We start from the raw sequence: 57,671 nt of genomic DNA, 5'->3' as shown, positions 1-57,671 counted from the left end.
CCCGAGGTCTGACTAGAGCGTCCGTGCCCCCGGCGGTCATGCGCAATTACACGAAACCCATGCTGTAAGAAGAACATCATCTGGGCATCCCAATCGTCGCTCGATAAGGGCCATCCGTGATGAAAAACAATAGGCTGCCCTGTGCCCCAATCCTTGTAGAATAGATCTGTACCGTCTTTTAACTTTAAAATGCTCATGTTGCTATTGGTTAAAATTGACAATACAAACCTACTCCACCTGCATGGGTTGGTAGCGGTAAGAATCGATGGTTGTGCGGTAACTTAACAGGTTTCTTCGCAGGATGTGGTAGAGCAGTTCAGCCTTATCCATTCCACACAAGCCGGAGGTATATGGCTGGACTTAGGCTTTCAGGCGCTCGATCAGCTCCCGGCGATAGGTTAGTCCGACTGGCAGGCTTACGTCTCCGATGAAAATCTCGTTGCCGCTCATCCGGCTTATCCTGGCCAGCGGAATCAGATAGGATTTATGAATCCGGATAAACTGATCGGAGGGCAACCGACGCTCCACTTCGGTCATGGTGATTGAGGCTACGTAAACCTGCTGGGCAGTAAAGAGCTTGACATAATTCCCCCAACTCTGAATGTATTCCAGATGGCTGTGGGCAATCCGAACCCAGTCAGTATCTACTTTTACCATCAGCGACTGTTCGGATACAACAGGAAGAGGCTCCTGAGGTTTTTCAGCCTCTGCTGTCATGACTTTGTCAATCGCTTTCAGAAACCGGGGGAATTCGATGGGCTTTAGCAGGTAATCGACCACACCATACTCATAACTTTCCAGGGCAAACTCCGAATAGGCCGTAGTGAGAATGACGCGGGGCGGGTTGGCTAACGTCTCCAGCAGTTGCAATCCGCTGATTTGCGGCATATTTATATCCAGAAACAGCAAATCGACTGGCTGCCGATGTAGAAAGTTGATGGCTTCCAGCGCATCGTAGCAATTGCCCACCAGCGTCAACTGATCGACCTGCTCGATGTAGTGCTGCAATACATAATGAGCAGCCAGTTCGTCATCAATAAGTAAACACCGCAGCGGGTTGGGCATCGGATCGGGTGGCTAGCTGGATTTCTAACTGGGTAACGTAGCGGTCAGTTTCCTGAGTTAACACGAACTGATATTGTCCGGGATACAGCATGTCGAGCCGTTGCCGGGTATTCTGCAAGCCCAGGCCGGTAGAAGTCCCATTGAATTTGTGATAGGAGAGCGAGTTTTCAATGGACAGCAATAGGCAATTGTTCCGCAGTTGCAGATTGATATGCACAAAGCACCCTTTAATATCGCCCGTACCGTGTTTAAACGCATTTTCAACCAGAGGCATTAACAGCAATGGAGCCAACTGGTAGGTTTGCAGTTGATGTTCGCTGGTAGGGTATTCATAGCTGATCTGGCACCGCTTCCCTAACCGCTCCCGCTCCAGTGTGACATAGCTGGTAATGAACTCGATTTCCTGTTGAAGCGACACCCGCGAACGGCGGCTGCTTTCGACCTGATACCGCATCAGTTTCGATAGCTGCATCAGTAAATCAGGCATCCGGCCAGGTTCATGCAGACTGATGCCGTATAGGTTGTTGAGGGTATTGAAAAAGAAATGCGGATTTAGCTGGGCGTGTAGAAATCGGATTTGTTCGTCCTGATGCAGCAACTGGTCTGTATGGCGTTGCTGCTGTTGCTGATAAAATCGCTGAATGAGAAAAACACCGATGAGCATCATCAGGCTCACGAGGTAGGTGGCCAGCAGAAAAAGGCCCGTCTCGCGCCATTCTTCTATAGGGCAGGTTTCTGGGTAAAGCCAATGATTCACACCATATACCAGAAAACTACCCACCACCAGGGCCGGAACCGTCCAGGCAATGTATCGCTTAAGCTGATGACTGAAAAAAAGAGGGAATAAGGCAAAGCGATGAAACTGAGCCTGCCCGTACAGAGTCAGAAAAAAGAGCAGTGCCCGCCCCAGATCGTTCCAGGAGGTTAGCCGATTCCAGGAATTGAGCGACATCAGAATAAACAGAAACACAAAGGTCAGCACTTCCCGCAACCAGACTTTCTGCTTTCCGCTTTTGGTAAACCCGCCCATTCTTCTTCCCATTTTTTAAACAAAACAACCGAATGTTGGCCGACATTCCAATTGAAAATGACCAATCGAATACGTCATCCGAAAACGTGCGTTTGTCATTTTTAGTCGCCTTTTCCCGAAAGTGGCCTTGTACTTTGTGGCCAGATGACCAGCTACCGTCTAGCTGTATAGTACCGATGAACACACTCCAATTCGTTTTTACCGTTTCCTTTCTGCTGATCATAACCTTGGCGAAGGGCCAACAAGTACCCGTTAATCCGGCAAATCAGATCGCAAAAGGCCAGCTAACAGGTATACTAACCGACTCCGCCACCCGCCAGCCTGTACCGTTTGCTACTGTGGCGCTTCTGTCGGAAACCGGGACGATCTTAACCGGGCAAACCACCACCGAAACAGGCCATTTTACGTTTACGGGCCTAACCATCGGCACCTATGGTTTACAGATTACGTTCGTTGGTTATCAACCCCGAATCCTAAAAGGTATTGCCATTACAGCCGCTCACCCCATTTGGGAAGTAGGCAAGCTTCTGCTCCAGTTAGAAAGTCGTCAGCTCAGCGAAGTTCGGGTGACCACTCAAAAAGCGCTTGTTGAAGAAAAGGCGGATCGACTGGTTTACAATGCAAGCAGCGATATTACAAATAAAGGTGGGACGGCGGTCGATGTCCTGCGAAAAGCACCTATGCTTACCGTCGACGTATCAGGCAATGTTCAGATTCGGGGCAGTTCCAGTATAAAAGTGTTGCTCAATGGCCGACCCTCGGGCTTGCTGGCCCGCAATCTGAGTGAAGCTCTGAAGATGATCCCGGCCAATACGATTCAGTCGGTCGAAGTGATCACCAGCCCGGCCGCCCGCTACGATGCCGAAGGGGCTGGTGGCGTCATTAATATCATCACCAAAAAGCAGTTGAAAGGCTCCAATGGGAGCCTGGACGTAACGGCGGGCAATTACGTTCAGTCGGTGGGCGGCAGCTATGGGTTTAAACGGGAAAAATTTGGCCTGACGTTTTCGGGCAACACCAATGCCGAGCGTGAAAAGAGTATCATAGAAACGACTCGTACATCGCTGGTGAATGGCCAACCAGCCGGGGAGCTGTTCCAACGAATCAGTGCCAACAACATCCATCCGGGTTGGTTCGGGGATCTGAGTATGGAGTATGCCTTCGACACGTTGAACCGGGTCAATCTGTCGGTCAGTAGCTGGGGTGGCGCCTGGCCTACATCCAACACGGGCTATTATCGGTTTCGGAACGCGGAAAATGTGGTCACGCAGGCGTACAATCAGGTGGTCGACCAACAGAATCCGTTTGGCAATATCGAATGGAACCTGGGCTACACCCGCACCTTTCGTAAACCGAAGCAGGAACTTAGCCTGCTGGGTCAGTATAGCTATACCTTCGATAACTCCCGCTATGCCAGCGATCAGTTTAGTCTGACCGATCAGCCTCTTTATCGGGAAACGAGCACTAACCGAAGCCATAACCCGCAGTGGACCTGGCAGATCGATTATGTCCATCCGTTTTCGCGCAATGGGCAGCAAGTGTTTGAGGTAGGAGCCAAAATGGTCCGGCGAGATGTGAGCAGTATGTACGAGGTATATACCAGCCAGCCAGAAAATGTCGCCCTCCTGAATCTCAGCGCCGACCGCTCCAATACATTCTCCTACGATCAGCAGGTGACTGCGGGTTATGCCTCTCTAAAGCTGGTAAACCGAACATTCTGGACACTTCAACTGGGCACCCGGCTCGAAAACACCACCATGCATGGTCAGTTTGTTCACACGATTTACCCTTTTCAGGTCCAGTTCAATAACTTCATCCCCAGCGTTATTCTATCAAAACAGCTCACTGAACAGCAATCGATTAAACTGACCTACACCCAACGAATTTCCCGGCCAATGATCTGGGATCTGAATCCGTACGTCAACGCCAGTGATCCTAAAAACCGAATGGCTGGCAATCCCCAACTCCGCCCGGAACTAGCCCATCTGGCCGAACTCGCATACAGCCTGACAACCAAAAAAGGCACGTATCTTAACCTGGCTCTCTACCGCCGACAAACCGATAATTCCATAGAAGACCTACGAACCGTCGACACGTCGGGGGTATCGCTGACTACCCGGCAAAATGTAGCCCGCAATGAGCGGACAGGATTGAACGTAAACGCAGCCGGGCAACTGGGTCGCAACTGGAAGCTAAACGGTGGCGGAGAATTTTATTATGCCCATTTCAGCAGTCCGGCCCTGCAGGTACAGAACTCCGGCTGGCTCTGGCAGCTTACGCTCAATCTGGCGTATCAGCTTCCCCGCCAATATACGGTGCAGGCCAATGGAATTTATAGTACGGGATGGGTGCTGTTGCAGGGGAAAAACTCGGCCTGGTACGATTACAGTCTGGCCGTTCGTAAGGAGTTCTGGGATAAAAAAGCAAGCCTGACGCTGGGCATCAACAACCCGTTTACATACCCCTTCCGTCAGCAGAACGATTCGCAGTCGAGTACGTTCCGGGCGCATACTGCCAATCAATACTTTACTCGTTCGGCCAAATTAACCTTTAGCTGGCAGTTTGGTCAAGTCCGGGCCAGCCACGACGAGCCCGTCCGAAAAATAACCAACGACGACGCCCGAGCGAAATAATCGGACCAGCTTTTGCTTACAACGAAACGAACAGTAGTCTAATCAATTCATATAATCTCTATGCAATTCGTACAACCCACTCCTGCTACATCCTGGAACGTAAACAGTGCTACGCTATGGTTACGCCTGGGTCTGGGCATCGCCATGATTCCCCACGGATACGACAAATTGACTCACTTTGCAGACTATCAGAACGCCTTCATGAGCTTTCTGGGATTGAGCAGCCCCGTTTCGCTGGCGCTGACTATTGGGGCGGAGTTTTTCTGCTCTATCCTATTGATGCTGGGGCTGTTGACAAGGCTGGCCCTGATTCCACTGATTATTACCGCACTGGTTATTGTTTTCGTCGCTCATGAAGGCGACATCGTGGGCGATGGGTCGGCAGGCTTTTTATTATTGATCGGTTATCTGACCTGTCTGCTGACTGGCCCCGGAGCGTATAGCCTGGATGCAGCCCTGTTTAAACATCGGGCTTTATCCTGAATCAGCAACGCTACTGGTAACCTTTTTGTCGCCAGTACTCCCGGCTCCAGACCCGACGGAAGGGCCATTTACGGGTAGTCAATGCGATGGGTAGGTAAGCATGAGCCTGCTTGGTTGTCTGCTGATAATAGGCGTCGTCGTCGGTTAGCACCAACGATTCATAGGCGTCATCTACCTTAAAGGTTAAATCGGCAAATGGGAGTTCAGGCCGCCAGTTTGGGCAGTCGGCGGCCAATCTGGTTTTTAGTAGCGAGTCCGATGGCAAGGCTTGCTGAGGGTGCGGTGTCGGCCGAAATTGTTCCTGAGCTACATTTAGGGCATAGCTTAGATAGGCTTTAAGCAGCTTGGGGCCTTCGTTGGCAGCATCGGCCACGTTCAATTGGTCGGGCCATAGGCTCGTAATCACATAGATTCGCTCTCGGGCCCGCGTAACGGCTACATTCAGTCGGTTTTCTCCTCCGCGTGCATTGAGGCTGCCAAAATTTGCCGATACCCGGCCACGTTCATCAGGCGCATAGCCAATGGAGAAAATAATAATATCGCGTTCGTCGCCCTGTACGTTCTCAATATTCTTGACAAACAGATGCGATGCAGAGTTAGCTGATAACGCGGAGGTACATACCTCCGCGTTACTTTCCAGCATATCCTGAATGAGCTGCTGCTGTGGATAGTTGAAGGTTACGATACCGATGGAACGCCCCGGCATTTCGGTTTGTAATTGCTCCAGAAGTTGTACGACCGCTTTGGCCTCAACAGGATTGGTAGTATGCTGCCAGATACCTTTCACATTTCGATAGCGGATGGCCGGTTCATGCTGATTAGCCTCGTCAAAATGCGGAAGGAGCGAGAGCTTATCGCCATAAAAATGGTGGTTAGAGAAGCTAATCAGATCGAGTGAACGACTGCGGTAATGCTCCAGCAACGAAACCTGTGGTAGTTGCTGAGCAGCCAGTTCGAGCAGAGATTCAACTTCCAGCGCTATGGGCGTTTCGTCGTCCTGTTCATTTTCGTCCAGCCGAGTCCGGTACAGATCGCTGGGACGAAGCTGTTGATTATCGCCCGTTACTACCACCTGTTTGCCACGTACAATAGCCGGAATACCGTTTTCGGCAAAACACTGCGAAGCTTCATCAAAAATAACCAGATCAAATAGACCCTCCTGAAGCGGAAACATCGCTGATATCGATTCGGGTGAGGCCAGCCAGCAGGGAACCAATTTAAAAACTTCATCGGCAAAGGATTCCATCAACTTACGAACGGGCCATACGTTTCGCTTTTTGGTCGTTTGGTGGAGCAGGTCACGGTAGGTGACTACATTATTCAGTCGGTTGAACGTCAGGTTACGGTAGGTTTGCTCCCGAAGCTTCACCAGCAAAATATCACGACTCAGGGCCTGTTTCCGCTGAATACTTTCCTGCAACGCCTGCTCCCACTGGGCCATTTTGAGCGACGAAACACTCCGCAATTCCGGATACAGCCCTTCCAGATGGTCAAGCCAGGCCCTACGCAGGCTTTTGTCAAACTGTTTCACCCATGCGGCCGTTTCGAGTGGTTTCAAGCGCTCCATAACGAGCTGTTCCGCATCCGAAAAACCTTCCTGTAACCGATCCGCTTCGGTAAGCAAATCGAAATCATTTCGAAGCGATTGACGGAGTCTTGGGCCGAATGCTTCATCCTGCCAGATATGTGCCAGTTGATTGGCGGTCAGGTAGACCGATGAGGCTATACGTTGTTGTTCTATCGTCGTTGAAAGCGCCAGAAGTTGCCTTACAACGTCCACAAATCGCTCCTGCGTTTGCCAGACCGATTCGGGCAGCTGTTGCAGGGGCCCGATGGCCGCTAACCGTTCGACGATGTGGTGCGCCCGGCGCAGAAGGCGTAAACTATCCGGCGCTTCGGGCAAAGGCAAGCCCGCTAGCAAACTACCCGCTTCATGACGGATGGCTTCTACCCGTATTCGCTTATCGACTTTTACCGCTAATGTTTGTAAACCCGGTTCCGACCCATCCAGCGCATTGGCCGAAACCACCGTCTGAAGTTGCGCTTTACCAGCATTGGTCATTTGCCACCATTGCCAGCTCACCCACGACGACCGGGCTGTAATGGCATCGGCCAGAAGGGTTCGAAAGCTGCGCAGGTCGGGCGTATGAATGGACAACTCCGGCCCTGGGGTTTCGAGCGCTTCGTCCCACGCCTTCGCCAGTTGTTCCAGTTTCGCTTCTTCGGTAGAAAAGAGCAGATGGTTTGGCGTTCGTCGTAATTGCTTTATAACCTCCCAGAGTTGTTCGGCATCGGCCGTGTCGAGCAACGCCAGCAGGGCCGTCAATTCCCAATCATGCGCTAACCAGTCGGTCAATTGAGCCAGGGCAAGTGGCTGCCCGATCAATGGCGCCGTTTGCTGATTGGCAGTTTCCCGCCATTGTGCCCAGCGGGTAATCGTTTGATCGGCTTTTCCCAGATCAGCATTGGTGAACGAGGCAAAACTCACCCGCTCTTTCCACAAATGGGTTAAACCCAGCCGCTGTTCATAAGCGGCATAATCGGTAAGCCTTCGGACAAAGTTATCCACATTTGCCAGGTGGAATTGTGGATAAATATCAGCCAGGGCCAGATTAGAGGTTTCTGAGTCGGTAGTCAGGTATAGCTCCTTGGCCGAAACGCCACACTCGTCGGTGTTGAAAAGGGCTTTTTTAAAGGCTTCCAGTTCCGCAACGGTTTCATCAATACGTCGGCTCTCCAACTCAAAATCGCGTTCCAGCAACACGGCATTCAGACTGTTGTTCTGCTGCCGATACGCATCGATCTGATTAATCTGTTCCGCAATTTGTGCGTATAAAGCGCGTCGGTCGTCCTGAAAATCGTGGATCAGTGCTAAAAATGGCTCCATGCCTACCTGGCGCAATCGTTCCTGCACCACATCAAGCGCAGCCCGCTTCTGGCAGACCAGCAATACCCGTTTTCCCGACGCGGCTGCATCGGCCATCAGATTGGCAATAAGCTGCGATTTACCCGTACCTGGTGGCCCCTGCACGACCAACCCATGTCCCGCCTTCACGGCCCGCAAAGCAGCTTCCTGCGAGGCATCCATTGGCAGGGGGGTGTGAATGGATTTTTCTAGCATAGGGCGTGGGGGGACGGACAGAGGAGTAAGGGCGGAGGGCGCCGTATCAGTAATTTCCAGCTCCCATTCATCCAGCTGCATAGGCAATTCACGCCCCTCTGCCCTCTCCCCTACGCCCTTTGCCAAAAGCGCATCATAATCCGGTACCAGAAACGACCCGGCCTGAGGGAAAATACCCAATACAGCTTCCGGAAAGAGCTTTAACTCTCCCGTCCGTTCGATTTGTGTTAAATCTTTTCCGGTTTGTTTGTTGAAAAAATGAAGCGAGTCAGTGAATAACTCCTGATTGAAATTGATTTCGAGTGGGGTCGTTTTGAGCCACTCGTAAAGTTGGGTTCGGAAAACAAGCGGGTCGCGATCAAACTCATCAAACGTTTTTTCGACAACCTCATCGGGTACCTTCACCTGGTTAAACTGCCCATAGGCCAGTGCCAGCGTTGGGTTCAGAAAGGCCAGCTCATCGCCCCGGCGGGTCAGTTTCCAGAATTTCCCCTGTTGTTCAATCTGTACCGGAAAGAAGAGTAATGGCCCATGAATAACGGTATCGTCCAGAAATTTGCCCTTGACAAACGGCCAGCCAATGTACAAATCTTCGGTTCCGCGCTCCTCCTCAATAAAGCGGGCCGTTCGATCGATTCGGCGGAGTTTCCGACTCACTTCGTTGCTTCGTTCCTGGCGTGGGTCCAGTACTTCACAAAGCGCAACAGCAGGCTTACGGCCAATCAGGTCCGCAATTACGGAAAAGGCGGGTTTATTGAGCAGGAAATCCGTTTCCTGTACATCCAGAAACTGCCCAGCGGGCAAACTGGTCAGCAACAACGAACGGTTACGGCTACTAAGGTTGGTTAAACGTCGGCGAAACGTGCGGAGAACGGTTTGGGACGGGATATTCACTGGCGCTTGTTGACAGAATTTTCAAGATTGTCAGGATAATAACGTTCTGCAAGGTAAAAAATCCTATCAATCCCGGAAAGCCCATCAATTTATCCGGCTCATAGGCCGATACGCCGTTTTCGCAGGCACTACCGTGGCAATGGAAGACCTGGTACTTTTTGCCTTTTTCTTTCGGCGTCCCCACCAGATCACGAAACCCGATACAGGCAGACTCGCACAAACCAGACTGGCACAAAACGCCAGAACTTTTCCGGGCAAACTCAGGATGGCTCCGGTATGAATATCGTAGTTCATCCGACGCAGTTTATCACCAAATCCAGCTTTCGCATACGCTCCTGAGTAGGGGCCTCCCATGTCCAGCGGTTTGAGGGTTTGTTGGTCGAAGGTGTAGTAGTCCAGTTTGTAGTACGTACCGGGCACGTAATTGACATAGGCAAAAATTGACTCAGACGCTTTTTCAGGACACGAAATATAGATTCCGGCAGTAGTGGGTTTGCCCACGGATAAGCGCTGCCAGACCCCGTCGAGTGGAGATGTTGAAGGGCAGGCAACCGTAGTATCGGACAAAGGGATTTGAAAGTCGGGCAGGGCTTTCCCTGCGGTTGTTGCCCAATAAACAGACTTCGAAAACCATTGAAGGCCAAAAACCATACCCGTCAACGCCAGTATTAATGAGAATACCAAGGCATAAAACCCCGGTACATTGTGCAGGTCATAATTGACGCGTCGCCATTGGGCTTTCCACTTAATGGTAAAACTCTTTTGCCGGTTTGTCTTATTTAGATTCTTTGGCCACCACAATACTAGTCCGGTAATTAATAGGATCGTAAAAGTCAGCGTTCCGTAAGCAACCACTGGCTGCCCTATCGATTCGGGTAACCACAGGTAATAATGCCCGTGTAGGATAAAGTGAAAAAAGTCGGTCTCCTCGTCTTTTATGTGGAGCAGCTTTCCCGTATACGGATTCAGATAAACCTGATAAAAATAGTCGGGAGCCGCACCGTAGAACGAGACGATCGCACTTCGGCCAGCGCCCCCATACGTAACCGCCTTGGCCAGCTTCCCTTTTATTTCTTTCTCGGCAATGGCTTTCAACCGCGAAGGGGGTAATGCCTGTCGATCACCGATCGTCTCTACAAATTGATAAGGCCGTAAAACTGTCTTGATTTCCTGCTCAAAAGCCAGAATGCAGCCTGTAATGGCCACCACAAACACCAATAGCCCCGACGCAAGCCCGAGCCAAAGGTGCAATTTACCAACCACTTTTTTTATCGTCATCGCCATCTATTCGTCGGATTTAATTTTTACCACGCTTAAACCATCAGTTGGCTAGCCCCCCCCCTCCTGAAGCCAGGAGAGGGGTTAGGGTAAGGTCTTTCCAGCCCTTAAAACTTATACCCCACACTCAACCGGAAATTGCGCGGAGCTTGTGCCTGCCAGTAATAGGCATTGCTCCAGGTATAGTAAGCGCCCGAATAGATATAGGCATCGAACAGGTTATTGACATTCAATGCGACATTGAAGGGGCCCCGTTGCCAGGAAACAGCGGCATCAGCCTGAAACGAGTTAGGCAGCGTAGGATTCTTATCCACAGCATCCGAAAACCAGCCATACCGATCAAGTTGCCATTGATAGCCCAGCGAAACACCCAGTCCCTGCACAGCCCCCTTTTGTACCCGATACGATAACCAGGCATTGGTAACGTGTTTGCTAAAGCCCGGAACCGGCAGATCCACATTTTTCGATTCGGTATCCTTCGTGATTTTCGAATCGGTATAGGCGTAGTTCGCAATCAGATTCAGGCCCGTAACAATTTCGCCCCGGATATCGAACTCTACCCCGCTGGTTTGGGTCTGACCCAACTGAATCGAGAAGTTCGGATTGGTCGGATCAGTTGTCAGGACATTGTTTTTTGTGATTTTGTATGCCGAAATGGTCGAATTCCAGCGGCCTCCAGCCCAATCTTTCTTCAAGCCGATTTCGGTATTGTTTCCTGTGATGGGTTTGAAGGCGTTGCCCTGCCGGTCGGCTCCTGCCTGGGGTACAAATGCCTGATCGTAGAGTGCGTATACGGACGTCTGCTTATTCAGCGAAACACTCAGCCCAACTCGTGGAGTCGCTTTTGTGACATCCGTACCCGCCCCGTATTGGCTATCTTTCGTTGAGGTAATGCGTCCGGCCAGTGTCAGCCGAATTTTGTCCTGCAAAAACCGGAGTTCATCCTGCACGTACAGGCCGCTGTACGACTGACTTAGTACATTAGCTCCCGCCCGGTTAATCAGGCTTTGTGAACGGTCGAACGCAGGCAGCAGGTTGGTGGGCAGGTAATAGTTGGGGGTATTGGCGTTGAAGACGAAATCTTTATCGTAAAGCGGGAAGCTCTGCCCCCAGTCGGCATAATATTTTTTGCTGCCCAAATCCAGACCCGCCAGAATCCGGTGTGTAATGGGCCCAGTGATAACGTCGCCATTGACGAAAATCTGCGCGAATTTGCCCTGATTAGCCGCATCCCAAATGCTGACACGGCGATAGATATTTCCGTTGGCCTTGGCCGAATCGGCCCACATGGAGCTACCAATCTGTGTCGAATTAAAGTAAGCCAACTGGCCCGTCAGTTTCCAGTTGGCACTAAGCTGATGCTCCAGAATCAGAAACGAGCTGTGGTCATTAATTTTCGTCGGGTCAAGATTCGCAGAGGCCAGTGAAATATTCCGGGGGTAAACCCCTAAACCCGCCCCTGAAAATACATAGGCCGAACCAATCACTGACATCTGTGCATATTGATAGGTATACTCAGCCGTAATGGAGGTTTTATCGCTTAGTTTATACTTCAGAACGGGCGCAATGGTGTATCGGTTGTTGTATTCGAAATCCCGGAACGAGCCTTTCGACTGGCCCATAACGTTCAACCGATAGAGCAGGCTAGCATCCTGGTTTAGTTTCCCGTCCAGATCAAGCGTAGCGCGGTACGTATCGAAGCTGCCTGTTGTCATGGCAAATTCGCCCTTCGTAACACCAGTCGGTTTTTTGGTCACGACATTATAAAAGCCACTCGGTTCACCGTTGGCCATCATGAAACCGGCCGGGCCTTTTACAAATTCGATCCGCTCTACCATCGACATATCTTCGGCCAGCGGCCCCCAGGTCGATTCCACATTCATGCCATTCCGAAAGGGAGCCACGCGCGAGCCACGCATATTGAGCCGGGCGTAGTTGTCCCAGTGCTCCATCCGCGTAACCCCACTCACATTGCGGGATACGCCTTCCAGCATATCAAAAATCTGCTGATCGGCAATCAGTTGCCGGTTTACGACCTGTACATTCTGCGGCAGTTCGATCAAGGGCGTCTTGATCCGAAGGCTATTTGATGGAATATCGGCCTTGTAGGAGTTTTTACCCTCGACTGTCACTTCCTGAAGCGATTCGGCTGTTTCCAGCAATGTCAGATCTGTCAACCGCGTCGTTTCGCCCGCTATTATAGTGACCGTTTGGCGAAGCCGTCCGTGGCCTATGCGGCTAATTACCAGGGTTTGCTCGCCAGTTGGAATACGTTCCAGCACAAATTCGCCCTGATCGTTCGTGACCGTCCCAATCCGGCTATTGGCCAGGCGTACCGTTGCCTGAGCCAGAGGTTGAGCCTGAGCCGTTAAAACTCGCCCAGTAAGGGTCCCGACAGACTGAGCATAACTGAATGTATAGGAGAGTGATCCCGCTATAAGCAGAAACATCGATAAGAAATAACGTAGGGTAAAATTCTGGCTATCCATTTTATTTAGACTAATTCTAAAACAAATGTATTGACCAACTTTTTACGCGCCTTATTTCCCTTGGAAAATTCATGAAAATTCTTTCTTCTGTTATTTCAGACACAAAAACAGCCTGTGAGCATATCCCACAGGCTGTTTTACAGGCTGGTTGTTCGATGTGTATGTATTATTCTTTCTTCTCAGGAATGAGCCAGGAAGCCAGAACGCTGATACTCAAAATACCGATAATAACATACAACGAATAAACCGGCTTAAAACCTTGTTCTTTTAGCCAGTGCTCGGCCAGCATCTTAGCGCCTATGAACGTCAGCAGGAAAGCCAGCCCTATTTTGAGGAACCGGAACTGGCTCATAATGCTCGACAGGAAGAAGAACATAGACCGCAGCCCCATGATGGCGAACACATTGGAGAAGAAAACGATATAGGGGTCTTTCGTAATCGAGAAAATAGCCGGAATGGAATCAACGGCAAACACCAGATCGGTAAAGGCAATTACGATTACAATAATGAACAGCGGAGTGACAAATAACTTCCGGTCCGACTTTCTACGAATGAAAAAATTGTCGGTTACATTCCGGTTATACACGTTCAGGTATTTACTGACAAAGCGCACAACCGGGTGTTTGGCGGGTTCAATTTTTTCATCCTCTTCTTTCTGAAAGAACAACTGAACGCCCGTATACACCAGAAAGGCCCCAAACAGATACATGATCCACTCGAATCGCTGAATAAGTGCCGAGCCGACGAAGATAAAAATGAACCGCAGGATAATGGCTCCCAAGATGCCCCAGACCAGTATTTTCTTATAATACCGCTCCCGAACCCCAAACGAGGTAAATATCAGGATAAAGACAAAAATATTATCGGCCGACAGAGAGTACTCGACCAGATAGCCAGTAATATACTCCAGCGCCATATTGTCCTGAAAACGGGCTAAACTGGCCGCAAAATTGCCAGGTACAAACTCAACGTGGTCGGCATAACTATCCCTAACCTCTTTCAGGCGGGCAAAGGTGTCGATACCATGTACCAGATAACCGTAGTTTTTGAGAAAAATGTAAAAGGCAATGGATAACGCTACCCAGATTGCGCTCCAGATAGCGGCTTCTTTAAACTGAACGACGTGGCTTTGACGCTTCGAAAATACGCCCAGATCCAACGCCATGATGAAGAGAACGAAAGCTGCAAAGGCAAGAAAAAATACGGTTTCGCTAGAAAACATAAGTTGAAAGTATACAGGCCATTAAGCCTCTAAAGCAGGAAGGCTGCCAGATAAACAACAAATCTACACGCAATATGGCTAAGGACACGGCTTCAATTGTCAAAATTATTGGTATCGTAATATTCTGCTTTTAATTTTGCCCCCATGTTCAATAACAAAAAAGTAGTTGTGGTGATGCCAGCCTACCGGGCAGCACTAACGCTGGAACGTACCTACCGCGAAATTCCACTTGATCTGGTCGACGATGTTATCCTGGTCGATGATGCCAGTCCTGATAATACCGTCGAAGTAGCGCGTAATCTGGGGATTAAACATGTGATCCGCCACGATAAAAACAAAGGCTATGGCGGTAACCAGAAAACCTGCTATGCGAAAGCCATTGAGTTAGGCGCGGATATTGTCATCATGGTACACCCTGATTATCAATACACCCCGCTGCTGATACCTGCCATGACGAGTATCATCGGGAATGACCTATATCCGGTTGTCTTTGCGTCGCGTATCCTAGGCAAAGGTGCTCTGAAAGGAGGTATGCCTATGTATAAGTATATTGCCAACCGTTTCCTGACGTTCACCCAGAATCTGCTGATGAACCAGAAACTGTCGGAATACCACACAGGCTACCGGGCTTTCTCAGGAGAGGTATTACGCAGTCTGGATTTTACCCATAACTCCGACGATTTCATCTTCGACAATGAGATGATCGCCCAGATTTTCTACAAGGGGTATGAAATTGGCGAGGTAACCTGCCCGACCAAATATTTTGACGAAGCCTCTTCGATCAACTTCAAGCGTAGCTCGATCTACGGACTTGGGGTTTTGCGAACGTCGCTCCTGTATTGCTTCACCAAGCTGGGCATTGGCCACTGGAAAATATTGAAGTAAGCTAGTTATAGGGAAGGGCCAGCCTGACGAGATTTCATTAGGCTGGCCCCTTCGTATACTTCGCTGTTATTCCAGCAGACAGGATGTCCGCATTACAGGTGAATCGCTTCGCCGTAAGCCGCTTCGGTAGCGTCTTTAATCGCTTCCGACATGGTTGGGTGCGGGTGAACAGCTTTTAGGATTTCTTCGCCGGTAGTTTCCAGTTTACGGGCTGCTACCACTTCTGCAATCATTTCGGTTACGTTGTTGCCAATGAAGTGAGCGCCCAGGAATTCGCCATACTTGGCATCAAAAATCACTTTCACAAAGCCCTCAGGTGTGCCTGCGGCTTTGGCTTTACCCGACGCCGAGAACGGGAACTTACCCACTTTCAGTTCATAGCCTGCTTCGCGGGCCGCTTTTTCGGTATAACCCACTGAGGCAATTTCGGGTGTGCAATAGGTACAGCCCGGAATGTTGTTGTAATTGAGCGGCTCAACGTGCGGCAAACCAGCAATCTTTTCTACACAAATGATCGCTTCGGCCGAGGCTACGTGTGCCAGTGCCTGCCCTTTGGTACAGTCGCCAATTGCATAAAAGCCATCTACGTTGGTCCGGTAATAATCGTCCGTTACGATTTTGCCACGATCGACCGAAATCCCGGTTTCTTCCAGGCCGATGTTCTCGATGTTGGCCACTACACCTGCCGCCGACAGGACCATATCAACGTCGAAGGTTTTTTCGCCGTCGGGAGTTTTCACGAATACTTTGCAACCATTGCCACTGGTATCGACTTTGGTTACTTCCGACTTCGTATAGATATCGATGCCCAGTTTCTTATACTGCTTGGCCAGCTCTTTCGAAATGTCTTCGTCTTCAACGGGCACCACATTTGGCAGAAACTCAATGATGGTCACCTTTGTACCCATGCTGGCATACACATAGGCAAACTCAACGCCAATGGCACCTGAACCAATCACCAGTAACGAATCGGGCCGTTTTTCCAGCGACATGGCTTTGCGGTATTCAATCACTTTGGTACCATCGATGGGGACACTTGGCAATTGGCGGGCACGCCCACCTGTGGCAATGATGATGTGTTTGGCTTCGTACTCAGTTACTTTCCCATCGGCAGCCGTTACGTCGATTTTTTTGCCGGGTTTTACTTTTCCGTTGCCGTAAATCACATCGATTTTATTCTTCTTCATCAGGAACTGTACGCCTTTGCTCATGCTTTCGGCTACGCCCCGGCTCCGCTTGATAACGGCCCCAAAATCGGGTTTCGACTCACCCGAGATCGTGATGCCATAATCGGCAGAGTGCTTGATATATTCAAAAACCTGCGCCGATTTCAGCAGGGCCTTGGTAGGGATACACCCCCAGTTCAAACAAATACCACCTAAGCTTTCGCGCTCGATGACGGCGGTTTTTAATCCCAACTGCGACGCGCGAATGGCAGCTACATAGCCGCCCGGCCCGCTACCCACAACGATTACATCGTACTGTGAAGCCATTATCTATGAATGAATAATGTAGAATGATTAATGAAATGCTCTTATCAAGCAAACGCAAAGGTAGGGCGAAAAGTTGATACGGGAGTCACACGATTCCTGTTGGTCTACGGACTTCTCATAAGTTGTAACTGACTACCAGGGGAATATTGTAATTTACCGAGCAGGGTTAGCGATAAAGCTTGTTTGCTCCCACTACTGATTGAAACGGTGTGCAAAGCCTGAATCGAAACCAAATCCGTGGCTCCTGGCACACAGGTACAGGACCAGGTACCGGGCGTTGTCCAATTGCCCGAAGCGATGGAAAAAACGGATCGCGGCACAATAACTACCGTATAATCTTCGACCTGTCCACTACCATACGTGGCATCTCCTGATAAGGAGCAGGCGGTGGGCGCTACCCCCTGTGGGCTATCGGCAACGATGCGTAGGCGAAGAGCAGTGTTTAACACAACAGAGCTATTGACCGGAACTGTCACGGTGGCAGTAACACTTCCACCTACTGTTGTCAATAACGTTTCTCCAGCATCGTTAAAATCGCCATCGGCATTATAATCCAGATATGCCTTCAGGTAATGATAATTATCGAACGCCCCCTGAATAAGTAACGAATAAGATTGGCCTGCAGTAAGTGTAGTTCGCTGGTTACAGGTTCGGTCAACATAAAAACTACCATCCGCTTGGGATGAATTGGAGTATACATCCAGCGTATTGAGTGTAAAACGACTTACACCAAAGTAGGGCGAAAGACCATTGGCTGCCGAAACGGAGCATACACTAGCCGGGCTTGCTTCAGGAGCCAATAAAGCACTGGACGTAATGAGTCCGGGCCGAAAGGCGAAGAGAGCCGCCCGAATACGATCTTTCTGCCCTTGTGTAAACATCCACTGGCAGTTGGTATAGCTCATGTAGTTGTTTTTGACGGTATAATTCAGGCTAGCGTCGGCAGTTTGAAAAACGGCTCCTGTACAGGTATTTAAAGTGGTGCTACAGGGCACATTTAGCATAGGCTCTGTGTCACAAACGTTATCGCCGGTAGTAGCACAGGAGGTTGAAGAAGGGCAGGTCGTTTCGTCCCCACCGTCGTGAAAGGTATGGAATAGGTTAAAAACATGCCCCATTTCATGCACCAGCGTTTTATTGGTTCCAGTAACTGTACTGGCCACTACAACAATTCCGTCGGTAAGTGCCGAGTTATATTGTGGAAACCAGGCAAACCCTGCAATATTGCTATTGCCATCAATTTTATTGACAACCCAGATGTTGATATAATCGGTATTAGGCCAGCGACTAAGATTTTTAATAGCGGATTCGTCGGCACTTCCGGTGTAAGTATCTATCGCAATGCCTCCGGTTGTATAATTGGCAACACCGCTGCCATTCACCCGATTGATACCCGTTGTTGCACTGCATTGTGGTGAGCGAACAGCTAGCTGAAACTGAATACCTATATCCGCTCCCCCATATTGCAGGCCATTTTTTCGCCAGCTCGTGTTCAGTTGCGCAATCATGGCCTGTATCGACGCATCCGATGGGTTGTTGGTCGTGCCAACTGCTTCTCCATTATGAATCACATGAACCACAATAGGCAAGGTGTATACTGTTTCCTGCCCCATACGTGCCCCCTTCGACCGGTTGATCTGCTGCTGCAATATCTTTTCGGCCTGACGGAATCGCTGGTCAAATTGTGGGTCTTGCCGACGACGCAGTTGCAGGAGCTGACCGAAGCCACAGGTTGCTCCAGAATCTGCTCTTTCCTGACCTACAGCATCAAGAACACTAACTATCAGGAACGTTAAAATCAGTAATCGTTTGTTCATAGTTCACAGATCAAGTACGGGGCAGGTAATCAATTAGCGAGCAGGAATAAACCAGATAATCGCTGGCAATTCTTCTGAACCCGACCCGAAACCCTGATCATCCTGCTTTTGTTCTATCTTTGCAGGTACAAGTTTTATACCACTCCTATACTGAGAATCAAGAGATTCTCTCTATACGTTGTGTTATACTTATTTTTAAACGTTTACGACAAGTTCATGACAACTGACCAGTTGACCGACTTGAGAGCCAGAGTAGAGGCTCTGAGGGGGTATCTTTGACTACGATTCCAAGAAAGAACAATTAGCTGAACTCGAACAGCAAACCTTCCAGCCCGAATTCTGGAATGATGCCGCCCGCGCTGAGGGCGTAATGAAACAGGTCCGCGCCCTGAAAGGCTGGATTACGGGCTACGAAAACCTGAACGGCCAATTCGGTGATCTCGAAACCCTTTTCGAATTTTATGAAGCGGGTGAAGTAACCGAAGAGGAGGTTGACGAGGAGGGCAAAAAGGTAAAAGCGACCCTGGAAGATCTCGAACTCAAAAAAATGCTCGGCAACGAGGAAGACCAGCTCAGTGCCGTACTCGAAATCAATGCCGGAGCGGGTGGCACCGAAAGCCAGGACTGGGCCGATATGCTCTATCGCATGTACATGCGCTGGGCCGAAAAACACGGCTACAGCCTGAAACAGGTCGATTATCAGGAGGGTGATACCGCCGGTATCAAGTCGGCTACAATTGAGGTGGATGGACCGCTGGCGTATGGGTTTCTAAAATCCGAAAATGGGGTTCACCGGCTCGTACGGGTGTCGCCTTTCGATTCCAACGCACGTCGGCACACTTCGTTCGCTTCCGTTTTCGCGTACCCACTGGTCGACGATACCATCCAGATTGACGTTAACCCGGCCGATATTGACTGGGATACCTTCCGGTCTGGTGGTGCTGGTGGCCAGAACGTCAATAAGGTAGAAACGGCGGTTCGATTACGGCACCGACCTTCGGGACTGATTATCGAATGTCAGCAGGAACGCAGTCAGTTGCAGAACAAAGAAGTAGCGATGCGTCTGTTGAAATCGAAGCTGTACGAAATCGAAGTTCAGAAACGTAATGCCGCTCGTGCGGAAGTGGAAGCTGGTAAGCAGAAAATTGAGTGGGGTTCGCAAATCCGTTCGTATGTTCTTGACGACCGCCGGGTGAAAGATCACCGCACGGGCTACCAAACGTCCAATACCGACGCGGTACTCGACGGCGATTTAGACCCGTTTATTAAGGCGTTTTTGCTGGAGCAGGAAGTCTGAACCGAAACTGGGATTCTTAAGATTTAACTGATTTTCTTTATTTTATTGCTTGTAAGGGCATCGGGTTGTGAAACTCGATGCCCTAATGGTTTAAAACCCTATTTTGCATCATTCTGTTGAGTAGGCAAATTCATTACTACTATGAAAACAATATTGATTACGGGCGCATCGGGCGGCTTAGGACAGGATGTGGTGGCTTATTTGCATGAACAGGGGTACAACATTCTGGCAACAGTAGGCTCAGACCGCCATCTGGATGCGTTCAGAGACTTAGCGAACGTGAGCACCAGCGTGGTAAACGCAATCGATGAAAAAAGCGTTGCTGACTACTTATCCGCGCACCAATCCACTGACATCCAGGCGGCTGTTTTACTGGTGGGTGGTTTTGCCATGGGTAGCTTTCAGGAAACCGATAGCAGGCTTATACAAAAGATGTTTGACATCAATTTTCTGTCGGCGTTCAATTTGGTTAAACCGCTGATGAGTCGATTCGAGGCCCAGGGCGGAGGACAGTTCATCTTGATCGGGGCCCGTCCGGCGCTTCGCCCTACCGACGGAAAAAATGTGGTCGCCTACGCGCTCAGCAAATCGTTGGTTTTTCAACTGGCTGATCTAATTAATGCCGAAGGGAAATCCAAAAGCATCACCGCATCCGTACTTGTACCAAGCACCATCGATACGCCCACCAATCGGGAAGCGATGCCTGATGCTGATACCAGTACGTGGATACCGGCCCGAAACATTGCCGAAACGATTGGCTTCCTGCTTAGCGATACGGGCCAGATGACACGCGAAACGATAATCAAACTGTATAACAAGTCCTGATTGGCTGGAACAAGGGGCGAAAATACCTGTATCACGATGCACAAACTATTGGTTTTCTTTGCCCCTCTCCTACTGATCTGGCCCCACGATGTAGCGGACGTTTCTCAGATGACAGACCACGTAGCCAACTACTCCTTTTTGTCGCTTGGCGATTCGTATACCATTGGCGAAAGCGTTGGCGAAGCCGACCGCTGGAGCGTTCAACTCGCTGGGCTGCTTCGCAAAGAGGGTATCAGCATAGACAACCCAGCTATTATTGCCCGAACCGGTTGGACCACTGCCGAACTCCAGGACGCTATTAAGGCCAGTGGTAATCAGAAAACGTACAGCCTGGTTTCACTGTTGATCGGTGTCAATAACCAGTATCGGGGGCAATCGGCAGATCGGTATCGAACAGAATTTCGAACGCTGCTTCAAACTGCTATCCATTTTGCGGGTGGAAAAGCCTCGCATGTATTTGTGCTCTCCATTCCCGACTGGGGCGCTTCCCCGTTTGCAACAGGACGCGATAAAGCTAAAATTGCCCAGGAGATTGATCTGTTCAATACAATCGGTAAAGAAGAATGCCAGAAAGCTCATGTCGCTTTCGTCGATATTACGCCCCTGACCCGTTCGGCGGCTGGCGACGTAACGCAATTTGCTTCGGATGGCCTGCATTATTCAGGCAAGCAAATGAAACAATGGGCTGAGCAGGCATTACCCGTTGCCAAAAAGCTGATGACTCAGTAAACCATTAAACTTGCCGCAACGAGACTCTCGGTTTGCCAAGGTCACTCCAGTGCTTTTTCCAGGCCCGATCGCTGTTCAACGGCCACTCGTTCACAACAACACAGGGCTGAACACCAGGTCGGTTGTTCGGCATTTTAGTCGTGTGAACTCCCTGAAACGCAGGCCCCTTTAGCCACAACGTTAGCCGGAAGAAAGCTACCTGCATACCCGCACTTACCAATCGGCTTCCTCCGCTTTCTTCGCCAATAAACGTAGCACGGTTCTGTTCGCGCCGATAATCGGCCGTTCGTGTATTCGGTGCGGCATTTCTGTCATTGGCCAATACCGTCAACTTACCGTATGATAATTTCTTTGGGGCTATATGGTGTAGGTATAACACACCTGTTTCTCAGTCCGGCTAACCGACGTTCTCAAAGCCATTTGTAGGCCATACAGGAATCGAAACACTTGATTACCTACGCCTAACGTGTGTAACTGGCCTGTTAAACAAGCCGGGTTACCGGGCTATTTATTTAGTCGTTATTGGCTATGCGGTCTACTTACCTATGCTCTAAAAGTACCTGAGTGGCGAATAAGGTATCTAACACTTTTGCCGAGATGGAGTTTACATCATCGTACTAACAACTAATCATATTACTGGATTTTAAAAATGAGAACCTCGTATTTATCAATTTTGATAGCTCTCATGTTAGGGCTCGTGACGGTGATCTCCTGCAAAAAAACAGAAAATGACTTAACGCCCTCTTCGGCGTCAATTTCTGCCTTTACCTGCGGATCAGCCACATTTTCTGCTACGGCTGTCAGCGGTACTTCTTATACCGCGACCGCTACGGTTCCCTACAGGGGTGGCAATGGGGCCTCCTATGCCACAGGTAGTGCCATCGCATCAAGTGGTGTGACAGGCCTGAATGCGACATTAATACCAGGTAATCTGGCCAATGGTGATGGGAGTATAGTCTATAACATCACTGGAACCCCATCAGGAACAGGAACGGCCAATTTCGCGCTCAATTTTGGCGGGCAGACATGTACCCTATCTTTACCCGTCACCTCACCCGGTTCGACTACCGTATCACCAGCCATTTCTGGCTTTACCTGTGGATCAGCCACGTTTTCTGCTACGGCTGTTAGCGGTACTTCTTACACCGCGACCGCTACGGTGCCTTATACAGGTGGCAATGGCGGATCGTATGCCGCGGGTAGTGCCATCGCGTCAAGTGGCGTGACAGGTCTGACTGCGACCTTACTAGCAGGTAATCTGGCCAAAGGTGATGGAAGTATAGTCTACAACATCACTGGAACACCCTCAGCGGCTGGCACGGCCAATTTCGCGATCAATTTTGGTGGGCAGACCTGCACACTGGCTCTCCCCGTCACTTCGCCTGGTTCGACTACCGTAACACCAGCGATTTCTGGACTTACCTGCGCATCAGCCGTATTTTCTGCTTCTGCCGTTAGCGGTACAGCCTATACCGCGACCGCTACAGTGCCTTATATAGGTGGTAATGGCGGATCGTATACGGCGGGCACGGCCATCGCATCAAGCGGTGTGACAGGTCTGACTGCGACCTTGGTATCAGGCAATCTGGCCAAAGGCGATGGAACGATAGTCTTTAACATCACTGGAACACCCTCAGGAACTGGCACAGCCACTTTTGCGCTCAATTTTGGTGGGCAGACCTGTACGCTGTCTCTACCCGTCAAGTAAGGGTATATGATTTAAGCAGGGCTGCTGCTTTTCAAAGCCATCAGCCCTGCTTAAATCATATACCTAAGTACTAGTTATGTTCATTCTGCTTGAAAAAGCCAATCATACGTTTCCTGACTAATTCAGCCATTGAATTTGGCGAATAATACGCTCGAATCGCTAACGCAGGCTATCACCGATCGGTAGTAAACACAACCGGAATGCCGGGTTTCCAGGATATTCGCACTGGCTCCAGATCGGCCTGAAGAGGTTCCGGCGACAACAATGCTCCAGACTCCGATGAGCGAAAAGTACCAGAAGAAATAGAAGGGCAATCAATCGATTTATAGCCAGCTAGGCACCAACCATGTGCTTAGTAGCACTGAATTTTAGTTTATAATACCGTACTGTATACCCGATCAACATACTTCCTACGAGCGTAGGCGCTATCCAACCAGCGGTAAATAGCCATTCGGGCGAGTCAGATGACAGCATGCGTCCCATATTCACAACCAATGCTGCCGTGAATGTAGCGATGTATGAACCACCCATACGGGTAAAATGCTGAAAAAACCAATGCATTTTTTCAACAGGTCTTGCCATAAACTGTAGATCACGCCCAGCGAATACCAGGGTCAGTATCCCGAAGAACGAAAATAGGATGGGGAAAAACGAAGCCCCGTAGGTTATCAATAGATACCCACCAAAGCCGATCATAGCCAAACTAACTGCCAGCGTGACGAAGGTAAGCCCTTTATCGAACGAAGATGGGCCCGACTTCTTCTGCTTGGTAGCCCGCCAGCCCGTCATGCTCAGGTAAAAACTGAATACAGCAATGCCGGTCAGAAACAGGCGCATCATTTTAAAAGGTTGTAAGCCACATAGGAGCAATGCCGTAATGGCAACGGTTATCATACAGTAGACATAGACGAGTCCGGCACGGTTATGCAGACGGCTCCCTTTTTGGGAGAACATGGGAATCAGACCAACCAGTAAGGCAATAGAGCCCGTGGCAATATGCGCTATAAGTAGTGAGCTAAGAAGCGTTTTCATGACCGTTTTCGGCTTGTTGTTTGTTGAGGCAAACCTACAACGACCAGCGCATTACCGGCTCTGAAAAGGGGTAAACAGCATCCTAAGGGACATTTGACAAACTTAATTGCCGTTAGGGACGAACGGTGGGTTAATTTACAAGGCTTTCAACTCCGCTACCAGGGTTTCGTTGTACTGCCGGGCTACAGGAATCTGAAACTGGCCACCGAGTACGTGCAGCTTGTAGCCCTGAGCATTACCCGTTACACGCTCAACCCGGTTCAGATTGATTACGTAAGATCGATGACACCGAACAATATGAGGTTGGGCAATCTGTTTTTCCAGACGACTCAGGCTACTACGCAGAAGCGGTTTCATAATCCGGTCATGGCTGAGGTAAACAACCGTACAGTAATTATCGCTCGATTCGATGTATAGCAGGTCATTGACGGCTAAAGTCAGGCTATCTTTCTCATTATCAGCCAACAGGACCAGCAAATGCGTAGACTGCGGATTCGTTCCTACTTCCGGCTCCTTTTCGACTGGTGGCTCTTGGGCAGGCATATTATGAACAGGCAATGTAGCAGCAGCCTCACTATACTTCTTTAGCTGTCGGATGTAGTTGAGCGATACCAGCCCCACAACCGGAAAGATCCCAACCGAAAACGTGATTACTATGGAGCTGAACCAACTCATCCCACTATGCCTGGAGGCACCTAATAGATTCCCTAAGTACAGTTGGTTCGCAATGGCGATAAGCAGAATGTTAGCTGTAATGAAGAGTATTTCCCGGCCAACGGTCCACTGCTCTTCGCTGAATAGTCGGGGAAACAACCGTCGCCAGACTATGAAATTGAACGCTGTGACCAGAAATGTTACCACGCCAAATCCCGCAATTTTCAGGTCTTTATAGGGCGTATCCCAATTGGTGATCCCAAACGGCTGAAACACCCATAGAAACAGGCCAACGAATAAACCGATACCTACGGCTTTTTGTAACTCCCGACCCGGCGAGTCCTCAGATGGATAAGGTTGGTTGAGGAATCGGAACATAGTAAGGGCTAAAACAGACGCCAGCCCGCAATCTGTTCGATGAACTGGGAAAGCACAGGTGGGTACACAATAATCATAAATAAAACCCCAAACAACGCCCCGTAGAAGTGTGCATCATGATTGATGGCACTCATACCTCTGCGCGATTCATAGTAAGAATAGGCCAGATACAAAGGGCCGAAAATGAAGCCGGGAATCCCAATCGGGATAAAAAACAGGTAAATGGGGTTTAGCGGCCTGAACAGGATGCCAGCAAAAATAATGGCCGATACTCCGCCCGAAGCCCCAAGTGAGTTATAACTCGGATTGTTTCGGTTCTTGAGCAGCGTCGGAATATCCGAAACTATAATGGCTACCAAATAAAATCCGATCAGATAAATGGGACCACTCCCACCAAACAGCGCATAAAAAACCTGCTCGATAAAGCCGCCAAAGAAATAGAAGCTGAGCATGTTAAAGATCAGGTGGCCCCAATCGGCATGTAAAAACCCGGAGGTTATAAGCCGATAGTACTGACCTCGGTTCATCACCTGATATGGATTCATCACCCAACGGTCCATCAGACTGTAATCTCGCCAGGCCATCATACTGATGATGACCGTAACCACAATGATTAATAGTGTAATACTCATAATGTTGTATATACGAAGCATGATGGATCATACAGGAAGCATCATACCTATTTTCAGCTTTCTCGTTCGACCAATTGCCGGGTAAATTGAATTAACACATTTTTTCGATCCGTATTTGCTTTTATCTGATCGAAGTTGACAAACCCCCGGGCAAAATAATCATTAATACGCGCTTCGGTTTGCTGGCGAATACCCAGTTGGTCGTAAATAGAAGTAATCGCTTCTACCTTTTCGCGTTTATCGAATTCGGTTTTCGTAAGCCAACCCGTCAATTCTGCCAACAAAGGCCCTTTTGCCTGCTGCAATGCTTCAATCAGTAGAAACGTTTTTTTATTTGCGATAATATCGCCCCCTACCTGTTTACCAAACTTGGCCGGGTCGCCATATACGTCCAGTAGATCATCTTTTAACTGAAAACCAATGCCGATGTTCATGCCGCCTTCATATAAATGCCGGGTTGTCTCGGCATCGGCCCCGGCAATAAGCCCACCCAATTCGAGCGCGTAGCCGAGCAGTACCGACGTTTTCAGACGTATCATGTCAATATATTCGCTCTCGGTCACATCCCAGCGTGTCTCAAAATTCATGTCCATCTGCTGGCCTTCACAGACTTCGGCGGCTGTTCTACTAAACCGCTCCAATACAGGTTTAAGTCGTTCCGTTTCTACATCCAGCAACAATTGATAGGCATTGACGAGCATGACATCGCCCGATAGGATGGCCACGTTTCCGTTCCATTTTTCATGCACGGTAGGTTGCCCCCGACGCAAAGGCGCCTGGTCCATAATGTCGTCGTGCATGAGTGTGAAGTTGTGAAATACTTCCACGCCCAGCGCAGGCCGTACGGCTTTTTGCCAATGGTCGGTGAAAAGGGAAGCCGCCATTAATGTCAGCAGGGGTCGCATCCGCTTGCCACCCAGGCTCATAATGTACCGAATCGGGTCGTAGAGTTCTGGCGGGGACTCGCCATATTGTAGGTTCTGTAGTTCGGCTTGAAGGGCATCAACAAAAATTGCTGGACTCATTCGGGTGGGGCAGGGTCAGTTCTGCTAAGTGAGAGGCCAAAAATAAAGCAAAAGCCCTCAAAACCCTAACGTCCAATCATCCGGCGGTAACTTCGCTGACCTGGGGTAATGATCACAAATACCAGCCGACCCATTATCACGAAATAACCGTCATTTTTACCCGTATTGCCCCGTATTTCTCCAGGCAGATTAAGCGTTGTCCCCAATTCGGCACGTCGGTCGGCTAAAGCGGCTCCTAATGCACTCATGCCCGTTTTGTCCCGATAGAATGAACTGACATCGTCCAGATAATCGCTCAGAACATGCGTATACGTACCTTCCAGATTGACTCGAAATCGTTCGGTTGCCAGCAAGGGGATACCCAGCCCATATCGCGCAATTCCCGCCAGTCGATTGTACGCAACTCCTTCGGTTTGAAGCGGTGCTAAACTTACTGACTGGCCCTGATAAATGGCTTTGGGTGTCATATACGTTACCCCTGCACCTACCAATACGTAAGGAATGGTAGCCCGGTAGGGATCATCAATAGGCCAGAAATCGACCTGTACGCCACCCCATACATCTGGATTCAGGCTCCGAAACGACAGGTTGTTATAGTAGTTGCGGGTATATTTCTGCTGGGCGTAGATATAGTACAACTGAGCCTCGAACCGATAAGAAAGTCGATTCGAGGCTCGATAGGAAGCAGCCAGGTTGAACGCTCCCCCCAGTTGCAGATGGGCCAGGTTCCCAAACTGGGCCAGATCGCCAGTATAGTGGGTAATCCCCAAACCGGCATGGAGCAGCCAGGTTCCCGGCTGTTCGGCCCAGATTCTGGAGCGTTGTGCCAGCGATGCCGTTATGCAGCAAAGGTACATCGTTACCCAAACTATATGCTTTAAAATCGTCACAAGGCTAACTCGTTAAGAAGACAGCCATGTGACGATTTAAGCAGACAAAGGTAACTTACTATGGCCTTTTACAATTCGCCAATATCCTCATTCCAGAGAGTTGGTTTTTCGGCGATAAACTGCTCCATCATCTCAACGCACTCCGGCAAGTCGAGGTCAATAACTTCAACGCCGTGTTGCTCCATGAATTCACGAGCACCCGGAAACGTACGGGATTCGCCAACAATAACTTTCGGAATTTTAAACTGGACAATGGTTCCGGCACACATATAACAGGGCATCAGCGTCGAATAAATAACGGTGTCTTTAAACGACCCCACGCGTCCGGCATTGTTCAGGCAATCCATTTCGCCATGCAGAATCGGGTTATCTTCCTGCACCCGCTTGTTATGTCCCGACGCTACCAACACACCATTTTTGACCAGCGAAGACCCGATAGGAATGCCGCCTTCACTTAAACTTTTCCGGGCCTGACGAATGGCCTCCTGCATAAATTCGTCCATAGTGTCTTAGGAAGTAGAAATGGTTATCGTTTGATGAAAACTAAACTACAACAATTTCATCGTCTCATAATCGCCAATGTGTTGTAAGTAGAGGAAATTAAGTAAAAGGCCATTGACGTTGGTAATCAGCTTATGCGATTCGGGAATGGTTGCCACCACACTGACAATACGTTCGTGCTCCGACTCACTTCCCATATTCTTGTGGTGGAACGACATGATTTCTTCCCGCGCCATTTCGCGCTCGACGTAGAAAAAATGCATGCCCTCGTCGCTGGTGCCCGTACTCGGATACCAAACCCGTGGGTTTAATTTAGTTAGTTCACTGGCCGTCACAACCAGACCTACTTCTTCACCGATCTCACGGGCAGCAACCTCATCGGCCGCATCGCTGGCATCGACCATACCGGCTGGGTGTTCATAGATTTGAGAGCCATCGGCAATGCGCCGTTGTTTAACCAGTACCACAAATTTTTCTTTCGTGTCTTTGTCGATCAGGCAAACCAGCATGGAAGCTGCGTGGCCTTTCAAAAACAGGGCAGGTGGAATTTTATCCCCTTCGGGCGTGTCGGCATCCACTTCGAGCATAGCAAACAGTACCTCGCCATTGTGCCGTCGACGAATGTAGAAATCGTTGACCGTATTGATTTTCATACCATTCGCTTCCATTTGGCTTTTCCAGTAGCGAAACTTATGGGCCTCTTCCAGCGCTTCAGTCTTTTGGTGGTCGCTCATATCCGTTGGTTAATAGTCAGCAAAAATAAACCGCTAAGGCGCAATAGCCGCAAAGAATTATTGATGGGCAATTCTTTGTGGCTATTGCGCCTTAGCGGTTCACAAACTAATTCCGCGCAATCGCTTATTTGATTTTGAGCCGAATTTTTCCGTTCGAAATGGCGATTTCGTCTTTCTTGTCCTGCTTTTTGTACCCGTTTCCTTCAGGATCAATGTCAGAATCATAGCCCGATGCCTTCGTAATGGCTTTGTCTTCCATTTTACTCATCAGTCGGCCCACGCCACCGAAAACCGTAGCGGATGCTTTCTCTTTCCAGTAGGTTCCGGCCAGTTTCCCCGAAAATGTAGCTTCCAGCGTTCCATCGGTAGCTTTGGTTACCACAACGGTTTCATCATTATTCTGCGAATCGCCTACGTGATACTCCATGCGGGGCTCACGGGTTTCTTCGATGTAGCGGATCGCGGCAATGCCCTTATATTTCTCCAGTCCTTCGTATTTTTTGCGGTACTCTTTCCGATACGGGTCACGGGCATCGACCACCACGTAGGTACCAGGTTCGAGTGCATCCTCACCATTGAAGCTGCCCAGCCAGATTCGAAGTGATTTATCGGGTTTGACCGTATTCGCGGTTATCCACCAGTAATTACCAATCCGGATTCGGCGTGGCTGCGTCGTAAAGTCCTTACCATCAACTTGAGCGGCCAGGGTATTGTCGTTTGCAATCTGGCCAAATGAGGCTGTTGCTGTTAAGAGTAGGCTAAAAAGAAGTAAGCGCATAAGGGTATGTGTCTAAGACCAATAACAGCGGTAAACTTATTGAAATAAATACTACGATGTTATTTCGCTTGAGTGTTCGGTCGATGACTTTGGTCAATGTTTAGACTATCGGATTATCAGCGCATTACTAACAGGTCGCTCGCCAGTGTGGATCCACTGCTTGCTATCGGATGGATAGTTGACAACTCCCTGACTGCCCTTCCCTACCGACCTGATCCAGAGCGTTGTGGACCCTCCTCCATCAAAATTGATGGCATCACGACAACCTAGCCAGCGCATGAAGTTCGTCAACTCATGAAGATTCATTCCCTGTGCATTGGCGTTCCGCCCATCCACCGTTGCCAGAATCAATCGTTTACCCGGGGCAATACACAGACAGGTGCGAGGATGGCGGTTGTCGTTGAAGGCATTGACCAGTAGCTTGTGCGGTTCACCGTTTTGCAGCAAAAGCGGTCCGGTCGTCATCACATTTTCTTCCGAAAGCTGGCGATCCCAGCCGGGTGTATTACCACCAAAAACAATCCTTACCTGATTATTATGAATGACGATGGCCGCCTGCTGATGCTCGATAAGGGTTTTACCCGTAATGCGGGTCGTATCCATCAGTTTCCCATCCACTTTTATCAGATCGACCGAGCCACCGTTTTTAGTATCGAAGAAAGTACCGTTCAGAGCAACCAGCGCTCCAAACCGCTCACCAAACCAGCTTGTGGGTTTCAAACTGTCTCCCGCCGAAGCCAGGGCTACCGTCGGGCTTCGACGCCGATTTTTCAATACGACCAGATTAATGTTCTGTTTTGCCCCAAACAGGCTATCGAAATGCGCTTCCTGCCAAACGACTTGCCGGGTTATACGGGTTGTTCGCCAGTTCGCTTTTTTGACCTGGATTGAGTCGGGCGTTGGCTGCGCATATGACGCAATTCTCCAAAACCCAAAAATGATCAGCAATACACAGTTTTTCATGACGGAATAACTAGAGCCGTATTAATAGAACGCAGATGATTATGGTCTTAACGAATCATAACGATCATAATCATCTGCGTTCTATCGATACGGCTCTATTAAGCTTCTGTTATTTCTGCGATAGACCCTGTGCTTCAGGCCCTATATACCGCTCAAAAAATTCGTAAATGCGAAGCAGTCGGTCAATTCGCTGACGAACATTACCGGAGCGGCTCAGTTCGTGCGTAGCGCCAGGCATTCGTACATATTCAACCGGGCGACCGAGAATTTTGAGGCTTTTATACATCATTTCGCTCTGGATCGGCCCTGTCCGGAGGTCGTTTTCACCATGTTTGATCAATAATGGCGTTTTGATATTCTGTACGAATGTGTACGGCGAATTGGCATCCAGTACTTTGGCTTCGGGCGTCCAGGGATAGGCGAAGTAATTAGGAACTAATCTCCAGGCATTTCCTTCGCCCAAAAAAGTGGTCAGATCGTACACACCGCGTTGCGCAAACGCAGCCTTAAAGCGGTTGTCATGTCCAACAATCCAGGCCGTCAGATAACCTGCATACGAGCCCCCCGTAATGACCTGCCGACTGGTATCGACCCAGGCTTCTTTGGCTGCAGCACTTTCGGCTGCCAGCACATCTTCAGCAGGGCCAGTTCCCCAATCTTTGATGTTGGCCCGCTGGAAAGCGATACCGTACCCGCCCGATCCGCGCGGATTGGCATACACAATGCCATAGCCCTGCGAGCACATATACTGAAACTCATGCCACATCGACGCTTCACCCGGCCCCCACATGGCTGTTGGCCCACCATGCATATTGAGCAACAACGGGTACTTTTTAGAAGCCTCAAAAAAAGCGGGCTTCATAATCCAGTAGTCGACGGTTTGCCCCAGCGAATTTTTGTAGGTATGTTTTTCGGGGAAGCTGAGCTGGCGCTGGGCTACCCAATCGTTATGACTGCTCAGTTTTGTTTGCGACTTGGCCGACGCATCGGCAAGGTACAGCTCGGATGGATTAGCTACTTCTGTCTTCGCAAAAACCACCTGGCTGTTGGCTACATCGAAAGCCGTAACCCCTGTTTCAAAATCGGTTAATTGTGTGACCTGCCGGGTTGCTGGGTCAAGCTTATAGAGAGGTACTCCCCCATTCGACGAAGCTGTAAAATAAATGGCGTAGCTGGAAGGAGCTTTTTTTCCTTTAGCAGCGGTAGTCACTTCCGTCCAGACCAGATTACCAGCCGCCCGGTCGAACGAAACAAGTTGCGGATTGGAAGCGGTAGCACCAGTCAACGTAGCTAAACCAATTTGTGAGAAATTAACCCCTTCGGACGGACTTACCAGAAAGGCCAGTTGTTTGCCATCGGGCGAAATTTCAGGCGACCCGTAGCTCTTACCCGCTTCACCCAATACGGTCGTTAGCTTACCCGATCCGTCGGCCGGAATAAATACAATGGCGTTGTCCTGCTCCCGGTCGGGATGTTTCAGCGAATCGCGGTCGGTAACGGCCAGCAAGCCCTGCCCATTCGGAAGCCAGTTAGCCGCCTGATAGGATTTGTAACTCCGTGTGAGCGGCTTGGGCTTTGCTCCCTCGGTTACGTCCATGCTATATAGATGCTGAAAGGTAATATCTGGCTCGGTCGTCGCTTCGCCCTGGAAATTAAGCCGATTTATAACCTTGGCTTTTTTATCCTCTACATCCTTTGCCAGATAGGCCCGGATTTCGGCCAAAGAACCATCGGGGTTAGGCTTTATTTTCTTATCGACCTTTACGAAATCGTTATTGGCAAAACCGGGTTTTTCCAACGACCAGGATGGCCCACCTTTAGTAGGATTTAGCAACGAATCGGTAAGCATCTGGTTCATGGTTACCCCCCCTGTAAACACAATCCGCTTGCCATCGGGCGACCAGAGCGGGTTTGATGCTCCGTAATTGCTATTGGTCAGTTGCCAGGCTTCGCCCCCATCCAATGGCATAATAAAAATCTGGCTTTTGCCTTTCACCGTCCGAACAAACGCCAGTTGCTTGCCATCGGGAGCCCAAACCGCCTGCCGAGCCGACTCCGGGCCATGCGTCAGCGCCCGCGAATCACCCGGTTTCAGGCTGGTCAGGTAAATATGGGTTTTGTAATCGTATTCTTCGGGGCGGCCATCCACTTTCTGATCGGGGTTCGGCTCGATGGTCGTGATCGTATAAACGGCTTGTTTGCCATCGGGTGACAGTTCAATACCGCCAACCTGCTTGATGCGAGTCAGATCGGTTACGGTTACTTTTGACTTTGTTTGGGCAACAGCAATCTGCGCCGAAATAGCGGTAAAGAGGAGGATTCGTTTCAGCATAGTTTGTTTATGAAAGGAGCGGTAAATAGCGTTCACGGATGATGTTCACATGGTGTTTGGCATGGCCGACCAGCACAAAGCCCAGCGCCACCACCGAGATGGTCCTATGAAAACAAATGCCTGTTCGGAGGAGCATATCGTTGTCGAAGCTTTTGAAGAGCGCAATGCTGGACTGCCGTACCAGAGCGTACTCTTCATACAGATCAGCCACTGTCCGGCGGCTGGCATTGGCGGTTTGACCAAACAGTTCTTCGTCGTAACCGGGTAGTTCGGTTTTGTCGTTACGGGCGAAGCGCAAAGCCCGATAAGTCATAATGCGCTCGTTATCAATAATGTGTTGCAGGATGTCGGTTACCAGCCATTTGCCCGGTGCATACCGACGGTCGCCAAGAGCTTCGAGTTTATAGGCCGGAATTAGAGTTTCGAACGAAGCGGATTCCGTTAGGGCATCAATCAGAAAAACATTATCGGCCAGATTGATATATCGGTCGAAAAAATCGGGCATTACCGGGATTTCAGACTTTGTCATAATCAGGTTGGAGCTGTTAAAACACAAACTCCCCGAAAGTACTAAACTTTCGGGGAGTTTGCATTGCTTCGTTTTCTCCGGTGCAACCGATACGTTCCCGTCGGGGTAGTTTCGTTTGCCCTTCTATATCGTATTATTTCTTTTTGGCCGTTGCTGGTTTAGCGGGTAGACCCGTGCCTGTTAGTTCGGTTACTAGTCGGTCAGCTTTATAGATATATCTAAGCGCAGCAACGATTCCCCCCGTATGTACCGAAATGGTCCGGTTGGCATCGGGTACGAAAATGAACTCGCCCGGTAAGCTTTCCATATTGCCATCAAAGGCCAGCCCAACCGCTTCCCGATTTTTATTGATCATCGGACTACCCGAGTTGCCGCCGATAATATCATTGGTCGAAATGAAGCACATCGGTTGCCTGAGCAACTCCATCGGTGGGGTTTTCCAGCGAGCGGGCAAGTCCCAGGGGGCTTTGTCGGCAAACGAATAGTTCCGGTCGTATAGCCCGGCAAAAGTGGTCATAATTGGGGCTTTGGTACCGTTATAATTGTAGGATTTAACCACCCCGTCGTTGATCCGAAGCGAAAACGTTGCGTCGGGGGGCACAGCTGTTCCGTACACGTCGTATAACATCCGTCCCAACTGCCCACGCAATACTTCCTGACGCTGGCTGATTTGCCGGGCCTGTAGGGCCGCTGTCCGATACCGTGGGAAGCCAATTTTTGCCAGTGCCAGCATAGGGTCGTTCGAAGCACTGGCGGCATTCGGGCGTGTGGCCAATTCGCTGATAAAAGCCGGGTCGAGCAGCTTTGTATTTTTGAATAAATAAGCGGCTGCTTCTTTAGGCGTACGGGATTTACCATCGGGTCCGGTCAGGGCTAATTTTACGTATGGATCATCGTTCCCCAGGGCCTGTTGCGCTTCGGAGAGATGCGCTGCCAGATACGCCTGATCCAGGGCCAGATTTTTTATCGTCGGGACAACCATCAACGGCTTTGCCCGTTCAGCATCCTGCGGCCTCGTTGCCAGAATTTCACTGTATTGGGTCACCAGATTGGCGAAAGTCATCAGTTCGCCCATGGTCTGTTCGCTGGGCCCGAGATAACTGGCATCTTTAAACACACTCCGAAGCTGGGCCGTATTCGATGCGATCTCATCCCAGGTTTTGAGTTGATCGGCCGGGAGATTTTTAGCTTTCGCGGCTGCCTTAAACTGATTTTCAAAAACGGCCTTCCGCTCCAGCAGACTGGGATCGCGCAGTCCTTCTAGCTGGCCGCCATAGGCTTTCAGGCTGTTTTCCAGGCTGAAAATTTCGTTCAATACGCTATCGCTCTTAGCCGTTGCATTGTAAGCCTGCAACGCAGCCGAACGATTACGCAGCAATTGGATGGTAGCTGGGGTTTGCAAATCCCGGTCAAATTCAAGTTCGGCAACGGTTTTGAGTCGTTCGGTATGACCGGGGTTTCCAATCACGAAAATGGGTTCGCCATCGCGCACCCCATTGGGGTTGAACTTGAAATAGTGTGTGGTTTGTAAGGGTTTGCCCTTGTCGTATACCCGGAAAAACGAGCAGTCGAGGGCATAACGGGGGTAGGTAAAATTGTCATAGTCCCCACCGAAAAAGCCAAGCTGCAATTCGGGCATGAACACCAGTCGTACATCGGTATAGCGTTTGAATCCATATAGTGAATACCGCCCACCATTGTAAAAGGTAATGGTTTGTAGCTCCAGCCCTTTCCAGCCTTCTTTCTGGCCAAATTCCTGCTTAATATCTGAAAACACCTGTTCACGAGCCTGCAATTGCGCCTGCTCCGAATTGGTGGCGTTCATGGCGTCCTGTACCCGTTTCGTGATGTCTTCGATTTTCACCAACTGATCCACGAACAGACCGTCTACTTTTCGTTCGTCAGCCGCCGTCCTGGCCCAGAAGCCAGTAGCATTCAGGTCTTCGCCCTTACGTGTAACCCCCGTCCCCGACTCGCGGGCACAGTGATGATTCGTCATAACAAGGCCATTAGCCGACACAAACGAAGCCGAACAGTAATCGGCAAATCGCAGCGAAGCCAATCGGGCTTCATCGAACCATTGCTGGTCGGCCTTGAAGCTATAGGTCTTCTGAAAAAAGTCGGAGGGTGGATTATCGAAGGTCCACATCTTGCCCAGGTCAAGTGGGCCGCCCTTAGTGGTGTCAGATAGGGATTGAGCAGGCAGCGAAACCGACAGAAAAACAAAAGCCCCTGCCAGGTAAGCTGTGCGAAAGGTTTGATAGCGCATGGAATTAGGCAGCGTTTTAATAAAGAACGCGAATATGCGATAAACGTTTGGGAATCGCGTTAATCCGCGTTGGCCCGACAAGTTTAACCAAAGATTAATGTATGTACTTTAATCGATTGGGGCTGCTTATACTCTAACAAATGATTTTACACAAAACCGATTTAAGGCTATGCAAACGGTAAAATGGTTCGGATATATAACCGTGCTGATGCTGGTGCTATCCATCAGTAGCTGCACCACCTACTACAGCAGACCCACGTATAGTGCTGGTCGTCAATATGGTTACCATCGTCATCGTATCCCGCCCCCACCCCCTCCCAGATCCTATGGTGGTCATTATGGGTACGGACGCCCTGGGTGGTAATATCCATGGTTAGTGAGGTATAAATGAAGAGGTAGCCAATAACATGATTACCTCTTCATTTATAGACACTTAGGGAACTTTATGCAGACAATACGTATTTTGTATCATGTGTTTCCTACCCACGTTTAGGTAACCATCATTCACTATACCGTAATTGTACTTCATGGACCTAAAAGCTCTACTGTCTGGTATTGTTTTCTGTTGCTGCTTGCAATCTATCTACGCCCAAACATCACCGCCCCAGAATACAGTAAAACTTGGCAAAATGCGTGGTAGCCTTTACTTCACCTGGGGGTACAACCGTGAGTCCTACTCCCGCAGCACGATCCACTTCCGCAATACCACTACCGATAATTACGATTTCACCTTTATAAAAGCCAGTGCGCACGACCGGGCCGACATGAAAGACTTTTACCGGCTCGATAATCTGACCGTGCCCCAGTACGACATGAACCTGGGCTATTTTTTCAACGACAAGCACGACCTGGGCATTGAGCTAAGCTGGGACCACCTGAAGTACATTGTTACGGACAATCAGGTTATACACGTGCAGGGCCAGATACGCGGTCATCAGATCGATAAAGACACGCTCGTTACGCCCGATTTTGTGCATTTACAGCATACCAACGGCAACAATTATCTGATGCTCAATCTGGTGAAGCGCCATAAGCTCTGGCAGAGCAAACATCTTCAGCTCAGTGCCATCGGAAAAGTCGGTGGTGGTGCCCTTATTTCCTATACCATCTCGACCATACTGGGCAATCAGCAGGAAGGTCCCTTTCATTTTCATGGCGTAGTAGCGGCTATGAGTGGAGGGTTAAAGCTCGACCTATTCCGGTATTTCTTTTTGCAAACCGATGTTCAGGGGGCCTGGGCCGACTATACCAACACTCGTTTAGGAGCCGACCAGCAGGGCCTGGCGACGCATCATTTTTATTCGTTGCAATACAAATATGCTTTTGGGTTCAATTTCCCACTCGGCAAGCGGTAGAGCCTAGTGCACGTTAAAAAATCATTTTGATGCAGTTTGTTAGGCCGAGTTATAACAAACTGCATCATTCTTTTTCTGAACCGTTCGTTCATTAAGCGTTTAGCTCATTTCGTTGTGGGCCATAATTTCCTGTCCAACTTTATCATCCTTGCGAACAAACGGGCGGATAATGATGCGTGTACCTCGCTGATACGTGAATAGTCGGTAAATCCAGTTGCTGAATACGATCAGTTTGCTACGGAAGCCGACCAGATACCAGATGTGCACAAATAGCCAGGCCATCCAGGCAACGAATCCGCCTAAATGCAGCTTGCCGGGTAAATCGGCTACAGCCCGGCTACGGCCTACAATAGCCAACGACCCTTTGTCGAAGTATTCGAAGGGAGTGGTTGGCTCGTTTTTCATCAGGTGTTTCAGGTTTTTAGCCAAGTGCTTACCCTGTTGAATAGCTGGCTGTGCTACACCCGGATGCCCTTTCGGGTAATCGTTCAGCTTCATAAAGGCAATATCGCCAATGGCAAATACATCGGTTAGCCCCTGCACCCGGTTGATCGGATCGACCAGAATCCGCCCCTTCTCGGTGGCCTCGGCGGGAATACCTTCAATCAGCGCCCCTGTTACGCCAGCCGCCCAGACGAGCGTTTGCGTTTTAATTTTTTCGCCCCCTTTAAAGGTTACGGTTTCGCCATCGTATGAGTCAACCAGTGTGTTCAGCTTAACAATGACCCCCAAATCTTCCAGATAGCGCTGCGCCTTTTGCCCGGCTTCGTCCGACATGGGCGGTAAGACTTTACCGAGGCCCTCGACCACAATGATGTTCATCTCGCTGAAATCCAGGCCTGGATAATCGCAGGGAAGTACATGTTTGCGCATTTCAGCCAGCGAACCCGCCATTTCGACCCCGGTAGGACCGGCTCCGGCAATGACGAAGGTGAGTAAACCTTTCCGTTCTTCAGGATCAGTAGTGACACTAGCCTGCTCAAAACATTGTAAAAACTGACTTCGGACGTTGAGAGCTTCGGGGATGGTTTTCAGCGGAAACGAATATTTCTGGATTTGCTCGTTGCCAAAAAAATTAGACTTGGCTCCGGTGGCAATGACCAGATAGTCGTAATGAAGGTCGCCGATGAAGGTCGTTACGGTTTTTGTTTTGGGGTCTATTCTGCTGACCCGTACCATCCGGTAGTGAAAATCGTCGTACCCATCGAACATTTTTCGGAACGGCTCGGCAATCGCGTCGGGCTCCAGACCAGCCGTAGCTACCTGGTAAAGCAGTGGCCAGAAACCGTTGTAATTTTGTTTGTCGAACAGCACCACCTGCACATCGGCATCGCGCAGGGCTTTGGCTAAATTCATACCGCCAAAGCCGCCCCCAATAATGACAACGCGTGGTTTGGAGGTATCGGGTATATTGAGCGAAAGTTTATCGAACGTAAGCATAGCTATTCAGGTCTTTACACGACAGGTGCCGTCGGTTGTATTACCGTTCATGCCGTTCTTTTGTTTAGTAATCGACTAAAAAACAGCCGTATGGATTCTGAATAAGCACCTGTTCTTTCTTACTTGTATAACATAATTTAGCTAGCGAAACGTTTTATCGTTTACAGACTCAGCACTCCTTAATTCATTTTGTCCGCTTTACTCATTTAGTCGTCTGGTCAATGCCCGTACGTTTCCAAAGTCTGCTTATTTCAATCTTGTTCCCCTGTCTTTTGTATGCTCAGTCGGGCAATCGTTTCACCATTAGTGGCTATGTGCGGGAAGCAGGGAGCCGCGAAGCCCTGATCGGGGTAAGCGTGTATTTGCCGGGCACTACCACGGGGACAACCACCAATACTTACGGTTTTTATTCGCTGACGCTGCCCGCACAGGATAGCCTACGCCTGGCTTTCTCATTTGTCGGTTATGAAAGCATTGCCTACACGGTAAGTCTGCGATCGAACCAAACGCAGCATGTTTTATTAAAGCCCGGTCAGTCGCTGGCGGAGGTTGAGGTGAAGGCAAAGAACACCGTCGAGAAGGTCAGCGAAAGTCCCCGTATGAGCACCATTGATGTTCCCGTAACCCAAATCAAAAAAATACCGGCTTTTCTGGGCGAGAAAGACGTACTCAAAGTGCTTCAGCTCATGCCGGGCGTACAGAAAGGCTCTGAAGGGCAAACCGGAATCTATGTGCGCGGGGGTGGTCCCGACCAGAACCTGATCATTCTGGACGATGCCGTTGTGTATAATGCCAACCATCTGTTTGGCTTCTTCTCCGTTTTCAATGGCGATGCGATCAAAAGTGTTGAATTAATAAAGGGCGGGTTTCCGGCTCGGTATGGCGGGCGTCTTTCATCAGTTATCGACCTGAATATGAAGGATGGAAATCGGGAGAAATTGCACGGCGAGGGAGGTATTGGACTCATTGCCTCACGGCTGGTTCTGGAAGGGCCGCTGACAAAAAATAGAAAGCCGGGCCAGCGTTCTGGCTCTTTCCTGATTTCGGGCCGGCGCACCTACCTCGATTTTGTAGGCGCACCAGTGATTAATGCCCAAACCAATGGGCAACTGAATGCGGGCTATTATTTCTACGACCTGAATGCCAAAGCCAATTACGACCTGACTCCCAAGGACAAAGTCTACCTCAGTGGTTATTTCGGCCGCGATCGCTTTTACGCCAACGATAAAGTGCTTAATACAGACACAGGCCTAAGCTGGGGCAATGCCACGGGTACGTTTCGTTGGAACCACCTGATCAATCAGAAGCTATTTTCAAATCTATCGCTCATTTTCAGCGACTATAAATTCCAGATTTCGTCGGTCGAAAAAAGTACGCAGGATACGGCGGTGTATTCACTGTTCTACAATTCGGGCATCCGGGATTTATCACTCAAGTACGATTTCGATTTTTACCCAACTCCTCAGCACTCGATCCGGGCAGGCATTCAGGGTATTTACCATCGCTTTACCCCCAGTGCCGTTGTCCTTCAAAATGCCACCATCCGCCAGTCGATCGATAATGCCACGAATATTGATGTACTGGAATCGGGTGTATATGCCGAAGACACCTGGCGGCCTTCCACCCGTTGGCGTCTGAATGGTGGTATCCGTCTGAGTTATTTTTCGGGCCAGAATATCCGTTATCTCCGACCCGAACCTCGTCTCTCAGCCGCCTATACCCTGAAGCCCGATCTGTCGATCAAGGCATCGTATGCGCTGATGAATCAGTATGTTCATCTGCTGTCGAACACGGGTATCGGCCTGCCTACCGATCTATGGGTGCCCACCACCGACCGGGTAAAACCCCAGCAAAGTCAACAGGTAGCCGCTGGCATCGCCAAAGATTTCACCAACAGTGGGCTAACCCTGACCGTTGAAGGGTATTACAAGCAGATGAATAATATCATCAATTACAAGGAGGGGGCCAGTTTTCTGCTGATCAACGATCCAACGAATGCCAACAGCGTGCGTTGGGAAGACAATGTTACGGCAGGACGGGGCTGGTCGTACGGAGCCGAATTTCTATTGCAGAAAAAAGTAGGGCGATTTTCGGGCTGGGCGGGGTATACCTTGTCGTGGACCCAATGGCAATTTGCTGAACTGAATGGCGGCCAACCGTATTACCCTCGCTATGACCGTCGACACGACATTTCGCTGGTCGGGATTTATGAACTAAACAAACGCATTACGTTATCAGCTCTGTGGGTATACGGAACTGGCAATGCACTGACCATACCCGTGGGGCGATATGACACCTATCGGCTCGACAATTCGCTCATTTATACCCCCCGCACTTCGGACGACTACGGGAGCCAGAAGAATACCTTTCGAGCCGAACCTTACCACCGATTTGATGTGAGCATTCAGTTTCACAAACAGAAAAAGCACCACGAACGGACCTGGGAAATTAGTGCTTACAACCTGTATAACCGTCGGAATCCGTTCTTCTATCGACTCGAATCCGTAGCTGCCACCGCAACCACTCCTGCCCGTACTGCCTTGTTCCGGTATTCAGTCTTCCCGATTGTTCCGGCAATAAGCTATAATTTCAAATTCTGATGGCCCACTTCATTCGTTTATATATTCCTTTCCCGCTACGAATCGTCAGTCTGATTGGTCTGATTCTGTTTAGCGGTTGCACTGGCCTGCGAAACGAGGTAGACCCCAGTGAATTGGGTGTTGACCCACCCAAACTGGTGGTAAGTTGCTTTTTATCGCCCCAGGATGTGGCTCTAACGGCCAATGTGACCCGCTCCCGAACGGTGGTGGGCGACAGTATCAGTCAGTATTTGTCGGGCACATCGGTCTCCAATGCTACCGTCATGCTATCGGAAGGCGATCGGTCCGTACAACTCCTGTACAAAAACACCCTTTTTCCCGGCGATTCGGTCCGTCTTTACTACAGTGCCGATGCCAAATTACTCCCCATCATAGCCGGACATACCTATAAACTGACCGTAACAACGGCCGATAGGCAGAAAGCTACCAGCACCTGTACCATTCCTTATGCGGTCAAGCCTACCTCTGTTAAACTGGATTCAAACGCCAATGCGATTCTTAACCGGAATCAGAATCAGCGGTATTTTGTTCGGGCAAGCTGGCAGGACCCTGGTGGGCAGACGAACTTCTATCAGGTATCCGGGAATTTCCAGTACGTTGTCAATTGCAGCAATTGTAGCCGAACAGACGGGACCAGCAACCTGTCGTTTGATGATGACAACCGGGGACTATTTTCGGACGAAGGCATTGATGGAACTACGATGGTTTCGGGGAGGGCCTATTTAACATCCAGTCAGTCGCCAGGTAGCCAAGACCTTAACTTTTATCAACGCTACCGATTGGCAAGTGTATCCATTAATCTAATGACTGTAAGCGAGCCGTATTATCGCTACCGAGAGGCCATCATCCGACAAAATCGCTCCCGCAACAATCCATTTGCCGAGCCGGTTCTGATACCCAGCAACATTGATGGTGGGCTAGGCTGTTTTGCTGGCTATAATAACTCGATCCTCTCGCTAAGACTCCGATAAAAGGCTAGCCTGTAAAAAAAGGTAGACTCGTACACTGAGGGTGTTACCTCCTGTACGAGTCTACCTTTTTTACGGCTTATATCAATCTAACTACGCGCTCTGTGCGGTGTTGTGGATGATTTCGGTCTGCTTCCGAATCGACTCCATGTGGATGATCTTATAGATTTCTTCCACCAGTTCAGGATACAAGCCTAGTTTTTTACCTAATTCGGTACGCGTTTTCAGAATCTCTTTCCAACGCTCAGGCTGGAACAGCGTCACGTTATTGTCACGCTTATATTCGGCCAGCCGCTCCACCAGTGCCATACGGGCAGCCAGCATTTCAACAATCTGACGGTCTACATTATCGATGCTACGACGCGACTGTTCGGTAAAGCTCTGAAACTCCAGGTTCTGCGATTCAACCTGACGAATTTCCAGATGATCGAGCATGTCACCAAAAGCGGCTGGAGTCAACTGCTGGGCAGCATCACTCCATGCTTTGTCGGGATCGATGTGCGATTCAACAATTAGACCGTCGTAGTTGAGATCCATGGCCATCTGCGCCAGTTCGTTCAGATAGGCCCGCTTACCCGCCATGTGGCTTGGATCACCGATGATGGGGAGTTGTGGGAAAATCGATTTCAGCTCAATGGCCATTTGCCACATAGGTACATTCCGATATTTGCTGGATTCGCCCGTTGCAAAGCCCCGGTGAATAGCCGCCAGCTTTTTGATACCCGCTCCGGCAATCCGTTCAAACGCACCTACCCAAAGAGCCAGATCCGGATTTACCGGATTTTTGATCAATACCGGCACATCGACACCGCGAAGCGCATCCGCAATTTCCTGTACGTTAAATGGATTCACAGTGGTACGAGCACCAATCCATAGAATATCGACACCATATTTCAGCGCCAGCTCGATATGCTCGGGGGTAGCTACCTCCACGGCAACGGGCAGACCTGTTTCGGCTTTTGCCCGCTGAAGCCAGGGGAGAGCCGCTTCGCCCATACCTTCAAAACTACCCGGACGTGTCCGAGGCTTCCATACACCCGCACGAAGGGCATGTACTGCTCCCAATGTACTCAATTGGCGAGCCGTTTCAACTAACTGATCTTCGGTTTCAGCGCTACAGGGCCCCGCAATGATCAGAGGTTTGCCGTTGGTCTCAATCCACGATCCAAGCGGCTCTACAGCTAATTCTACTTTCATACTAATCAGGTATTCTAAGAGTATTGCTTATACTCTATGGGGAACTTTCAATTTAAATTTGTGGTATATTTGCATTGGGAACCGGCTGTCAGTCAAGCCGGTTCCCTAATTTGTCTAAAACCGTTTTTGTTTGTCAAACTAAGTCGCGCCGGAATTTTAACCGTTTGATTTAAAATTCGTTTATATTTCGGCCGTGTAACCGACACGCACTTAAGCTATGCAAGTAGCACCGCCCAAACGGAGCACTGATATGTCGAACCGAAGTAATCTAATGCCGGAGACTATCCAGGGTCAATCCGATCGAAAATCAAGCTCGGAACGCCCCATTTCATTTGAGGATACTTCGATTGCTTTTTCGTCCCAGTCGGACTTCAAACTCCGAAAGACCTACTGGTTATTTGCGTTGATGAATCAGGGATGGCTGGTAAATTTAGGTACTTTTTTTATAAAGATTGCCTTACGCCTACATCTTCCCATTAAATTCCTGATTAAAAACACAATTTTCGAGCAATTCTGTGGTGGTGAGAGCATTCGCGATTGCGAATCAACCATCAAACACCTCCACAACGTGCATGTTGGCACCATTCTCGATTACTCAGTAGAGGGAGAAGACACTGAAAAAAGTTTCGACGAAACAGCCCTCGAAATCCTCCGCACGATCGAACGTGCCAGCGAATCAAAAGACATCCCATTTTCCGTTTTTAAAGTGACCGGCATTGCCTCTACCGAACTGCTCGAAGCGGTTCAGATTGGCGATTCGCTCAACAAAACCCAGAAGGCCGAATTCGACCGGGTTATGCAACGGGTCGATATGCTTTGCCGACGAGCTTATGAACGCAACGTCCGCATTTTTATCGACGCTGAGGAAAGCTGGATTCAGGATACGATTGACACGCTGGCCTACGAAATGATGGACCGTTATAATCACGAACGACCCATCGTTTACAACACCTACCAGATGTACCGCTGGGAGAGCCTCGCTCATCTTCAGCGCGATACGGCCGAAGCTCAGGCTAAAGGGTATTACCTGGGTGTAAAACTGGTACGGGGCGCTTACATGGAAAAAGAACGGCTGCGAGCCCACGAAGATGAGTATCAGGACCCTATTCAGGCCACCAAAGATGATACTGATCACGATTTCAATGCCGCCATCGATTTCTGCCTGGAACACCGGGATACTATTTCGGTATGTCTGGGTACGCATAATGAAGAAAGCTGCCAGTATTGTGTGCAGGAAATGAGTCGGCTGGGCATTGCTCCCAACGACCCCCATATTTTCTTCGCACAATTGCTGGGTATGAGCGACAACATCTCGTTCAACCTGGCCAACAAAGGCTACAATGTGGCGAAATACGTGCCTTATGGACCAATTGACGCTGTGATGCCGTATCTGTTCCGCCGGGCCGATGAAAACAAGTCGATTGCCGGGCAAAGTAGCCGGGAATTTACCTTAGTCAGTAACGAGCTGAAACGCCGAAAGGATTGTCGCTCGAAATAAGTAAATAGCTACGGGTGTAGCCGATGATTGAAAAGAATAGTCAGGACTGAAACGACAACGCTTGCCAATCATTGACTACACCTGACTATTTTTGGCAGTTTTTATGACTGGCACAGCAAACCGGGAACTCACCCGGCCGTGAAAGCGGTCCCTGCTGTGCCTACTTTTTTATCATGATTCAAAAAAATCCCCTTAAATTTTTCCTACTGACACTCGCTTTGATTGCGCTGGATCAGGGCGTGAAACTGGCTGTTCACTTTTATATGGCCCCTGGCTTTGCCGGTCAGATAAAACTAATCGGCGACTGGCTGAAACTGCATTATGTGTTGAATCCGGGGATGGCGTTTGGCATGCAGTTGGGGCATGAATACGGAAAGTTACTACTGAGTATATTCCGGTTGTTCGCCATGGTAGGTATTGGCTATTATCTGGTCAATCTGGCACACCGGGGAGCCCCCAACGGATTATTATGGGCTATGGCCATGATTCTGGCGGGAGCCGTTGGCAATGTAATCGACAGCACGTTCTATGGGGTTTTTCTTCACAATGCCCCCTATGGCTCACCAACACCCTGGTTTCATGGACAGGTCATCGACATGATTTTTGTGGATGTGTGGGAGGGCTTTATTCCCGACTGGGTGCCTGTATGGGGAGGCCAATATTATTCGACCCCCATTTTCAACATTGCTGATTCCTGTATTTTCATCGGTGTCTGCCTGATTTTGTTCTTCCAGCGCCGATTCTTTGGCGAACCGCATGTGGAAGATAGTATGCTTCCCGTGTCGGGTCCAGACCCTGTTGAAGCGTCGGTCCTGCCAGCCGCCGACTATCTTCAGGAAGAGCAGGAGTCGCCCTCGGCTGAGTCGGATTCAGAAACAACCAATTTATCAGACGACGACGCTAAGACCGACACCGAGTCTGTTCTTCCAAACGACAACGAATCGGAACAACCCAGTCATACGGATTCAGAGCGGGAGTAAGCTAACTGCTTCATTTTGAACGACTAAACATTTGAAGCCTTTCAGGCGGCCCAAGGCTGTCTAAACTCTCTAAAATTGACCTCTAAGCCGTATAGGTTTTGTCATATATAAACGTTTAACCTGCTTCTCAATAAAAAATCCCGGTTGACACATCAACCGGGATTTTTTATTGATCAGAAATCTGTAAACAGATCAAAATCTTATTTGCTTCCGCCAGCCTGGCCGCTCGACAACAGATTGAAGAACTGGTCCAGTTTGGGTGTGATAATGATTTCGGTACGACGGTTTTGCTGACGACCTACATCCGTCGTGTTATCGTCTTTTGGCGCGAACTCAGAACGGCCACCCGCTGTCATACGCTCAGGAGCTACAGCGAATTTCTTTTGCAGCGTCCGAACGACCGAAGTAGCCCGTAAAGCGCTCAGATCCCAGTTGTCTTTGATCGACGCCGTTGAGATGGGGACAATATCGGTATGACCTTCAACCAGGATGTCCAGTTCTTTGTGGTCGTTTACCACCTTAGCCACTTTACCAAGAACGGTTTCAGCAGCAGGCAGTACCTCGTAGCTACCCGATTTGAACAAAAGTTTGTCCGACAGCGATACATACACAACCCCTTTTTTCACTTCAACCTGTACGTCCTGATCATTGATATCGTCCAGTGATCGTTTCAGGCTCATCACCAGCGCCAGGTTCAACGAATCTTTGCGCTGAATGCTCGAGTTGAGGTTGTTCACATACTTCGTTTGCTCGTTCAGGGTCTCAAGCGATTTTTTAATGCTCTCGGCACCTGATTTACTGACAATCGACAAGTCCGACATCCGATCCAGAAGATTGGTGTTGGTTTTTTTCAGATAGTCAATCTGAGCCTGTAAATCACTAACCTGCTTGTCTTTACCTTGCAGATCCGTGTCTTTGGCCGATAGTTGAGTACGCAGATCAGCCGTCAATTTGTCGCAATCGGCCAGCGAAGATACGGCCTTGTCACGAGCATCCTGTAGGGCTTTCATTTCGGCCAGCCGCTTCTTACTGTTACAGGAAGCCAGCATTACTACTGCCGAAAAAAGAATCAAAATTCGTTTCATACTGATTTAGAGAAAATAGTAACGGTAACGAAAAAGTTAGGTTAAAACGATACCTACTGTTAATAAACAGAATCGTTTTGCAAAGGTAAGGGATTCTGCTTAATCGTTTTACTACTATTGATTCATGTAAACGTATAAAATTGCACTATTTCTTTATTAGTCGGCTTCTACTGAATTAAATATTAGATTCGCTTTGATAGCCTAATGAACACAAAACGGTAGTTTATGAACGCTACACACTTATTAGTCGTACTCATCCTTGTTTTATGAATAAGCTATTGACTTCTATTTTAGTAAGTGCCAGTTTGGCGGCTCACGCCCAGACTGGCAAAGAAATCATGTACATTGGTACGTACTCTTTACGGGGTAGCGAGGGCATTTACGTATTCGAATTCGACCGAAAAACGGGCACTATGCACCCGGTTCAGGCTGTTTCAAACGTAAAAAGTCCTTCATTCCTGGCCATACATCCAACGGGCAACTATCTGTATTCTGTCAACGAAGGTGCCGATAAAGGCGCAGGTGGCGTCAGTTCTTACTCGATCGATAAGGCTACGGGTAAACTCCAGTTTATGAACAGCCAGTCGTCGTTGGGTCCGGGCCCCTGCCATGTGAGTGTTGATCATACGGGCAAAACGGCTTTTGTTTCCAACTACGGTGGGGGCAGTCTGGCCGTATTGCCCATTAAAGCCGACGGCACTCTGGGCGAATCGACCGATAAGGTACAGGACGAAGGAACGGGGCCCAATACGCAGCGGCAGGAAAAAGCGCATGTGCATTCGGCAACGCTGGCCCCCGATAATCGGTTTTTGTATGTAGCCGATCTGGGCACCGATAAGCTGAATATCTTTGAAATCGATGCCGCGAACAGTAAAGTAAAACCAGCGTCAACGCCCTATGCTTCTGTAAAGCCGGGGTCAGGCCCACGGCATTTTACATTCCATCCCAATGGTAAATATGCCTATCTGGTTGAAGAGTTAACCTCTACGGTAGCTTCTTTTTCCCGCGATGCCAAAACGGGTAAACTGACGATGATGCAGGATAATGTACCGACTCTGCCCACCAACTTTAGTGGTCAGAATACCAGTGCCGACATTCACATTGATCCATCCGGCAAATTCCTCTATCAATCGAATCGGGGCTTCAACGGCCTGGCCATCCTTGCCATTGGAAAGGATGGAAAACTGACCAAAGTAGGCGAGCAAACGACGGAAGGCAAAACACCCCGCAATTTCCTGATCGACCCGAAAGGCGAGTTTGTATTTGTTGCCCATCAGGACACGGACAACATCACGATTTTCAGACGCGATCAGAAAACAGGCCTGTTGACCTACACTGGTCAATCCGTCAAAGTACCCGCTCCAGTATGTGTGTTGATGGCCAGTTCACACTAACCGTAGCCACAGACAGTTCTCAATAGCGGTTTTATCCGTACTTTCGAACACAGAAAACCCCAAAACATTAAACCTATAACTTCTAATGACCAAAGTACTTACGGCCGGATTGCTGCTCGTTTTATTTGTAATGGCAGCCCCCGCCAAAAAGACCATCAGCCTGTTCAACGGAAAGAACCTGGACGGCTGGAAAATTTACGGCACTGAAAAGTGGTATGTTGAAGATGGTAACCTGGTTTGCGAAAGTGGTCCCGATAAAAAATACGGCTACCTCGCTACTGAAAAATTCTACAAAAACTTCGACCTGACGCTGGAGTTTAAGCAGGAGGCCAATGGCAATAGCGGGGTATTTTTCCGGTCAACTATTGAGGGTACCAAAGTCAGTGGCTGGCAGGTTGAAGTGGCCCCTCCCAACCACGATACAGGTGGTATTTATGAATCGTACGGACGTGGCTGGCTGGTTCAGATTCCCGACGAAAAAGAAACGATTCTGAAACCTGAACAATGGAACAAAATGCGGATCCGGGTGGAAGGTGACCACGTTCAGACCTACCTGAATGGCAAAGAAATGGTTGATATGCACGACGAAAAGATTGGTCAGGCCGACGGTTCTATTGCTCTCCAGATTCACGATGGCGGTGGCATCAAAGTCCGCTGGCGGAATCTGGAACTGAAGCCTCTATAATACACTAATGTGGCATACCGACCTCTGGTCCGCATAGTCCATAAAGGATTACCTATGCGGACCAGAGGTCGGTATGCCACACCAGCTCGTTACAAGTCTACATACGACATGGTATGTACTTTATCGGCTTTCGTGTTAACGAATTTCTTTTCGGGCTTATCATAGTCCGTAATGTAGAGCCGATTTCCTTTCAAAAGAACCTCAGCAGGCTGGTCAATTTTACCGTTTTCACCTTCCGTATCGCCATTCTGCACGAGTGTACTCACCTTACCATCGGGCGCAACGGTCATGATGGCGTTCATCCGAGAATTGCACAGGTATATTTTATCCGTTTTCCGGTCGATGATCAACCCATCCACACAGGCAATTTTTTGATCGGTATTCACTACTTCCTTCGACGCCAGAGAGCCGTCGGGCTTCAACGTCAGTTTGTAAAGCGTTCCATCGCCGAATGAACCCGTATAAAAAGCTCCTTTACTGTCGTAATCCAGCCCATCGGCTCCATTGTCTACCCCCGTTTCGTTAACTTGCGTAGTAAACGTAGCCAGAATGTGGGGGTCCATCGTTTTAGGCTTTAAAGTAACAAGCCCTTTCGTCAGTTCGTCGAGTGTAAAATGGAAAACGGCACTGCCTTTGTCGTTGTCGGGCATATCCCACTGGCTGTCGGTCACGTAAATCGTATTCCCTTTCCAGACTACGGCGTTTGACAAACCAAATCCGGTAACGACGGGGTCAATTCCAACGACCTGACCATTCTTTATCCGAATCCGCATCAGCCGCGACTTATAGTCTTTATCATTTTCGTACTGATTGTCAGCATAATACAAATTCCCATCGGGACCGAATGCCAAATCCATCGGACAGGCATGTTTTGTGTCGGGATGGGCAGGTAAACTGGTAAAAAACTGAACCGAGTCGCTGGCGAATTTTACAATAACCCCAGGATAGCTATTATCGGCAAGGTTCGGCACCGACAGATAAATAGAACCATCGGGTGCCAGGGCCATGCCATCGGGCGTATTGTACTTGTCAGGAAGCGTGTACAATAGTTTTGGGTTACCCACGGTCGATACGTCTTCTTTGGCACTATCCAGATTTCCCGTATCAACCCCTTTTGCATTTTCTTTCTTCTGACAACCAGCAGCCAAACAAAGGCCGAGTAGAACCACGATCAAAGACTGTTTCATAATGTTGAGTAAATCATATATCGCGACTTAACCGTCTGTTCGCTGAATTGTTATACGACCTTTCCAAGCTAAACCGCTTCATTCAATGAAAGTACTTATTCTGGTATCTTGCCTGGGTCTGCTTGCCAGCCCAACTCTTGGTCAACGTCAGGCTAAAGCAACGGGCTGGCAGTCGTTGTTCAATGGCAAAGACCTGAGTGGTTGGGAAACCTACCTCGACAGTCCTTACTCGGCCGATAGACAAATGCCTAAGCCCGCTCCGATTGGCTTAAACAATGATCCAAACCACGTTTTCTCGGTCGTGACAGTCGATGGAAAGCCTGCTTTACGGATTTCTGGCGAAACCTTCGGAGGTATCAATACACGGGCCGATTTTGAGAATTATCACTTCCGGGCCGAATTTAAATGGGGCACTCAAAAATGGCCACCCAAACTTGATCAGCCGCGCGACAGCGGATTGCTCTACCATAGCGTTGGTGCACACGGAACGCCTATGCTTTGGATGGAGTCGTTTGAGTTACAGATTCAGGAGGGCGATTGTGGCGACTATTGGGGCGTAATGAATGTGCTGGCCGATATTTCTGCCGTCAAGAACGACAAAGGGAAATATATCTATCAACCTGGAGCGACTCCCCTAACCTTTCAGGATAAAACGCCTATTGGCCGCACCTGTGTAAAAAACCCTGATACCGAAAAACCATCAGGCCAATGGAATGTCGTTGAGCTGTATTGCGTTGGCGATACCTGCCTGCACGTAATTAATGGCAAAGTCAACCTAATGCTGACCCATACGCGGCATATCGTCAATGGTGAAACCGTCCCGCTCACAAAGGGTAAGATTCAGATTCAGTCAGAAGGTGCTGAAGTATATTATCGAAACATTCAGATTCGGCCAATCAGTCAGTTGCCGAAATGACAACCTGCTCCTAAAGTAAGTAGCGTGTTAATCAGGCTTTGAGCTACTCCTGCTATTCACTTTTCGGCTCCTGTTACCAATTGGCGCTGGCTATCAGGGCATCCATTCATGTAGTTTTGGGCAAGACATCAAATACATGAACGCCTTTCATACCCCAGTCTTCGGATTGGTAGCCGCCCTGATTATGACTCAATCCATTGCCCAGAAAACACCCAGATCGATCGCCGGAGAATATTACCTCACAGGCGTCCGTGAAGTTGGATCGGGGATCAAACTAAACCCGGATTCTACCTTTGAATTTTTCTTCGCCTATGGTGCCCTCGACCGTATGGGAAAGGGTACCTGGAAACTACAGGGTGACCAGATCATCCTGAACAGTCGCCCAAAACCCGACAAAGATTTTGCCCTGGTAAAAAGCCGAACCGTTCCCGGCAATCAGTTGACCATCCGCATTGTGGATACCAATAAGCAACTGCTGAACTACATATTGGTTGGGGTTAAACATGGGGCCGATATTGAACAGGGCACCACCAACAACACTGGACAGGTGCGTTTTAGCAAACATCCTGTTGACGCGCTTATGCTTCAGTTTGAGTTTTGCCCCGAACGCTACTCGATTTTCCAGGTCACTCACCACGAGCATAATGATTTCGAATTCCGGTTTGAACCCTGGATGATGGACGTTTTCTTCGAAAATCTGACCCTTACGATTGGCGACAACGGACTGAAAGGCCCCCATCCGCTGCTAGACCCTAACAAATCGTATTCATTCGTTCGAAATTAAGTTGGAGTAACAGAGCGACGCGGAGTACACAGAGAATAGATCGATCTCTGTGTACTCCGCGTCGCTCTGTTAAAACGATCTAGTTGACGCGTTTGAAGACAAACAGGTCGCTGAACGCCCAATTGCCATCTTTGGGTTGACCGCGTTGAATGACCAACTGGTTGGCTCCGCGTTTTTCGTAAATGATGCGAATGGAGCCGTCTTCTTTCTCAAACAAAGCCCGGTTTGGGCTGGCCTCAATGAACCGATAGCGATCTGATTTATCTTTTTCTTCCTGACCGATCAGGCCCGGCTTAAAATGCTTAACGAGGACAATGGGGCCTTCGCTGGTTTGTTCAAAGATCAACATTTCGTACATCGTCACCTTATTGTCTTTCATCATACGCATGAAGCCCGACAGATTGTCGCCAACGGGCGCAATCCAGGCGGCCTCAATAGGGCCTCCGTTGAACGTACCCTGCCAGCGGCCTTCCATAAAGGCGACATCGGCTAGCGAGCCAGTTTTACTAGTTTGGGCCTGAACAGTAAGCGTCGCCAGAAGACAGAAAAGGAAATAAAGCTTTTTCATACAGATTTAGAAATACTGGTATGCGAAGGCAACCAGCAACGAAATCTACCGTAGCTACGCTATTTCCCCATCCATTTCTTAAACTCCGTAGCCCGTTCGCGGCTCACCAGCACTTCATCGTCGGTGGCGGGTTTGAGGGTCAGTTTGAGCTTGTTGTTGAAATACGGATGAATCTGCTGGACGGTGTTGATGTGGACGATAAACTGCCGGTTGGCGCGGAAAAACTGCGACGGATCGAGCATATTTTCGAGTTCATCGAGCGGATAATCCAGCGAAAACTTCTGATTGGTTGTGGTGCGGAACAAGCTCACCCCTTCTTCCGAGTAGAAATAGGCAATGTCGCTGACCTCTACGGGTACCCATTGCTGCAAGTGCTTCACCAGAAACCGACGTCGGTAATCGCTGGGTTGAATCTGCTGGCGAAGTTGCTGAACCAGTGCATCAATATCGACCGTACCTAAGTGGTTGTTTTTGGCTTCACCCGACTCATTGGCGGTGCCGCCTTTCGTACGTCGGTATTTGGTCAGGCTGGCTTCCAGCTCATGCCGTTTGATCGGCTTCAGCAAGTAATCTATACTATTGACTTTGAATGCTTTAAGCGCATACTCATCATAGGATGTCGTAAAGATAACGGGGGCGCTGACGGTGGTCTGCTCGAAAATCTCGAAGCTTTGCCCATCGGCCAGCTCAATATCCATCAAAATCAGATCGGGCGCCAGCGGCTGACCAGGGCCATTGGCATTGAGCCATGCCACCGACGACCGAACACTGGCTTCGGTGCCCACAATGGTAATGGTTGGGTCTACGTCCTGCAATAATTTGGTGAGTTTGCGAACGGCTAATTCCTCGTCTTCAATCAGCAGTACGTTCATTGGTTAAAAGAGTTAAGATGATTGGTATTTGGGAGAATAAAAATACGATTCGAACTACCGAATCTGCAACCTGCTTTGGCGCTAAACCAGCAAATCGATGTTCGAAACGGTACGAACCTGTCATGAACCGTTAGCTCTGTCGAATCAATGGTAAGGTCACGGTAAAAAAACGATCGTCGTCCTGCACGTTAATATCGCCCTCACCCAGCAGTCGATACTGCGTAGCGATGTTCGATAGCCCAACCTGATGTGACACAACCCGGCTGCTCCGTCGCTGGATGTTGTTCCGAATGACCAGCCGCGCATCAGGCCGGGTTTCAATACGAATATGGAGCGGCTGTTCGGGCAATATGCTGTTATGCTTTACGGCATTTTCGAGCAGCAATTGCAAGGTGAGTGGCGGTAACTGGTAGTCAGCAAATCGATTATCAACGGTGTGTTCCAACCGAATATGATCGCCATAACGCGTACGGAGCAAATGGAAATACGACCGGGCAAACTGCATCTCTGCCGACAGAGGTACTAACTGTGATTCATTGCTCCGGAGCAGATACCGGTATACACTGCTCATTTCTTCGACAAACAACTCGGCCCTTTCGGCGTCTTCTTCAACCAGCGAAGAGAGTGTGTTCAGACTATTGAATAAAAAATGGGGATTGATCTGGCTTTTCAGGCTCTCAAACTTGCGCTGTAGGTTGGCCTTTTTGAGTTGCTCCGTTTCGATGATGGTCTTCTCCCACTCTTCAAACGCATTGATACTCTCGTAAACAAACGAGACAATCAAAACGGTTAATACAACAAACAACAGCCCATAGCCTAGTCGTTCGAGTTGGGGTTCATAGTTGGGCAAACCCACCTGGCCGAAGGCCCACCAGGCTGCGGCTGTAAACAAACTAGAATTGAGTGCCAGCAACAGTAAATTCGGAATGAACCGCCGAACAAACTGCCGATTGTTTGGAAACATCCGGTGTGATTGCAACGTAATCAGATTGTTGACATACCAGTGCGGGTAAATAAACAACAACATAATCAGCGATGTGACCCAAAAAATGCGCCAGTTGTGCCAGTACTGGCTCCCCAAAAGCAGGCTGTTTTCAATGACTATGAAAACAGGCAGCACAATCCACTGCATGGTAATATCCTGTTTGGTGTAGTGAGGCAGTTTCAAGACACAACGGGTTTAGCAATCCGTGAATGAATATCGACCTGTTCTTTTTGGGCGAGTGCCAGCTGGACGGTAAAGAAATGACCATCATCGTCGATAAGCGGTCGGGCCAGTCCAAACGACTCAAAGCGAATAGCCAGCGTTGCCAACCCACCTCCCTGCTGCTGGACGTTAACAGCCATTTTTTTCCGTAGAATCGTATTACGCACAATCAGCATGCCGTCGTCCGATGTATAGATACAGATTCGTAAAGGCTGCTCGACCAGCAAACTATTATGGCGCAATGCATTTTCGATGAGTGTCTGCAAGGTAAGTGAAGGAAGCAGGCAATCCAGGTAGGTTTCATGTATGTCAATCTCCCAATCGAGTGTCGAAGGACCGTCGCTTCGATTGAAACGGGTGTCGAGCAGATACCGATAAGCCGTCAGAAAATCCAGTTCATCTGATACCGTTACCAATGGACGTTGCCCAGCCTGAAGTATGTACCGATACACACTGGCCAGTTCATCGATGAATAAACCAGCCCGTTTTTTATCGTCGGAAATGAGTGCTGAGAGCGAGTTCAGGGCATTAAACAGAAAGTGCGGATTTACCTGATTTTTCAGGCTATCGTACTGGCTCTGTAAACCAGCCTTCTTTACGGCTTCGGCCTCCTCAACTGCCTGCCGATAGCGTTGCAGATAGTACATCACTTCGTAAAAACCACCAATCAGAAGCATGGTCGAAAAGCCGATGCCTAAATACGTCAGATACACTTTACCCGTAATGGGCACCAGGGCAAAGTGTGTAGCATCGGTCAGAAAAACGAAGAATACCTGGGACAAAGTCGTGATTACCCCCAGCCCCACCAGCGTAAACAAGACCCGCCGACGAGTTTGCTCAATGGCTTCGTAGCGCTTACGAACCAGCAACAGCCAGCGCACATGAATTTCCCAGACAATAGTGACATAGACCATACCGAAGATGGCCCAACTAAGGTACACTACCGGATTGTAGTTGTACTCTTTCAGGTAGACCAGGTTGGCCAGCAGAATCGAAATGGGGATAGCGAACCAGCGTATCCACCTGTCATTCAGTCGTTCCAAGAAGGGTGATGTTACTTCATGCAATATAGAACAAACACCGTAAAATTCCTCAGCTCCTATAAGGATACTATACGGGCTTTTCGTCAACGACTTGCACCCTACTTTCCACTTCTCCAGACGAACGGCAACCGGCAACGATCACTTGAACAGACACTTTCATCAATTCAGCCCCTAATCCTGACGCTTCGGCTAACCCTCTGTTTAGTAGCCAATTGTGCCGCTATACTTTTGCAGTGTTCTTTTTTAACCGCTACGGCGAATCATAAACAACAAATAACTTCTGAAAGTCATGAAAACAATTGCCACAACACTCCTTGCTGCTGTACTGCTGAGTACGTCAGCCTTTGCAGCACACGTTCCTCACCTACCGAAATACCCCGTATCGGTTGGCCCAACAGCTATTACCAATTCGTACAAAGTAGCTGTCTATCCCTCGGCAGTATCCTCGAAAGTCAATGTGATGGTTGAGCGGGAACCCGGTAAGGCTATGGAAATTTCGTTACTGGATTCAGACGGATTTACCCTGGCGACAAAGTATATCAGTAAAAAGGAAGGGAACATCCATGTAAAATTCGACCTGGCCGAACTGAACGATGGCGCCTATCAGATCCAGGTTGTTTCGGGCAATGATAAAAGTGTTCATGCCATGAGCATCAACACCAAAACTGCTGAACCGTCGCGTACCATTGCCGTAAACTAACACCTTGATCCAAAATTCGGGTGCATGAAAAGGCCGTTTCACAATGGCCTTTTTTCAGTTCAGCCCATCAGAATACCGATTCATCCGAAACAAGGCTGGTTTATAGGCTCATTACCAGCAGTTTTGCTTTGGTCTTTACGGCCATGTTCCTCTTTAAACAGACAAATACAATGAAAAAAGCTCTCAAAATTGTCGGCATTATACTTGGCTGCGCCCTTCTGGCGCTGCTTGGCTTCGGCGCTTATGTATCCATTGTGGGCGTTCCAACGTACGATCCACCGTCTATCCCTGAAATTACCGTTGAAGGCACACCAGCTCGGGTAGCGCGGGGCGAAGTGATTGCCCAGATTCAATGCATGTCGTGCCATGCCGATAAAAATAATCGCCTGACCGGCAAGCATCTGGCCGAAGTACCCGCCATGTTTGGTAAACTCTACTCCAAAAATATTACGCAGGACAAAGAGAAGGGAATTGGCAACTGGACCGATGGTGAGTTGATGTATTTCCTGCGCACGGGTGTCCGGCGCGATGGGTCGTATGCGCCCGTTATGCCCCAGTATCCGAACATGGCCGACGAAGACCTCAAATCAGTAATTGCCTGGCTTCGCTCCGATCGGTTCCCAGTTCAGCCGTCGAAAGAAGAAGCTCCCGGTTCTGAGTTTACGCTATTCTCTAAGGTACTGGCGCATACCATCATGAAACCCCTACCGTATACAGGTCAGGTAGTAGCTTTTCCGGATAGCACCAATCCAATTGCTTTAGGCCGTTATACAGCCGACGCCATTGGCGATTGCTACGCCTGCCACTCTGGCGATCTGATCGACCAGGACAAAGTAAATCCTCAAAAAACGAAAGGCTACTATGGCGGTGGTATTGAAATGGTGGGCGAAGGTGGAAAAAAAGTAATAACCGCCAACCTGACTTTCGACGAAAAAACGGGCATTGGAAGCCGCTATACCAAAGAGCAGTTTATCCGGGCGGTGAAGTTTGGCGTTCGGCCCGACGGGAGTATTCTCAAGTACCCTATGGAGCCTAAGATGGTCTTATCGGACCGGGAAGTGGGGGCTATTTATGAGTACCTGAAAACCGTACCGAAAATCAATCACGACATCGCGCAAAAAACAGCCGAGCTTCAACTGGCAGAGAAATAACCCAATCCTGGACGGAGTACGATGAACGATGCCGATAATCAGCGCATACGTCGTTCATCGTACCTCGTAAATTAAGTAGTCTGCGAAAAATAGTTTGCATTATTTTCTAACTTGCCCTCATGGGCCGAGTAAACACCCCGGGTCTAACCGATACCCAACGGATCGAGTTAGAACGTGAACTGAAAACTAACAACAGCCATAGCTTTCGGATGCGCTGCCAAGCCATCCTGCTCAAAGCGGCTGGCCGTAAATCGAAAGATGTTGCCCAGATTGTGGGTATGTGCCATGTAAGTGTGAACAGTTGGCTGAAACGCTTTAAAACCGATGGACTCCAAGGACTAAAAACTAAACCAGG

49 protein-coding genes (1 of these 49 running past the window's edge) are annotated in these 57,671 nt (G+C 49.2%); 19 read left to right on the top strand and 30 right to left on the bottom strand.

Going from position 1 to position 57,671, the window contains the following annotated elements:
* From B153_RS0132415 to B153_RS0132405, 3 genes are all read right to left on the bottom strand, one after another.
* A protein-coding gene (locus B153_RS0132415) for an alpha/beta fold hydrolase (RefSeq protein ID WP_020600921.1) crosses the window boundary here: on the bottom strand, positions 1 to 197 show its beginning. The gene continues 625 nt to the left of window position 1, outside the view; the window shows 197 of its 822 coding nt (coding positions 1–197); it begins with the start codon at positions 195 to 197; its stop codon lies beyond the left edge, outside the window.
* A 163-nt stretch (positions 198 to 360) separates the two neighbouring features.
* Positions 361 to 1,065, bottom strand: coding sequence for a LytR/AlgR family response regulator transcription factor (locus B153_RS0132410; protein ID WP_020600920.1), 705 nt, complete (start codon positions 1,063 to 1,065; stop codon positions 361 to 363).
* Entirely contained in the window at positions 1,034 to 2,107 is a 1,074-nt protein-coding gene (locus B153_RS0132405) for a sensor histidine kinase (RefSeq protein WP_245564982.1), read from the bottom strand. Before B153_RS0132405 ends, B153_RS0132410 begins: the two co-directional genes overlap by 32 nt.
* Positions 2,108 to 2,271: 164 nt before the next feature.
* Here B153_RS0132405 and B153_RS0132400 point away from each other — a divergent pair, with 164 nt between their 5' ends.
* Positions 2,272 to 4,728, top strand: a complete 2,457-nt coding sequence (locus B153_RS0132400) for a TonB-dependent receptor domain-containing protein (RefSeq protein ID WP_040762467.1) — start codon at positions 2,272 to 2,274, stop codon at positions 4,726 to 4,728.
* Positions 4,729 to 4,788: 60 nt separating this feature from the next.
* Positions 4,789 to 5,211 carry a DoxX family protein gene (locus B153_RS0132395; protein WP_020600917.1) on the top strand — a complete coding sequence of 141 codons (423 nt, stop codon included), beginning with the start codon at positions 4,789 to 4,791 and terminating at the stop codon, positions 5,209 to 5,211.
* Between the two features lie 10 nt (positions 5,212 to 5,221).
* Here B153_RS0132395 and B153_RS0132390 read toward each other — a convergent pair whose 3' ends face one another.
* From B153_RS0132390 to B153_RS0132375, 4 genes are all read right to left on the bottom strand, one after another.
* Positions 5,222 to 9,151, bottom strand: coding sequence for an AAA domain-containing protein (locus B153_RS0132390; protein ID WP_020600916.1), 3,930 nt, complete (start codon positions 9,149 to 9,151; stop codon positions 5,222 to 5,224).
* 159 nt (positions 9,152 to 9,310) lie between these two features.
* Positions 9,311 to 10,504 carry a PepSY-associated TM helix domain-containing protein gene (locus B153_RS0132385; protein ID WP_040762464.1) on the bottom strand — a complete coding sequence of 398 codons (1,194 nt, stop codon included), beginning with the start codon at positions 10,502 to 10,504 and terminating at the stop codon, positions 9,311 to 9,313.
* A gap of 107 nt (positions 10,505 to 10,611) precedes the next feature.
* Complete coding sequence (locus tag B153_RS0132380) at positions 10,612 to 12,954, bottom strand: TonB-dependent receptor (RefSeq protein ID WP_245564981.1); 2,343 nt, start codon at positions 12,952 to 12,954, stop codon at positions 10,612 to 10,614.
* A 205-nt stretch (positions 12,955 to 13,159) separates the two neighbouring features.
* Positions 13,160 to 14,215 carry a TerC/Alx family metal homeostasis membrane protein gene (locus B153_RS0132375; protein WP_020600913.1) on the bottom strand — a complete coding sequence of 352 codons (1,056 nt, stop codon included), beginning with the start codon at positions 14,213 to 14,215 and terminating at the stop codon, positions 13,160 to 13,162.
* 144 nt (positions 14,216 to 14,359) lie between these two features.
* Here B153_RS0132375 and B153_RS0132370 point away from each other — a divergent pair, with 144 nt between their 5' ends.
* Positions 14,360 to 15,100, top strand: coding sequence for a glycosyltransferase family 2 protein (locus B153_RS0132370; protein WP_020600912.1), 741 nt, complete (start codon positions 14,360 to 14,362; stop codon positions 15,098 to 15,100).
* 92 nt (positions 15,101 to 15,192) lie between these two features.
* Here the strand turns inward: B153_RS0132370 and lpdA are convergent, their stop codons facing one another.
* On the bottom strand, positions 15,193 to 16,593 hold the full coding sequence (gene lpdA, locus B153_RS0132365; RefSeq protein ID WP_020600911.1) for a dihydrolipoyl dehydrogenase: 1,401 nt from the start codon (positions 16,591 to 16,593) through the stop codon (positions 15,193 to 15,195).
* Between the two features lie 104 nt (positions 16,594 to 16,697).
* The gene (locus B153_RS37055; protein ID WP_020600910.1) at positions 16,698 to 18,410 is read right to left on the bottom strand and encodes a M43 family zinc metalloprotease; all 1,713 of its coding nucleotides are present in this window, start codon (positions 18,408 to 18,410) and stop codon (positions 16,698 to 16,700) included.
* A 216-nt stretch (positions 18,411 to 18,626) separates the two neighbouring features.
* Here B153_RS37055 and prfB point away from each other — a divergent pair.
* The 3 genes from prfB (at position 18,627) to B153_RS0132345 (ending at position 21,261) form a co-directional block, all read left to right on the top strand.
* A protein-coding gene (gene prfB / locus B153_RS0132355) for a peptide chain release factor 2 (RefSeq protein WP_157635005.1) occupies positions 18,627 to 19,707 on the top strand; the annotation gives its coding sequence in 2 pieces (ribosomal slippage) (positions 18,627 to 18,686 and positions 18,688 to 19,707; 1,080 coding nt in all).
* A 141-nt stretch (positions 19,708 to 19,848) separates the two neighbouring features.
* Entirely contained in the window at positions 19,849 to 20,532 is a 684-nt protein-coding gene (locus tag B153_RS0132350; protein ID WP_020600908.1) for an SDR family NAD(P)-dependent oxidoreductase, read from the top strand.
* Between the two features lie 36 nt (positions 20,533 to 20,568).
* A complete protein-coding gene (locus tag B153_RS0132345; protein ID WP_083928278.1) occupies positions 20,569 to 21,261 on the top strand; it encodes an SGNH/GDSL hydrolase family protein in 693 nt (230 codons plus the stop codon).
* A 4-nt stretch (positions 21,262 to 21,265) separates the two neighbouring features.
* Here B153_RS0132345 and B153_RS0132340 read toward each other — a convergent pair whose 3' ends face one another.
* Positions 21,266 to 21,640: a hypothetical protein gene (locus B153_RS0132340; protein WP_157635003.1), complete on the bottom strand. Its 375-nt coding sequence runs from the start codon at positions 21,638 to 21,640 to the stop codon at positions 21,266 to 21,268.
* A 294-nt stretch (positions 21,641 to 21,934) separates the two neighbouring features.
* Between B153_RS0132340 and B153_RS38445 the strand changes: the two genes are divergently transcribed.
* On the top strand, positions 21,935 to 22,969 hold the full coding sequence (locus B153_RS38445; protein ID WP_211221726.1) for a hypothetical protein: 1,035 nt from the start codon (positions 21,935 to 21,937) through the stop codon (positions 22,967 to 22,969).
* Between the two features lie 333 nt (positions 22,970 to 23,302).
* On the opposite strand, the gene B153_RS0132330 is transcribed toward B153_RS38445, so the two are convergent.
* The 12 genes from B153_RS0132330 to B153_RS0132275 form a co-directional block, all read right to left on the bottom strand.
* Positions 23,303 to 24,001, bottom strand: coding sequence for a DUF2306 domain-containing protein (locus B153_RS0132330; protein WP_020600904.1), 699 nt, complete (start codon positions 23,999 to 24,001; stop codon positions 23,303 to 23,305).
* Between the two features lie 135 nt (positions 24,002 to 24,136).
* Positions 24,137 to 25,033 (bottom strand): LytR/AlgR family response regulator transcription factor, encoded by an 897-nt coding sequence (locus B153_RS0132325; RefSeq protein ID WP_020600903.1) that lies wholly within the window; start codon positions 25,031 to 25,033, stop codon positions 24,137 to 24,139.
* Positions 25,034 to 25,041: 8 nt separating this feature from the next.
* Positions 25,042 to 25,665 (bottom strand): rhomboid family intramembrane serine protease, encoded by a 624-nt coding sequence (locus B153_RS0132320; protein ID WP_020600902.1) that lies wholly within the window; start codon positions 25,663 to 25,665, stop codon positions 25,042 to 25,044.
* Between the two features lie 53 nt (positions 25,666 to 25,718).
* Positions 25,719 to 26,690 carry a polyprenyl synthetase family protein gene (locus tag B153_RS0132315; RefSeq protein ID WP_020600901.1) on the bottom strand — a complete coding sequence of 324 codons (972 nt, stop codon included), beginning with the start codon at positions 26,688 to 26,690 and terminating at the stop codon, positions 25,719 to 25,721.
* 65 nt (positions 26,691 to 26,755) lie between these two features.
* Positions 26,756 to 27,580: a hypothetical protein gene (locus tag B153_RS0132310; RefSeq protein WP_245564980.1), complete on the bottom strand. Its 825-nt coding sequence runs from the start codon at positions 27,578 to 27,580 to the stop codon at positions 26,756 to 26,758.
* Between the two features lie 68 nt (positions 27,581 to 27,648).
* Positions 27,649 to 28,083: a nucleoside deaminase gene (locus B153_RS0132305; RefSeq protein WP_020600899.1), complete on the bottom strand. Its 435-nt coding sequence runs from the start codon at positions 28,081 to 28,083 to the stop codon at positions 27,649 to 27,651.
* Between the two features lie 45 nt (positions 28,084 to 28,128).
* A complete protein-coding gene (locus B153_RS0132300; protein WP_020600898.1) occupies positions 28,129 to 28,815 on the bottom strand; it encodes an NUDIX hydrolase in 687 nt (228 codons plus the stop codon).
* 124 nt (positions 28,816 to 28,939) lie between these two features.
* Complete coding sequence (locus tag B153_RS0132295; RefSeq protein ID WP_020600897.1) at positions 28,940 to 29,593, bottom strand: hypothetical protein; 654 nt, start codon at positions 29,591 to 29,593, stop codon at positions 28,940 to 28,942.
* A 105-nt stretch (positions 29,594 to 29,698) separates the two neighbouring features.
* Complete coding sequence (locus B153_RS0132290; RefSeq protein WP_020600896.1) at positions 29,699 to 30,556, bottom strand: phosphodiester glycosidase family protein; 858 nt, start codon at positions 30,554 to 30,556, stop codon at positions 29,699 to 29,701.
* 109 nt (positions 30,557 to 30,665) lie between these two features.
* Positions 30,666 to 32,888, bottom strand: a complete 2,223-nt coding sequence (locus B153_RS0132285) for a S9 family peptidase (RefSeq protein WP_020600895.1) — start codon at positions 32,886 to 32,888, stop codon at positions 30,666 to 30,668.
* 7 nt (positions 32,889 to 32,895) lie between these two features.
* Positions 32,896 to 33,417, bottom strand: coding sequence for a DinB family protein (locus B153_RS0132280; protein ID WP_026262617.1), 522 nt, complete (start codon positions 33,415 to 33,417; stop codon positions 32,896 to 32,898).
* Between the two features lie 133 nt (positions 33,418 to 33,550).
* Positions 33,551 to 35,686, bottom strand: coding sequence for a S46 family peptidase (locus tag B153_RS0132275; RefSeq protein WP_020600893.1), 2,136 nt, complete (start codon positions 35,684 to 35,686; stop codon positions 33,551 to 33,553).
* Between the two features lie 629 nt (positions 35,687 to 36,315).
* On the opposite strand from B153_RS0132275, the gene B153_RS0132270 reads away from it, so the two are divergent.
* Entirely contained in the window at positions 36,316 to 37,041 is a 726-nt protein-coding gene (locus B153_RS0132270; protein ID WP_020600892.1) for a hypothetical protein, read from the top strand.
* Positions 37,042 to 37,140: 99 nt separating this feature from the next.
* On the opposite strand, the gene B153_RS0132265 is transcribed toward B153_RS0132270, so the two are convergent.
* On the bottom strand, positions 37,141 to 38,481 hold the full coding sequence (locus tag B153_RS0132265) for an NAD(P)/FAD-dependent oxidoreductase (protein ID WP_020600891.1): 1,341 nt from the start codon (positions 38,479 to 38,481) through the stop codon (positions 37,141 to 37,143).
* 221 nt (positions 38,482 to 38,702) lie between these two features.
* Between B153_RS0132265 and B153_RS0132260 the strand changes: the two genes are divergently transcribed.
* Together B153_RS0132260 and B153_RS0132255 are read left to right on the top strand one after the other, a co-directional pair.
* Positions 38,703 to 41,081 (top strand): TonB-dependent receptor, encoded by a 2,379-nt coding sequence (locus B153_RS0132260; protein ID WP_020600890.1) that lies wholly within the window; start codon positions 38,703 to 38,705, stop codon positions 41,079 to 41,081.
* On the top strand, positions 41,081 to 42,052 hold the full coding sequence (locus B153_RS0132255) for a DUF4249 domain-containing protein (protein ID WP_020600889.1): 972 nt from the start codon (positions 41,081 to 41,083) through the stop codon (positions 42,050 to 42,052). Before B153_RS0132260 ends, B153_RS0132255 begins: the two co-directional genes overlap by 1 nt.
* A 90-nt stretch (positions 42,053 to 42,142) precedes the next feature.
* On the opposite strand, the gene B153_RS0132250 is transcribed toward B153_RS0132255, so the two are convergent.
* On the bottom strand, positions 42,143 to 43,246 hold the full coding sequence (locus B153_RS0132250; RefSeq protein WP_020600888.1) for a chorismate mutase: 1,104 nt from the start codon (positions 43,244 to 43,246) through the stop codon (positions 42,143 to 42,145).
* Between the two features lie 271 nt (positions 43,247 to 43,517).
* Here B153_RS0132250 and B153_RS0132245 point away from each other — a divergent pair, with 271 nt between their 5' ends.
* Together B153_RS0132245 and B153_RS0132240 are read left to right on the top strand one after the other, a co-directional pair.
* Positions 43,518 to 44,744 carry a proline dehydrogenase family protein gene (locus B153_RS0132245; RefSeq protein ID WP_020600887.1) on the top strand — a complete coding sequence of 409 codons (1,227 nt, stop codon included), beginning with the start codon at positions 43,518 to 43,520 and terminating at the stop codon, positions 44,742 to 44,744.
* A gap of 173 nt (positions 44,745 to 44,917) precedes the next feature.
* A complete protein-coding gene (locus tag B153_RS0132240) occupies positions 44,918 to 45,724 on the top strand; it encodes a lipoprotein signal peptidase (protein WP_020600886.1) in 807 nt (268 codons plus the stop codon).
* A gap of 200 nt (positions 45,725 to 45,924) precedes the next feature.
* On the opposite strand, the gene B153_RS0132235 is transcribed toward B153_RS0132240, so the two are convergent.
* Positions 45,925 to 46,809 carry an OmpA/MotB family protein gene (locus tag B153_RS0132235; protein WP_020600885.1) on the bottom strand — a complete coding sequence of 295 codons (885 nt, stop codon included), beginning with the start codon at positions 46,807 to 46,809 and terminating at the stop codon, positions 45,925 to 45,927.
* 266 nt (positions 46,810 to 47,075) lie between these two features.
* Here B153_RS0132235 and B153_RS0132230 point away from each other — a divergent pair, with 266 nt between their 5' ends.
* Together B153_RS0132230 and B153_RS0132225 are read left to right on the top strand one after the other, a co-directional pair.
* A complete protein-coding gene (locus tag B153_RS0132230) occupies positions 47,076 to 48,203 on the top strand; it encodes a lactonase family protein (protein ID WP_020600884.1) in 1,128 nt (375 codons plus the stop codon).
* A gap of 85 nt (positions 48,204 to 48,288) precedes the next feature.
* Positions 48,289 to 48,888, top strand: coding sequence for a 3-keto-disaccharide hydrolase (locus tag B153_RS0132225; RefSeq protein WP_020600883.1), 600 nt, complete (start codon positions 48,289 to 48,291; stop codon positions 48,886 to 48,888).
* An 89-nt stretch (positions 48,889 to 48,977) separates the two neighbouring features.
* Here the strand turns inward: B153_RS0132225 and B153_RS0132220 are convergent, their stop codons facing one another.
* Positions 48,978 to 50,075 (bottom strand): SMP-30/gluconolactonase/LRE family protein, encoded by a 1,098-nt coding sequence (locus tag B153_RS0132220; RefSeq protein ID WP_020600882.1) that lies wholly within the window; start codon positions 50,073 to 50,075, stop codon positions 48,978 to 48,980.
* A gap of 85 nt (positions 50,076 to 50,160) precedes the next feature.
* On the opposite strand from B153_RS0132220, the gene B153_RS0132215 reads away from it, so the two are divergent.
* Entirely contained in the window at positions 50,161 to 50,991 is an 831-nt protein-coding gene (locus tag B153_RS0132215) for a 3-keto-disaccharide hydrolase (RefSeq protein WP_020600881.1), read from the top strand.
* Positions 50,992 to 51,127: 136 nt separating this feature from the next.
* Complete coding sequence (locus tag B153_RS0132210) at positions 51,128 to 51,775, top strand: hypothetical protein (RefSeq protein WP_020600880.1); 648 nt, start codon at positions 51,128 to 51,130, stop codon at positions 51,773 to 51,775.
* Between the two features lie 79 nt (positions 51,776 to 51,854).
* On the opposite strand, the gene B153_RS0132205 is transcribed toward B153_RS0132210, so the two are convergent.
* The 4 genes from B153_RS0132205 to B153_RS37045 form a co-directional block, all read right to left on the bottom strand.
* A complete protein-coding gene (locus B153_RS0132205; RefSeq protein ID WP_020600879.1) occupies positions 51,855 to 52,343 on the bottom strand; it encodes a DUF6265 family protein in 489 nt (162 codons plus the stop codon).
* 59 nt (positions 52,344 to 52,402) lie between these two features.
* Positions 52,403 to 53,215, bottom strand: coding sequence for a LytR/AlgR family response regulator transcription factor (locus B153_RS0132200; RefSeq protein WP_020600878.1), 813 nt, complete (start codon positions 53,213 to 53,215; stop codon positions 52,403 to 52,405).
* Between the two features lie 130 nt (positions 53,216 to 53,345).
* Entirely contained in the window at positions 53,346 to 54,383 is a 1,038-nt protein-coding gene (locus B153_RS0132190) for a sensor histidine kinase (RefSeq protein WP_020600876.1), read from the bottom strand.
* On the bottom strand, positions 54,380 to 55,465 hold the full coding sequence (locus B153_RS37045; RefSeq protein WP_020600875.1) for a sensor histidine kinase: 1,086 nt from the start codon (positions 55,463 to 55,465) through the stop codon (positions 54,380 to 54,382). Before B153_RS37045 ends, B153_RS0132190 begins: the two co-directional genes overlap by 4 nt.
* Before the next feature lie 289 nt (positions 55,466 to 55,754).
* On the opposite strand from B153_RS37045, the gene B153_RS0132180 reads away from it, so the two are divergent.
* From B153_RS0132180 to B153_RS0132170, 3 genes are all read left to right on the top strand, one after another.
* Complete coding sequence (locus tag B153_RS0132180; protein ID WP_020600874.1) at positions 55,755 to 56,165, top strand: T9SS type A sorting domain-containing protein; 411 nt, start codon at positions 55,755 to 55,757, stop codon at positions 56,163 to 56,165.
* A gap of 170 nt (positions 56,166 to 56,335) precedes the next feature.
* The gene (locus tag B153_RS0132175; protein WP_040762453.1) at positions 56,336 to 57,316 is read left to right on the top strand and encodes a c-type cytochrome; all 981 of its coding nucleotides are present in this window, start codon (positions 56,336 to 56,338) and stop codon (positions 57,314 to 57,316) included.
* Between the two features lie 119 nt (positions 57,317 to 57,435).
* Positions 57,436 to 57,671, top strand: a 236-nt coding sequence (locus B153_RS0132170) for a helix-turn-helix domain-containing protein (protein ID WP_020597989.1), incomplete at its 3' end; no start/stop codon positions are given.

The sequence above is a fragment of the Spirosoma panaciterrae DSM 21099 genome, assembly GCF_000374025.1.
Lineage (GTDB): Bacteria > Bacteroidota > Bacteroidia > Cytophagales > Spirosomataceae > Spirosoma > Spirosoma panaciterrae.
The sequence above is the reverse complement of the archived record's forward strand: the minus strand, read 5'-3'. Positions and strand labels throughout refer to the sequence as shown.

Bases quoted from the DNA above. Each gene is read 5' to 3' on its own strand.
- B153_RS0132200 (WP_020600878.1), bottom strand. From the start codon at position 53,215: ATGAACGTACTGCTGATTGAAGACGAGGAATTAGCCGTTCGCAAACTC.
- B153_RS0132280 (WP_026262617.1), bottom strand. From the start codon at position 33,417: ATGACAAAGTCTGAAATCCCGGTAATGCCCGATTTTTTCGACCGATAT.
- B153_RS0132260 (WP_020600890.1), top strand. From the start codon at position 38,703: ATGCCCGTACGTTTCCAAAGTCTGCTTATTTCAATCTTGTTCCCCTGT.
- B153_RS0132230 (WP_020600884.1), top strand. From the start codon at position 47,076: ATGAATAAGCTATTGACTTCTATTTTAGTAAGTGCCAGTTTGGCGGCT.
- B153_RS0132275 (WP_020600893.1), bottom strand. From the start codon at position 35,686: ATGCGCTATCAAACCTTTCGCACAGCTTACCTGGCAGGGGCTTTTGTT.
- B153_RS0132175 (WP_040762453.1), top strand. From the start codon at position 56,336: ATGAAAAAAGCTCTCAAAATTGTCGGCATTATACTTGGCTGCGCCCTT.
- B153_RS0132245 (WP_020600887.1), top strand. From the start codon at position 43,518: ATGCCGGAGACTATCCAGGGTCAATCCGATCGAAAATCAAGCTCGGAA.
- B153_RS0132330 (WP_020600904.1), bottom strand. From the start codon at position 24,001: ATGAAAACGCTTCTTAGCTCACTACTTATAGCGCATATTGCCACGGGC.
- B153_RS0132295 (WP_020600897.1), bottom strand. From the start codon at position 29,593: ATGCGCTTACTTCTTTTTAGCCTACTCTTAACAGCAACAGCCTCATTT.
- B153_RS0132215 (WP_020600881.1), top strand. From the start codon at position 50,161: ATGAAAGTACTTATTCTGGTATCTTGCCTGGGTCTGCTTGCCAGCCCA.
- B153_RS0132395 (WP_020600917.1), top strand. From the start codon at position 4,789: ATGCAATTCGTACAACCCACTCCTGCTACATCCTGGAACGTAAACAGT.
- B153_RS0132405 (WP_245564982.1), bottom strand. From the start codon at position 2,107: ATGGGAAGAAGAATGGGCGGGTTTACCAAAAGCGGAAAGCAGAAAGTC.
- B153_RS0132220 (WP_020600882.1), bottom strand. From the start codon at position 50,075: ATGAAACAGTCTTTGATCGTGGTTCTACTCGGCCTTTGTTTGGCTGCT.
- B153_RS0132315 (WP_020600901.1), bottom strand. From the start codon at position 26,690: ATGAGTCCAGCAATTTTTGTTGATGCCCTTCAAGCCGAACTACAGAAC.
- B153_RS0132210 (WP_020600880.1), top strand. From the start codon at position 51,128: ATGAACGCCTTTCATACCCCAGTCTTCGGATTGGTAGCCGCCCTGATT.
- B153_RS0132270 (WP_020600892.1), top strand. From the start codon at position 36,316: ATGCGTGGTAGCCTTTACTTCACCTGGGGGTACAACCGTGAGTCCTAC.
- B153_RS0132320 (WP_020600902.1), bottom strand. From the start codon at position 25,665: ATGAGTATTACACTATTAATCATTGTGGTTACGGTCATCATCAGTATG.
- B153_RS0132410 (WP_020600920.1), bottom strand. From the start codon at position 1,065: ATGCCCAACCCGCTGCGGTGTTTACTTATTGATGACGAACTGGCTGCT.
- B153_RS0132400 (WP_040762467.1), top strand. From the start codon at position 2,272: ATGAACACACTCCAATTCGTTTTTACCGTTTCCTTTCTGCTGATCATA.
- B153_RS0132290 (WP_020600896.1), bottom strand. From the start codon at position 30,556: ATGAAAAACTGTGTATTGCTGATCATTTTTGGGTTTTGGAGAATTGCG.
- B153_RS37055 (WP_020600910.1), bottom strand. From the start codon at position 18,410: ATGAACAAACGATTACTGATTTTAACGTTCCTGATAGTTAGTGTTCTT.
- B153_RS0132300 (WP_020600898.1), bottom strand. From the start codon at position 28,815: ATGAGCGACCACCAAAAGACTGAAGCGCTGGAAGAGGCCCATAAGTTT.
- B153_RS0132250 (WP_020600888.1), bottom strand. From the start codon at position 43,246: ATGAAAGTAGAATTAGCTGTAGAGCCGCTTGGATCGTGGATTGAGACC.
- B153_RS0132240 (WP_020600886.1), top strand. From the start codon at position 44,918: ATGATTCAAAAAAATCCCCTTAAATTTTTCCTACTGACACTCGCTTTG.
- B153_RS0132370 (WP_020600912.1), top strand. From the start codon at position 14,360: ATGTTCAATAACAAAAAAGTAGTTGTGGTGATGCCAGCCTACCGGGCA.
- B153_RS0132205 (WP_020600879.1), bottom strand. From the start codon at position 52,343: ATGAAAAAGCTTTATTTCCTTTTCTGTCTTCTGGCGACGCTTACTGTT.
- B153_RS0132235 (WP_020600885.1), bottom strand. From the start codon at position 46,809: ATGAAACGAATTTTGATTCTTTTTTCGGCAGTAGTAATGCTGGCTTCC.
- lpdA (WP_020600911.1), bottom strand. From the start codon at position 16,593: ATGGCTTCACAGTACGATGTAATCGTTGTGGGTAGCGGGCCGGGCGGC.
- B153_RS0132180 (WP_020600874.1), top strand. From the start codon at position 55,755: ATGAAAACAATTGCCACAACACTCCTTGCTGCTGTACTGCTGAGTACG.
- B153_RS0132265 (WP_020600891.1), bottom strand. From the start codon at position 38,481: ATGCTTACGTTCGATAAACTTTCGCTCAATATACCCGATACCTCCAAA.
- B153_RS0132385 (WP_040762464.1), bottom strand. From the start codon at position 10,504: ATGACGATAAAAAAAGTGGTTGGTAAATTGCACCTTTGGCTCGGGCTT.
- B153_RS0132255 (WP_020600889.1), top strand. From the start codon at position 41,081: ATGGCCCACTTCATTCGTTTATATATTCCTTTCCCGCTACGAATCGTC.
- B153_RS0132350 (WP_020600908.1), top strand. From the start codon at position 19,849: ATGAAAACAATATTGATTACGGGCGCATCGGGCGGCTTAGGACAGGAT.
- B153_RS0132380 (WP_245564981.1), bottom strand. From the start codon at position 12,954: ATGTTTCTGCTTATAGCGGGATCACTCTCCTATACATTCAGTTATGCT.
- B153_RS0132375 (WP_020600913.1), bottom strand. From the start codon at position 14,215: ATGTTTTCTAGCGAAACCGTATTTTTTCTTGCCTTTGCAGCTTTCGTT.
- B153_RS0132345 (WP_083928278.1), top strand. From the start codon at position 20,569: ATGCACAAACTATTGGTTTTCTTTGCCCCTCTCCTACTGATCTGGCCC.
- B153_RS0132285 (WP_020600895.1), bottom strand. From the start codon at position 32,888: ATGCTGAAACGAATCCTCCTCTTTACCGCTATTTCGGCGCAGATTGCT.
- B153_RS0132325 (WP_020600903.1), bottom strand. From the start codon at position 25,033: ATGTTCCGATTCCTCAACCAACCTTATCCATCTGAGGACTCGCCGGGT.
- B153_RS0132225 (WP_020600883.1), top strand. From the start codon at position 48,289: ATGACCAAAGTACTTACGGCCGGATTGCTGCTCGTTTTATTTGTAATG.
- B153_RS0132305 (WP_020600899.1), bottom strand. From the start codon at position 28,083: ATGGACGAATTTATGCAGGAGGCCATTCGTCAGGCCCGGAAAAGTTTA.